Origin of the sequence: Streptomyces sp. NPDC058000 (assembly GCF_042886435.1) — a bacterium.
Taxonomy (GTDB): Bacteria; Actinomycetota; Actinomycetes; order Streptomycetales; family Streptomycetaceae; genus Streptomyces.
Genome location: NZ_JBHVQS010000011.1, coordinates 102122 through 155960 on the forward strand (window position 1 = coordinate 102122; position 53839 = coordinate 155960).

A 53839-nucleotide genomic window follows, 5' to 3' on the forward strand; every position below is an offset into this window, starting at 1 on the left:
CGGGCCGGATCCAGGACGAGTTTGGCCGCCAGCGCGTCGATGTGCTCCTGGTCCCAGGCAACGCGGGGGTGGGCGGTGGCGCATTCGGCGACCAGCTCGTCCCAGAACGGCAGGGTGTGCACGATGCCGTTCGACTTGGTGGCCGAGGTCAGCCGGCCGCCCCGGCCCGCCGCCAGGCCGAAGGTGTAGTCCACCACACGGGTCACCCCGGCCCGGGTGAACACCGCCTCCTGCACGGCCAGTTCTTCGGGAAAGCCCCGGTTGAGTCGCCCGCCGACCTCGCTGTACTCGCCCTCGGTGTTCTCACGGACCACCACGAGGTCCACCGCCCCCGGGACCGCACCGCGCACCGGACTGTCGACGCCCTCGAAGACCCGGATCGGCCGCAGGTTGACGTACTGCCGGAAGGCGCGGCGGATCGGGATCAGCAGGCCCCACAGCGACACGTGGTCCGGTACGTCCGGGTGGCCGACCGCGCCGAGCAGGATCGCGTCCTTGTCGCGCAGCCGGTCCAGGCCGTCCTCGGGCATCATCGCGCCCTCGCGCACATACCGTGCGCACGACCAGTCGTCGTAGGAGGTGTAGGACAGGCCGAACCCGTGCCGGCGGCTGACGAGGTCGAGTACGCGCCGCGCCGGGGGCAGCACCTCGGTGCCGATGCCGTCGCCGGGAATGAGGGCGATGTGGTGGGTGGTCATGCGTCCGATTGCAGCAATCGGCGCTCGGCCCGTCCAAGACACAATCCCGATCTACGTCATCGGCGGCGCCTATCAGCAGCCCGGGGCGAGCGCGTCCAGGGCGGTCGTCACGAACGCCCGTGCCGCCGGGGACAAGCCGGAGCGACGGCTGATCAGCCCGATGCGCAACGTGGTCCGCGGCTCGATGTCCAACACCCGGGCACCGGCCCGCTCGGCCAGGCCGCGCCACGACTCGGCCAGCACCGCCACCCCCACTCCGGCCAGGACGAGGGGGAGCACAGACACCCGGTGCTCGCTCTCGGCGGCGATACTGAAGGCGATCCCGCGCTCCCGCAGCCCGTCCACATACGCCCGCATCCCGGTGCCCCGCTGCCCGACGATCAGCCGTTGACCGGCCAACTCCGCACAGTTCACGGTCCGTTGGCCAAGGAACGGAGCGTCGTCGGTGCCGCCGCGCACCACCAGTACGAAGCGCTGCTCACCGAGGGGATGCGCAACGACGTCCCCCTCCGGCAGCGGGCCCGGAACGGCCAGCAGCCCCAGCTCGGCCGCGCCGGTGCGCACCATGTCCACCACGTCCCGGGAGGCGAAGGCCGCCTTGAGCGCGACAGACACCCCCGGATAGCGCCCGCTGAAGGCGTGCACCATGGTCGTCAGCGGCTCCACCGCCTGCGACGGCATCGACGCCACGTCCAGTCGCCCCTCCCGCAGCTCCTGCACGGCCGCAACGCTGGCCCGTGCCGTCGCCAGACTGCGCACGGCCGCGCGGGCCGGCTCGATCAGCGCCCGCCCCGCTTCGGTGAGCACCGCCCGCCGGCCGATCCGGTGGAACAGGTCGCCGCCCAGGTCGCGCTCAAGCCCCTGGATCGCCTGGGACAGCGACGGCTGGGACACGTACAGCGCGGATGCCGCCCGGGTGAAACCGCCGTGGTCCACGATGGCGAGGAAGTACTCCAACTGTCGGATGTCCATGCTGGGCATTCTCACGCGTCCCGCGACAACCAACCCGGCGGGGCGACCGGCATCCATCGACGGTCCCGGACGTCCGCAGGCAGGCGCCGCGCCCTGGCGTGCCGGCGGCCGTCGGGCGGCCGTGCGCTCAGGAGGCCGTCGGTACCACCGCCCACGCCTCGACCTCGGCCCGGAACGCGGGGTTGACCAGACCGGCGACCTTGACCAACGAACAGGCCGCCGGGCGTGCGGCGTCCTGATACTGGTCCCGGACGCGCCGGAACGTGTCGAGGTCCGCGAGGTCGGTCAGATACACCGTCAGCTTGACCACGTGGTCGAGGTCGGAGCCCGCTGCCTTCAGAGCGGTGGCCAGGTTCGCGTAGATCTGGTGTATCTGGGCTTCGGCGTCCCCCTCACCGACCAGTTGGCCGGCCTGGTCCAGGGGGATCTGGCCGGAGACCACGACCATCGGCCCGGTGAAGGCCACCGCGTGGCTGTAGCCGTTGACCGGCGGTGCGCCCTCGGGCCGGATGAAGTGCTGCATCATGACTCCTCGTTCTCGTCACCGAAGGCGCCGGAAGCCCCGGAGGTGGGGAAGTTCCGGTGGCTCCGGAGGTTCCGGGGTCTCCGGAAGTCTCGTTGTCCGGCTGGTTCCTACCGTGCCGGGGGTCCGGTCTCGCCGGGCAGTGACAGGCTGCCGAGGTGGGTCACCAGCACGTCGCCGCAGGTCTGTGGATCGAGGGCTTCGGGGTGCAGGACGGCGCTGAGACAGAGTCCGTCCAGCAGCGCCGTCAGCCGCTCGGTCTCGATGGTGAGATAGAGGTCGGGACGCAGGGTGCCCGAGGCGTCGAGCCGGGCGAGCACGCCGCGCACCAGTCGTCTGGTGCCTCGGGCGGCCTTGCGTGACAGGTCGCCGAACGCCGGGTTGGTACGGGCGGCGGCGTTGAAGTCCAGGAAGACGGTGACCTCGGCGCGACGGTTCTCGTCGAGGGGCAGGAGCTCGGCCAGGAGTTCGGCGGCGAGCCGGAGTTGTTCCGTACGGGGGTGGCGGCTGAGGTCGTCGATCCGCTTGAGGTGCGCGAGCAGGCGGCTGCTGACGCGGTCGATCATCGACTCCATCGCGAACTGCATCAGGTCGTGCTGACTGGCGAAGTAGTGCCGCAGGGAGCCGATGTTGAGTTCCGCCTCGGCGGCGACGGCGCGCAGTGAGGTGCGTTGCAGACCGTCCCGGACGACGACGCGGAACAGTGCGTCGACCACGAGCCGTCGGCGGGCCTCCGGATCCACGTGCTTGGGCATGGCACCGTTCTATCACACCTGTGATACAACGGAAGGGCAAGGAAATATCACAGGTGTGACAGAACGGGTGGAGGCTTTTTCGTGGAGACTTACCTCAATCTCATGCTCGTCAGGTTCGGTGTGATCGTGGGCGGCTTGGTGGTGCTGGCACTGCTGGTCTTCGCCGTCGCGCTGGCCCTCAAGCGCCGCGGGCGGCTCGACGACGTGCGTCGGTACACCGATCCCGCGGTGCGGGCCGGACTGCGTGCTGCCGCCCGACGGTTCGAGGACGGCGGGAGGCGCGGTACGTCCGGGTCGCGGCGACGGGACGGCTGGCGATGACCGGCCTCGCCGCGGGGTCGTCCGACCTCCTTGAGCACCTGCTGCTGGACCGCGCCATCAAGATCGCCATCGTGATCGCGGCCCTCGGCGTCCTGGCGTGCGGGATGACGCTGCTCTGGCGGAAGGTCGGGCGAACGAAGGACCGGCACGACTGAGCCGCAAGGCGGCGCCGGAGGGCTGGTGTTGAACGACCGGCTGCGAGCCGGGCCGAATCGGCCCTACGGAAAGGGAAGGCCGGCAGCCGCCGTCCGCCGCCTCGTCACCACCCCTACTCCGGGTCGGTCAGTGCGGCGGCGGTGGCGCGGGCGAAGGCGTCCGGGTTGTCCAGCATGATGTTGTGGCCGCAGTCCGGGATCGGGACCACGGCCACCCCGGCCTCGATGAGTGCGGCGGCGCCGGGGAGCGGGCCGTCGGCCGCCGGCAGCAGGTAGGTGCGCGGAATCCTCAGGTCCAGCAGGAGTTCACGCATGGTGGGAACGGTGCCGCGGACGAGGTTGACCGCGCTGCGGTGCAGGGCCTCGCGGCCGGCCAGGCGCATGGTGGACCACCAGTGCGGGCCGACCCGGTCGCGCACCTCTTCCCAACCGCCGGCGAGGAACTCCGGCTCGGAGTAGCTGGCGATGCCGCTGCTGCCGCCCGCACCGGGGCGGCGCGGAATCGGGTCCAGGTTGGCGTCGATCAGCACCAGCCGGGAGACCAACCGCGGGTGCCGGGCGGCCAGGACGATGGCCACCGAGCCGCCCATGCTGTGGGCGATCAACTGCGCACCGGTGACCCCGGCCGCGGTCAGTGCGTCGGCGAGGGCGTCGGCGTGGGCCTCCAGGGTGTAGTCGAACTCCGTCGGGCGGTCGCTGATGCCGTGACCGAGCAGGTCGATCAACAGGGAGCGGTGACCGGTCAGCAGCGGGTGGACGGCGCTCTCCGCGAAGTAGGCGGGGGAGGTGGCTCCCAGGCCGTGCAGATAGACGCGGGCCGGCTCCTGACCCGGCAGTTCGACCCAGCGGATCTGGTCACCATCGGTTGTCGCTACGGCGTTGCGCACGGCCGGCCCCCTGGAATCACGATGAACGGAGGACGAGGGTAACTGCCGGCCCGCGGCGCCGTGCTGGCAACCCCGCGCGGACGCTCCCCGCCCCCGCAGGCGGGCCCGGTCCGCGCGGAATGCGTGGTCGGTCATGCCGGCGCACCGGCGTCACCCGGGGCGGCGGCGGTGCGCTGAGGGCTGCGTCGGGGGCGCAGGATCCCGGCCGTGGTTGCGGCCACGATGCAGAACGCCACAGGCAGGAGGAGGGTGAGGTTGAGCGGTACGACGTGGGTCAGGGGGCCGATGACGGCGGGGCCGGCGAGCATGCCGAGGTAGCCGAGGCCGGCGACCCGGGAGACGTTGGCGCCGGCGTTGTCGGGGTCGGTGTGGCCGGCGGCGCTGAAGAGTTGAGGGACGCAACCGGACAGTCCGGCGCCGAACACCGCCCAGCCGGCCAGGGCCAGAGGGATCCAGGGCGAGAGGGCCGCCGCGGCGAGACCGGCGGCGGCGGTGGCGGCGCCGTAGCGGAGGATCGCCACCGGGCCGAGGCGGGCGGCCGCCCGGTCGGCCAGCAGGCGGCCGAGGGTCATGGTGGTGGCGAACGCCCCGTAGGCGAGGGCGGCGGTGGCGGCGGGCGCGTCCAGGACGGTGCGGAGGTGGAGCGCGCTCCAGTCGTTGGCCACGCCCTCGCAGAGCATGATCATCAGGGCGAGGGTGGCCAGGACCCAGATGTGGCGAGGAGTGCCGCGCCGGGCGCGTACCGAGCTGGTGGCGGCATCCGGGGCGGTGGCGCCCGGGGGCGCCGCGACGGGGACGCGGGTCGGCCGACGGGTCGCCGGCAGCAGCGCCGGAGCGGCCAGCGCGGCGACGGCCAGGCCCAGGAGGGCCACCGCACCGAGGGCCACCGCCGGGCTCCAGCCCAGGGCGAGGGTGCGCGCGCCCACCAGCGCGGCCAGTACGCCACCGATGGAGAAGGTGGCGTGGAAGGCGGACATGACGGGCCGCCGGTAGCCGCTTTCGACCTGGACGGCGTGGGCGTTCATGCTGACGTCCAGGCAGCCGTTGCCGAGCCCGAGCAGCAGCAGCGCCGCCCCCAACGCCCAGGCATGCGTGGCCAGTCCGGGCAGGACCAGGGTGAGGCTGCACAGCGCCGCACTGAGCGGTACGACGGTGCGGGCGCCGAAGCGGTCGGTGAGCGGCCCGACGATCTGCATGCCGACGAAGGCGCCCGCACCGAGCAGCAGCAGGAGCCAGCCGAGCACGGCATGGCTGATCCCCACCCGGTGCTCGATGCTCGGGATGTGGACGATCCACATTCCCATCAGAAAGCCGTTGAGGACGAAGTAGGCGAAGGTCGCCGCCCGCCCGGCCCGCAGCCGGGTCCCCGGTGGTGTGCTCGGTCGCGTCTCCGGTCGTGTCCGTGTCTCCATGCAGCAAACATAACGAACAAAGTAAATGTGCGAAAGATTGCCTTCCGAACATGCTTGATGTTCAATCTGGGTATGTCTGGTACCGAACGACTGAGGCGGATCACCGAGGCCGTACGTGAGGCGGGGCGCATCGGCGTCGCCGAACTGGCCGAGTTGACCGGTGCCTCGGAGATGACCATCCGTCGCGACCTGGAGACGCTGGCCGCCCAGGGCGTCATCGAGCGCTACCGCGGGGGAGCCAGGAGTCTGCTACTGCGAGGCGTGGAGCCCCCCTTCGCGTTGCGTGCCCAGGAAGGACTGGAGGCCAAGCGGCGGATCGCCGCCGAGGTCGCCGGACTGATCGCCGATGGCGAGTCGGTCGTCCTCGACAGCGGGACCACCTGCCTGGAAGTGGCCCGCGCACTGGCCCACCGCCGGCTGACCGTCATGCCGCTCTCCCTGCACGCCGTCAACGCCCTGGCCGACGGCCCGCACCTCACCCTGCTGGTGCCGGGCGGCCGACCCCGGCCGGGCGAACTCGCGCTGACCGGCCCGCTGACCGAGGCGTCACTGACCGCCCTGCGCTTCGACACCGCCGTCCTCGGCTGCTGCGGCCTCACCGCGGAGCACGGCCTGACCGCCTACGACCTGGACGACGCCGCCATCAAGCGCACCGCGATCGGCTGCGCCCGCCGCGTCATCGCCGTCGCCGAAGCCGACAAACTCTCCCGCACCGCCCTCGCCCACGTCGCCCCCGCCGCCGCCCTGCACGCCGTCGTCACCGACGCCGCCCCGGACGACCGCACGGACCGGCTGACCGCGGCGGGCGTGACCGTTCGGACGGTGTGACCGATGACGCCCGGCACCGTCCTCTTCGACCTCTTCGGCGTCCTCGCCCGCCAGCAGTCCACCGACGGCCGACAGCGCCTGGTCCGCACGGCTGGCGTGCCCGCCCCGGATTTCTGGGACGCCTACTGGGCGGTGCGCCCGCCCTACGACCGCGGTGAGACCGACGGGCCCGGCTACTGGCGACAGGTCGCCGACCGCCTCGGTACCCGCTTCGACGTCCCGCGGACCGCCGCCCTGATCGCCGTCGACATCGCGAGCTGGAGCGCCGTCGACGAGACCACGGTCGCCCTGGTTGCGGAGTTGGCGGCGCGCGGCCGGCGCATCGGCCTGCTCTCCAACATCCCCGAGGAACTGGCCCGCCACTACGCATCCCACCACGCCTGGCTCGGCCACTTCGACGTGTGCGCCTTCTCCTGCCGCATCGGCCACGCCAAACCCGAACCGGCCGCCTACCACTGGTGTCAGCGGGCACTGTCCGATCCGCCGCACCGCATCCTCTTCGTCGACGACCGCCAGGAGAACGTCCGCGCCGCCGAAGCGACCGGGATGCGCGGGCACCTCTTCACCACCCCGGCCCGACTGCGGGACTGCCTCGACCGGTGGGACGCCGGGGCGGCGAAGGGATGACGCGAAGGGGCGGGGCCGGTACGCCGCGGACCCGGCCGTGATCCAGCGGGGCGGCCCTAGTCCGGTGTCTCGCCCCGGTCGGCGCCCCGCCCGGCGGCCCAGCCGGCGGCATCCGGGCGGGCGGACCGCTGGGTGAGGAGCTCGGTGATCAGGGCGAGCGGGGGCCAGTTCAGGCGGCCGTGGCGGGCGACGGCGTAGGCGCGCAGCACCGCGTCGGGAGCGGTCAGCGGGACGAGGCGCACGTCGGGGAAGGTGGGGATGCCGGCCGGCAGCAGTCCCACGCCGAGGCCCGCGGTGATCATGCCCTGCACCAGATCGAGGTTGTCGGCCCGGTGGGTGATGCGCGGGGTGAAGCCCGCCATGGAAGCGAGCGTGCGGATGACGGTCTCGTCGGCCGTGTTGCGGGAGTTGACGATCCAGTCGTGGGCGGCGAAGCGGGCGAAGACCTCGACCGTCGTCCCGCCGTCGGTCGCGTCCTGCGCGGGGACGCCCAGGCCCCAGGGGGCGGTCCACAGCGCCGTGGCGCGCACTGCGGGGTCGAAGGTGGCGGGCGCCAGGTTGTAGTCGTAGGTGAGCGCCAGGTCCGTCTCGTCCGCGGCCAGCAGCGACAGCGCCTCGGCGGGCTCGTGTTCGCGGATGAGGAGGTGCACCCGCGGATGGCTGGTGGCCAGCTCGGTGACCAGGGGCAGCAGGTGGGCGCGGATGGCGGTGGCGAATCCGGCGGTGCGCAGGGTGCCGTTGGGTTCCGCGCCGGGGGTGAGGTCGAGGTGGGCGGCCTCCACGGCGCCCAGGATGGTCACGGCGTGTTCGGTCAGGCGGCGGCCGGCCGGGGTGAGGCGGACCCGGCGGCCGTGCGGTTCGATCAGGGCGGCGCCCGTCTCGCGGGCGAGCACGGCGATCTGCTGGGAGACGGTGGAGGTCGTGGTGCCGGTCGCCTCGGCGACCGCGCGCATCGACCCCAGCCGGGAGAGTTCCACCAGCAGTTGCAGTCGGCGTGTTTCCATTCCCTCATTGTTCGGGATTCCCGAACGGAATGTCCATGATCGGCACGTGGACACGAACGATGCCCAGGGCATCTACTGACCCCATGAGTGCGTTCGACCCCCAGCGCCCCCAGGGCCGTCCCCTGCCCCGCCTCCATACCGCCACCCGCGGCCGACTGCGCCCCGGCGGTGCCGAGACCGGCTTCCTGATGGCGGTCGCCTCGATGACCTCCGTCCAACTGGGTCTGGCCCTGGCCGTCCCGCTGTTCGGACAGCTCGGCGCGGTGGGCACGGCGGGGCTGCGACTGGCGTGGGGCGGACTTCTCCTGCTGGTCCTCATACGCCCCCGCCTCCGCGACTTCACCCGGCAGGACCTGCTCGCCTGCACCGTGCTGGGGGCGGCGACCGCCGGCATGATGCTGTTCTTCATGCTCGCCGTCGCACATCTGCCGCTGGGCACCGCGAGCGCACTGGAATTCCTCGGCCCGTTGGCCGTCTCCCTGTACGGACCGGGCGGCGGACGGAAACTGTGGACGGCCCTGGCCGCGCTCGGCGTGCTGCTGCTGACCGAGCCCTGGCACGGCGGCCTGGACGTGGTCGGCCTGGCCTGCGCGCTGGCCGCCGCGGGCTGTTGGGCCGTCTACATCCTGCTGACCCAGCGCGTCGGCGACCGGGTCACCGGACTCAGCGGTCTCGCCGTCTCCATGCCCGTCGCCGGCCTGATCGGCACGCTGATCGCCGCCCCCGGTCTGTGGGGGCACCTGACCTGGCAGGCGGTCGGGATCATGCTGGTGCTGGCCGCGGTGAGCCCCGTACTGCCCTTCGCCCTCGAATTCCTCGCCCTGCGCCGCCTGACCACCGCCGCCTTCGGCACGCTGATGAGCCTGGAACCCGCCATCGCGCTCGTGATCGGGCTGCTCGTGCTCGGCCAGACGCCGGGCCTGGCGTCCGCGGCCGGCGTGGTCCTCGTCGTCAGCGCGGGGGTCGGCGCCACCCGGACCGGCGCCCGCACGCCGGCCGCGTCCTCCGAGGCCGGCGCACCCGAGCCGCGGCCCTGCGCCGCGGAAACGGTCTGAGGGGCCCGGGCGCGAACGGGCCGACCCCGTGGACCGCGGCGGTTCGTCATCGCGCCGGCGGCCACTCAGCCCAACGGCTTCGTGACCTCGCCGCGAATCCTGCCGGCGGCGTCCGCGAACGCCTGGAGGTCCACCGACCGCGGGTCCTTCGCCAGGTCGGCGGCGTCCGTCCGGGCCAGGTTCACGCTCGTACGGGAGTCCGCCCAGACACAGAACGCCAGAGTGATCTTCTGGCCCATCTCCTCGCGCACATCCACCCCGCAGGTCACCGGGGCGCCGCCACCACTGGGCGTGAACTCCTTCTCCGGCACCGCGACCTGGGTCCCGGCGTCGTCCTTCATGCCGCGGATGGAGTGGTCGACGGTCGTCCGCGGGTCGTCGATCGTGCCGTAGAGCCCCACCATCACCAGTGACATGGTCCCGCTGGTGTACTGCCCGCCCACGGAGGTGATGCCGTGCTCGTTGGCGCCGTCCCGGGGGACGGAGGCGCCGGCCTGCTGGGAGATGTCCTTGGTGAGGGTGTAGGTGCCGCCCGCCAGTGTCTGCGGCACCGTGATCCGGTACTTCGGTCCGGACGTGGCGCCGGTGCCGCCGGTACCGCCCCCGCCCCCGCCGCCGCCGCCGAAGGCCAGCGCGGACGCGATACCGCCGATCACGAGGACGCCCGCGACCGCCCCGATGATGCCCCAGACCTTCCCGGTGTTGCGCCGGGGCGGGACCGGCGGGGGCATGCCCGGCCCCGGGTAGCCGTACAGGGCCTGCGGTGCCCCTCCGTAGGGCGCCTGCGGGGCGCCGTAGGGGCCGGGCTGACCGTAGGGGACCGCGCCCGGCGCCGGGGGACCGCCGGGTATCTGCGGCGGGGGACCGGCCGGCGGTCCGGGGTACGGGCTACCGCCGGGTGCGCCGTATCCGGGCGTGCCGTCGAAATCCTGGGGCGAGGGCTGAGGTGTCGTCACCTGCGTACCTTACCCAGCGTCACCTTCCCGGTGATCATGGCCGGATTCCGCCGGGGAATCCGTCGTGGCCGGCGTCCCCTGGACCGCCCGGCGGAGCAGGGCTAGGAACTGCTCGCGTTCCTCGGGGGAGAAGTCGGCCAGGACTCGCCCGTTCACCGTGAGGACCGCGGGGGGCGAGGTCGGGCGCCCCACGGCGTCACCACCGACTTCCGCCACGCGTATCCCGCCGCGCTCCAACAGAAAGCGCTCGACAACTGGGCCGCCGACGGCTTCGCCACGCCGGGATGCCCGGCTCGTCGAGGGGCCGACGACCCACGCCGTCCGGCGCCTCGAAGCCCTCCGGACCGTCCCGCTCAGGGGAAGCGCAGTACGGGCTTGATGACCTCGCCCGCGGCCGCGGCCCGGGCGGCATCCTCGATCTCGTGGAACGGGAACTCGGTGATGATCTCGTCGAGCGGGAGGACGCCCTCGCGGTACAGGGCGATGAGGCGGGGGAGGAACGCCGCGGGTGCCGCGTCCCCTTCGATGACGCCGCGGATCCGGATGCCCTTCGTCAGCACCGTCATGATGTCGAATTCGGCGCGGCCGCCGACCCCGACCAGGGCCAGCGTGCCGCGCTGGGCGAGCGCCGCGATGGCCTGGGAGATCACCCCCGACTGCCCGGTGGTGTCGATGGCGAAGCGGGCGCCGCCCTCGGCGTGGTCGCGGACCGCGGCCCCGACATCCGCCACGGCGGTGGGATCGACGGCCGCCACGGCACCGAACTTCAGGGCCTTGGCGCGCCGGGCCGCCAGCGGATCGACGGCGATGACCCGGCAGCCCCGGGCGACCGCGGTCATGACGGAGGTGAGCCCGACACTGCCCGCACCGAAGACCGCGACCGACGATCCCCGCGGCGGCCGCAGCACGTTGAGGACCGTGCCGGCCCCGGTCTGTACGCCGCAGCCGAGCGGCGCCGCAACGGCCGGCGGGAGGTCCGCGGGCACCTTGACGACGTTGCTGGTGTGCGCGAGGGCGTACGTGGCGAAGGAGGACTGGCCGAAGAAGCTGCCGTAGACAGTGCTCCCGTCCCCGGCGCGGGACAGCGGACTGGTGCCGTCGGGCCGGGTGCCGCTGGCGTTGAGGGCGAAGATGCCCGTCTCGCAGTAGGCGGGGTGGCCCGCCGTGCACTGGCCGCAGGTGGTGCAACTGCGGTAGCTCAGACACACGTTGTCACCCGGCCGCACGCTGGTCACCCCGTCACCCACCGCCGCCACGACACCGGCGCCTTCGTGGCCGAAGACCATCGGGCTGAGCTGCTGCGGCCACTTCTGCCGGCTGCTGAGGTCGGTGTGGCAGATACCGGCCGCCACGATTCTGACCAGGACCTCGTCGGACCGGGGCGCGTCGATGACGAGGTCGTCGCGAAGGGTGAAGGGTCCGCCGGGGGCTTCCACGACGGCTGCCTGGATACGCATCAATTCCTGTGACTTTCGGGAGGGTTGACTGTCAGTGGTGGGGGTGGGGGTGGGGGTGGGGGTGGGGGTGGGAGTGGGGCGGCCGGTCCGACGGTGGGTCGGCGGGTGCGGTGGTGCGGCCCCGCACCTTACCCAACCAGGGGCCGGCAGACTGGCGTTAGAGCCTGGCCGACGGGTCGGGGTCGGACAGGCCCTGGTCCGGTGCGAGGGCTTTGAGTGCGACGGCTTTGAGCCAGTCTCCGACGGTCACGACGTCTGCCCACAGCGGGAACAGCTTTTCGGTGAGGGTCCGGTGCACCTCGGGGTCGGTGTCGAGGCAGACATCCGCCAGGACGGTGAGGTCGAAGTCCAGGTCGTTGGCCTGGCACAGGGTGTACAGGACGACACCGCTGGTGGCGATGCCAGCGAGCACGAGGCTGTCGATACCACGGGACCTGAGCACCAGGTCGAGATCGCTGCCCGAGAACGCGCTGCCCCGCCGCTTGGTGACCACGATGTCGCCCTGCTGGGGCGCGATGTCGTCGTGGATCTCGGTACCGGGGGCTCCCTCGGCGAACAGTCCGTCCCGCACCGCCGCGGTGAGCACCTTGTTGGCAGGGCTGACGTCCGGCTGGCCCGGGCGTAGCCCGATGACCACGTAGATCACGGGGATCTTGGCCGCCCGGGCGCCGTCGATCGCTCTGCGCAGGCGCAGCAGATATCCGGAGCCGTCGTCCGCGATGGCCATGATGTCCCGTTGGACGTCCATCACGAGGAGGGCGCTGTTCGCCATGGTCGCCGTCCCTTCTTCAGTGGGGCACGGGAGCGAGTCTCCGGAGTCAGCCGGGCTGCGGTGGGGGTGGCCACTGCACTGCCGTGCCAGGGGCAAAGATGTCCAGCACACCATGCTCGGCATCGGCCGCCCGCACAACTTCCGGCGTCAGGCGGCCGGCCGGAAGGCGAGCACCGTGGTGTGGCCGCCGAAGCCCAGGGAGTTGCTGAGGGCGAGGCGGACGGTCTGGGGGCGGGGGCAACCGGTGACCAGGTCGAGGGCGGGGGAGTCGGGGTCGCGGTGGTGGAAGTTGGCGGTGGGCGGGACGAGTTGGTGTTTGACGGTCAGTGCGGTGAGCGCGGCCTCGATCGCGCCGGCGGCGCCCATGGTGTGGCCCAGGACGCCCTTGGTCGAGGTCACCGAGGGCGGTGCGGCACTGAAGAGACGGTCCAGAGTGGCGGCTTCTGACCGGTCGTTGAGGGGGGTGCTGGTTCCGTGGGCGTTGACGTGGGCGACGTCGGCCGGGGTGGCGCCGGCGCAGCGCAGCGCCTCCTGCGTGGCCAGGCGCAGGCCCCGGCCCTCCGGGTCGGGGACCACCGGGTGGTGGGCGTCGGCGGACATGCCGTAGCCGGCTAGGCGGGCCTGGACCGGTGCCCGGCGGGCGGCGGCGTCCGCGGCGCGTTCCAGTACGAGCACGCCCGCGCCCTCGGCGAGCACGAAGCCGTCCCGGTCCGCGTCGAAGGGGCGGGAGGCGTGGGCGGGGGCGCCGTGGCGGCGGGACAGGGCGCCCATGCGCGCGAACGCGGTGGCGCAGAGCGGGGTGACCATGGCGTCGGTGCCGCCGGCCACGGCGATGTCGCAGGCACCCGCGGACAGGAGCAGCGCGGCCAGCGCCACCGCGGCGGCGCCCGATGCGCAGGCCGTCGCGGTGTGCAGGACCGGACCCCGGGCGCCGAGGGCGATGGCCAGCTGCCCCGCGCCCATGTTGGGCAGGAACGCGGGGAGGGTGAGGGGGGAGACGGCTCGGGGGCCGCCTTCGGTGAGTTTGCGGTGTTGCTGCTCGTAGGTGCCCACGCCGCCGGCCGCCGAACCCAGGATCACCGCGACGCGGGCGGCGTCCCAGGCGGCCGGGTCCAGTCCGGCGGCGGCGACCGCCTCGTGGGCGGCGGCCAGCGCGAACTGGGTGCACCGGTCGTGCTGCCAGGGCCGGGCCCCCGGTACCTGCGTGCGCGGGTCGAAGCCGGGGACGCGGCAGGAGAATCCGACCGGCAGGCCGGCCAGTTCGGGGTCCGGTGCCGCGGTGCCCCGCCCGGCGCAGACCCCCTCCCAGGTTTCCGCGGTGCCGGAACCGGCCGGGGTGACCAGGCCGATTCCGGTGACCGCGAGACCCGCGTCGTCGCTTGGGACGCTCACCGCGGGGCTCCTCCCCGGTCGGCGGCGGCGCCCGCGCCGGACAGCTGTGCCGTCACGGCCTGCGCCACCTGCTCCAGGGTCAATTCGGCGGCGGAGTCGTCCTCCTCCAGCGGGATGCCCCAGTGTTCCTGGAGGGTGACGTAGAGCTCGACGACGGCGAGGGAGTCGAGTTCCAGCGCGGCGAGGGTGCTGTCGGGGCGGATTTCCTTGGCGTCGACCTCGAACTTGTCGGTGAGGACGGTCACGAGGTGGTCGTAGACAGGGGCCATGAGTTCCTCCGGTGCGTGGGACGGGTGGTGGAGCTGGTGCTGTGGGGTTCCGGGGGGTGGACGCGGGGCCGGACGGCCGGCCAGGTCAGGGTGGCGGAGGCCCAGGTGAGTCCGCCGCCGAACGCGGTCAGCAGGGTGGGGGTTCCGGGGCGGATCTGACGGTGGGCGGCGGTGTCGGCGAGGGCCAGCGGGATGGACGCGGCGGCGGTGTTGCCGACGTCGCGGAGGTTGCCGAAGCAGTGGCGGGGCGGGATGCCGACCCGGTCCGCGACCGAGTCGAGGATCCGCTGGTTGGCCTGGTGGCCGATGAACGCCCCGACCGCGGCGGGCGGCCAGCCGGACTTCGCCAGGACGGCGCGCGAGGACTCGGTCATCCGGCGCACCGCCTGCCCGTACACCTCGCGGCCGCGCATCCGGAAGTAGTGGTCGTCGCGGCACAGTCGGCGCCCCGGGTCGGGCAGTCGGGCACCGCCGGCGGCGATCGCGATGAGGTCGCTGCCGGAGCCGTCGGAGCCCCAGTCGGTACCGGCGATGGCGCCGGGCTCGGCCCGGTTCCCGGCGCGCAGCAGCACCGCACCGGCGCCGTCGCCGAAGATCACCGCGGTGTCCCGGTCCAGGGGGTCGATGATGCGGGAGTAGGTCTCGGCGCCGATCACCAGGGGCCGGGTGCAGACGCCGGTGCGGATCAGCGCGGTGGCGACGGTGAGGCCGTAGAGGAAACCGGAGCACACCGCTGCCAGGTCGAACGCGGGCACGGTGCCCAGGCCCAGGCGGTGGGCGACCTCCGGTGCGGTCGCCGGGCAGCGCCGGTCGGGGGTGGTGGTGGCGACCAGCACCAGGTCCGCCCGGGCCTGCGCGGACTCCTGGGCGGCCCGGCCGGCGGCCACCGCGAGGTCGCCGGTGCTGGTGTCGTCCTCGGCGGCCCGGCGTCGGGCGATGCCGGTGCGGGAGCGGATCCACTCGTCGCTGGTGTCCAGGACGCCGCGGCGTCGGACGTCTTCGTTGGTCAGCACCCGCGGTGGTAGGCAGCTGCCGATGCCGTCGATCACGGCGGTGGGGCTCACCGTTGTCATGGCGGTATCCCTCGATTCGCGGGGAGGTCAGGCGGTGAAGGGGGACGGGGGTTTGGGGATGCCGGCCAGTCCGCCGTCGGGTACGGAGGCACCGCCGTCGAGCACCAGGGCCTGCCCGGTCAGGTACGAAGCGGCGGGGGAGGCGAGGAACAGCGCGGCGTGGGCGATCTCTGCCGGTTCCGCCCAGCGGCCCAACGGGACGTGCGCCATCAGCCACTCCGACAGCGGCGCCAGGGAATACGCGAAGGCCGTCATGTCGGTGCGGGTCCAGCCCGGGCACAGCGCGTTGACCCGGATGCCGTCGCGCGCCCAGCCCACCGCCAGACTGCGGGCGAGTGCGATCTGCGCCGCCTTGGAAGCGCCGTACGCCTCCATCCGCGGGGTACCGACGACCCCGGCCAGCGAGGACACCAGCACCACACTGCCCCGGGACGAGCCGGTCAGGTGGCGGTGGGCGCGCCGGCACAGCGCCGCGGTCGCGTTGAGGTTGACCGACAGGACGTGGTCCCAGTCGGCCTGTGCGGAGTCCTGGAGGGGCACCAGGGTGGGGGTGCCGTCGTCCTGGGCGGGCAGCACGCCCGCGTTGTGGACGATCACGTCGAGCCCGCCGAGCGCGGCCGCCGCCTCGTCCACCACCGCCTCGGCGGCGCCCGGTTCGGCGAGGTCGCCGGGGACCAGCACCGCGGTGCGGCCCTCGTCCTCCACCAGCGCGGCGGTCTCCTTGAGCGCGCCCGAACTCCGTGCGGAAAGCGCCAGATCGGCGCCGGCCCGGGCGAGGGCCACCGCGGTGGCCTTGCCGATACCGCGGGAGGCGCCGGTGACCAGGGCCCGTGCTCCGTCGAGCCGGAACGGGTCGTGCGGGGTCGTCATGAGGAACTCCTTTGCAACGTGGGAGCGGAGGCGGGGGAACGGGTGGGGGAGGCGGTGGCGTGCGGTACTCGGGTGGGTGCGATGCGGATGGTGGGCGCTCCGGTCCAGGTCAGCAGGGCGCTGCCCCAGGTCACGCCGGCGCCGAAGACGGCCAGCAGGATCCGGCCGCCGCGCGGCAGCAGCCCGCGGGCGGCGGCGCCGGCCAGTGCGTACGGGGCGCTCGCGGCGCCGATGTTGCCGACCTCGTCGCCGACGATGACCAGCCGCCCGGGTGGGATGCCGATCCGTTCGCCGAGGCTGCGCAGCAGGACCGGGTTGGGCTGATGGGTGATGAACGCGTCGATGTCCTGGAGCCGCAGGTCGTTGGCGGCCAGGCACTCCCGGACGAGCCGGGGGAAGATCTCGACGATGAAGTCCCGTACCGCACGGCCGTCCATGTGGATGTGGTGCCGGTGTTCGCCGAGTGTGGCGGGGCTGGCCGGGATGCGGCTGCCGCCGGCCGGGATCAGGACGTGGTGCGCGCCGGTACCGTCCGAGCCGAGGCGGAAGTCGGTGAATCCGGCGCCGTCCGGGACGGGGCCCAGCACCGCGGCCGCCGCCCCGTCGGCGAAGAGCACCGCGGTGCCCCGGTCGGTCGGATCGACGAACTTGGAGTACGCCTCGACGCCGACCACCACCGCGTACCGTGCGCCGCCGTTCCCCCGCAACCAGTCGTGCGCCACCCGCGCCGCGAACAGCCAGCCGGCGCAGGCCGCGCTGACGTCGAGCGCCACCGCGTGCCGGGCGCCGGTCAGCGCCTGGATGCGGCAGGCCGTGGAGGGGCCCAGTTCGTCGGGGGTGGAGGTGGCGGCGATCAGCACGTCGAGCTGGTCGATGTCGATGCCGGCGGCGGCGACCGCGGCCCGGACCGCGGCCGCCGCCAGATCGGACGCGGCCTGGTCGGGACCGGCGACGTGCCGGGTGTGCACGCCGGTGCGCTGGGCGATCCACTCCGGGGTGACGCCGGCCGCTGCCGCGATGTCCTGGTTGGTGCGGGTGCCGCACGGGAGGTAGGTGCCCATGCCCAGCACGCCGATGCGCGACACGGGGGAGGAGTACGGGCTCATGACGGCCTTTCCGATCACCGGTCGAGGAAGTCGTACAGGGCGGCGGCGTAGTCGTCGGCCCCCAAGGGCGCCGGAACCGCGCCCGACGGTGCGCCCATCGCCTCGCACAGCAGCGGGAGATGGGGCAGCAGGCGGTCGCACAGGCCGTCGATCACCGTGGGCAGTGCGCGGACGGTGGCGGGCGCCAGGGTGCCCGCGGCCAGCAGCCGGCCGGCCGCCCGACGCGCCTCGACGGCTCCGTACAGTGCGGCCAACGGACGGAGTACGCAGCGGAGTTCGGGGTCGTGGACGGCCTCGACGGCGGCGGCCGTGGCATCCGCGACGAGCCGGGCGCCGTACGCCTCGCCGAGTCCGTGCGCGGTGTCCAGCAGCGGGTTCCACAGCTCCAGTCCGGTCCGCCCGGCCTGGACACCCCTTCGGACGGAGCGCTGCAACTCGTCCCGCAGGCAGCCCTCCTGGGCCCGGGCGACCGCCGGCCACCACCCGGGCTGGTCCGCGGGAACGTCGACCGGCGGTACGGTGCGGCCCGCCCCGCCACCCCTCTCCTGGGCGAGGGCCCGCCCGGCGTCCAACAGGATCAACTGGCTGTCGCCGCCCGCGGTGTCGAAGGCGTGCGCGAAACCGTGGTAGCCGTCGAGCAGGTTGGGGTGCAGGAATCCGGCCAACCCGCAGCGGTGCTGGCACTCCGCGGCCACTCGCGCGGCGCCGCGCACCGTGACCGCCTTGAGCACCGCCAACGGCCGGTCGACGGCCGTCCACGGGGAGAAGGTCATCCCCTCCGTGCGGCGCGCCGGGGCGCGGTGGGCCGCGGCGGTGCGCGACCGGGCCCAGATCTCCCGCGCGGTCCGGCCGGCGCAGGTCAGGGCGAACGACTCGGCCAGCGCCCCGAGCAGCGCGTGCTGCTGGTTGCGGAACTCCAGTACGCGCACGCCGGGGGCCAGCCGGCCGTGGGCCCGGCGGTGCGCGGAGAAGCGCAGGGCCGCCACCGCGCACTGGCGGGCCATCGCGGCGACCGCCGAGGGCAGGGTGGCCCACAGGATCTGCCCGACGGACAGGGTCCGTTGGAGTCGGGCGTCCGGGCCGCCGAGCGGATCGTGGAAGGTGCCGTCCGCGTCGATGTGCGCCCGGTCGCGCAGCCACTGGACGTATGGCACCCGTACTCCGTCGAACCGCACCAGTGCGTAGTCCAGCGGCAGCGACGGCATGCCGATGCTGGGGGAGACCGTCACGCCCGGCCGCGGGCCGGCGGCGTCGGTGAGCTCCACCACGAACGAGAACACCCCGCGAGCGGTCCCGTCGACCACGAGGCGGGCGCACACCGCGGCGCTCTGCGGCACCCCGGAACCGCCGACGCTGGAGAACTTCGCCGCGCCCAGCACCGGCGTGTCGAGCACGAACTCCCGGGTGTCCGGGTCGAATCGGGCGGTGGTCCGGATGCCCAGATGGCTGCCGGCGTCCCCGACCTCGGTCACCAGGAAGACGCCCTTGGCGCGGCCGGTGGCCAGGGCCTGCCAGGGACGGCCGAGCGCCGCCGGGTCGTCGGTCAGGGTGACGACGGAACCCAGGCACAGTACGTAGTGGTTGAGAACGGCCATGTACAGCGGTGGGTCGGCGAGCGCCACACACTCGCCGACCACCGCGAGCTGCTCCGGATCACGGAACAACTCGCCCACCGTCGGCAGGTTGTCCACGATCAACCGCAGTCGCCGGTGCACCCGGCGGGCGGGGTCCTCGGGGGTGTGTGCAGTCTCCTCACGGTCGGCCGCGAGGGCGGTCAGCAGGCGGCTGCGCAGGGTGTAGGGGCGGGAACCGCTGACGATCTCGCCGAGTTCACCGAGCGGTTGCGTGTACGTGGTCATCGTGATGGCTCCAGAAGGCGGCGGCGAGTGCGGTGTTCGGCCGGCTGGCGGCCGGGGCGCCGGGCCGCGGCCAGGGAAAGGTGGGATCGGCGAGCGGCGCGCGGGCGCCGGCCGCGTCGGGCGGCAGGTTCTGCCGGATGCTGCTGGTCAGTGCCTGACCGGTGCCCGCCTCGAAGAACAGGGTGCGGCTGCCGGTGGTCATCCCGCGGAGCACCGGCGGCAGGCGGACCGGGTGGACCAGGCAGTTGGCCAGGCCGCGGTGGACGTCGTCCCGGGGACCGTAGGGGCCGCCACGAACCGCGGAGTGCACGGGGATCCGGGCCGGGCGGGGGTCGAGGTGACCGATCGCGGCGGCGAAGGCGTCCGCCGGCCCGGTGAGGGACGGGTGGTGGGAGGAGAACGGCAGCCGGAGCCGGGCGGCCGGAACGCCCTGCCGTGCGGCCAACCCCTCCAGGGTCCGCAGGGCCGGCAGCGGCCCGCTGACGATGCTCTCGTCGGGTGCGTTGACGCAGGCCAGGGCGAGGTCGGGGGAGCCGGCGCCGCGCAGCAGGGCCTCCGTGCGGTCCTCACCAGCCCCGATCAGTGTCATCCCGCCGGCGCAGCCGGCCAGTTGACGGGCCAGCAGACAGGCGATCCGGGCGCCTTCGGCGACCTCGAACACGCCGGCCGCGGTGAGGGCGGCGATCTCCCCGAAACTCACCCCGAGCACCTGGTCGGGCACCAACCCGGCGGAGCACAGTGCACGGTGCACCGCCACCGAGGAGCAGAACAGGGCGAGTTGGGGGGTGCCCACACTGCCGGCGGCGAGTTCCCGACCGCTGGGCGGCGTAGCGCTCAGCAATGTCTTCGCCAACGGCACGATACCGAATTCATCTCCCACTTCCTCGGCTTCCTCGAATACCTCGCGGACCGCTTTTCGCACGGCTGTGTGAATGCGCAGTGCGCGACTGAGCGGACTTACCGAGAAGTCGCCCTGCCCGGGAAAGACATGGACGATGCGGAGCGGCGTCGACTTACGATTCCCGTTGCTGGACGCGGCAGCATCACGCATTTCCTCACCCCATTTCCGGTGGATTCCGGTCGGTGTTGTGCCATTCAACATCCGTCGCCCGGCCTGTGGTCTTCGTTTCACGTCCGAGACTGTTGAAAGGGGTGAACGCGCAGGCGGCGCGGCGTCTCAGGAGTGCTGAGAGGGTGACATCACGGCGAACGCACGGTGCAACACCGCGTTGGCCACCGGGAGTTTGCGGAAGGGCGTCAACAGCTGCCGCAACCGGCCCGTGGCGAGATCCGCCGTCCCGGACCGCAGATGGACGTAGTGGTCGAGGAAGGAATTCCAGGAGGCACAGGCCTCCTCCACATGACCGAGACCCATGAGGATTTCCGCGTGCTGGGCATGACTCAGCGCCATGCCCCGGTGCTCCCCAACGGACCGGTGGGCCAGCGAGTTGGCCAGGGCGGTGCGCGCGGCCGGCAGGTCTCCCGTATATCTGAGGACCTCGGCGCGCTGGAATTCCAGGGAGCCGGGGGAGTACGCGGTGAAAGGTTCCGCCGTGCCCGCGCGCTCGCCCATCGTCAACGCGCGCTCGGCCCGGTCCAGGGTCTCCCGCGCCGCACGGTGCCGCCCGCACGCCGCCTGTGTCACGGCGAGTTGGGACAGCAGGAACGCCCGGGCCGGGCCCCCGGACGCCCGGGTCGCGGCGGCGGCCTCGGCGGCGTGCAGGGCGATGCGCCGGTGGCCCAGCGCGAGCCCCTGGGCACTCAACCCGCGCAGCACGACGGCGCGCGCCGTGGCGTCCCCGGACTCCCCGGCGAGCCGCAGCGCGGTGGTGAAGTGACGCTGGGCGAGCCCGTGCACGGAAGCGTCCTGATACATCCGGGCGAGCAGGAACGAGAGCCGGGACGCCTCCACCAGCAGGCCGCGGTGCGGCTGGTGGCCCTCCTGCTCGCGCAGCAGCGGAGCGATGTCGTCCGCGAGGTAGGCGGCCAGCGCCGAGCGCGCCCGGCGCCCACCGTGCGCGTCGAAGGAGGCCGAGTAGAAGCGCACCGCGAGCCGGACGACGCCGAGGTCGTCCCCGGCGTCCTGCTCCCCGCGTAGCACCGCGGGCGCCCCTGCCCGGTCCGCGAACCCGACCGTCACCTTCGCCAACTCCGCTTTCCGGTACGGCATCATGCGGGCGGAGGCCCGGCGCGCGGGATCGTTCTCCATGCTGCACAGTTCGGTGAGCGCGGTGCCGACCGGAATGCCGGAGAGGGGGAGCCGCCCGCCCGCCGGTGCGGACGGCTCCCCGGTGAGCCCCGCCGCAGCGGGGGAGACCGAGCGGCCCAGCCGACGGGACAGCGCCTCCGCGATCAGCTCCGGCACCGGTGGCGCCGGGCGGGTCCCGCTGAGCCAGTGCGCCACGGCCGTGCGGTCGTAGTTCAGGTCGAGGTCTATCTCCGCGGCGAGGGCGTTGACCGTGCGCGCCAACGCCGCCTGCGTCCAGCGGGCCTCTGCCAGCAGGGCCCGCAAATTCTCGTTACGGCGGCGTGACGGCGGCACCTAAGGCTCCCGGCACGGTAGTTCGGGTCGTGTTCTGACCACTCCGCCCGCGTCAATCCGCGTCAATTCCACGGTCGCATCGTGGACACCTGGAGGAGGGGAACCCGAGAAACAGATGGTGCGAAAGGAGTTCATGGGGAGTGATGTCCGTACCTGGTATTGCCGTTGTGCCTGATCAATTTCCCGCTCACCGCTTCCGGAGTCCTTGAGAGTATCCCCGGAAACTTTCCGGGGAAGCCTTACGGTGGCCGGAAAGGCGTCTTGCGGACCGCTGCGCCGTAGCCAACAGCCGTCCACCAACGGAACCATGAATCAAGCCGAGGCGGAACGCCGGACCGCGGCGGGAAGCGTGAACGTGTTGAAAGCCACCCCGTGACACCGGGCAACCCCTGGCCGGACGGCCTGACCAGTGAGCGAGGCAGACTGACCATGACGCCCCAGCGCCGCCCCAACCGCATGCTCGCGGCACTGTTGGCCGAGGCCGACTGGACCGCCACGGACCTCTCCCGCGCCGTCAACGCCCTCGGCGCCGCCCAGGGATTGCGCCTGCGCTACGACCGCACCTCGGTGGCCCGCTGGCTCAACGGCGCCCGCCCCCGGCCGCCCGCCGGGAAACTGATCGGCCAGGCACTGAGCCGCCGCATCGGCCGCCGGCTGACGCTCCGGGACACCGGGTTCGCCGACCCCGACACCACCGGCGGCGCGCTGATGTCCGCCCTGCGAGGCGGCGACCCGGTCCACCGCCTCGCCGCCCTCTGCCGCGCCGAGACTCATCCCGCGCGCCGGGCGGACCTCGCCCGCACCGTCCTCTCCGCCCCGCCCCCCGTGTTCACCGGCTGGGGGAGCCTGCCCCCGGCCCTGCCCCCGGCCGACCCACGCGCACCCCAGGCATCCGCCGCGGCCCCGGGACGCCTGGAGGCCGTGGCCGTCCACAGCGCCCAACTCGGGGAGCGGTACGGCGGCGCCCACGGCCGGCCCGCGCTGGCGAGGTACCTCGGCGCCGAAGTGGTGCCGCTGCTCACCGCCCCGGCACATCCGGCGGTCCGACGCGCCCTCCTCACCGGCGCCGCCCACCTGACCCTCCTCCTGGCCGGCCGCACCTCCGAAACCGGACACCCCGCCCTCGCCCAGCACTACTACGACATCGCCCTCGAACTCGCCCACGCGGCCGGCGACCGCGGCTCCTACGCGATCATCCTGCGCTGCCTGAGCGTGCAGGCGCACCAGCTCGGCGACCACCACCAGGCCCTCGCCCTCGGCGAGGCCGCCACCGACATCGCGGGATCCGCGGTACCCAGCGCCGTCCGTGCCTATCTGCACGCGGGGCGCGCCGTCGTCCGGGCCGGCGCCGGCCAGAGCCGCGCCGCGACCGCGGACCTGCTGACCGCGGAACAGCACCTGGCGCGCGCCACCGGCCCCGAAGGGCCCTTCACCAGCTACCCGGAGACCGCACTGCGCTACCAGCGCGCCGAAGTGCTCTCATGCCTGGGCGATCACAAGGCGGCCCTGACCGAACTGGGGAGTTCCCTCGCCTGCCGGCCCGCCGACCACCACAAGGCCCGCACCCTGCTGCACGCCCAGCTCGCGCACACCCTGCTCGCCCTGCACGACGTCGACGCGGCCGTGGACCACTCCCTCCACGCCCTGCGCCACCACCGGCAGCTGACCGCGGGGTCAGTGCACGGCACCCTGCCCCGGCTGGCCCAACGGCTCGCACCCCATCAGCGCAACCCCCACGTCAAAGCCTTCCGGGAACGTCTGCGCACGACGGCCCGGTGAGGTCGGAACCGCTCCCCTCCGCAGCCCCCGGACCAAGCCACCGCCCCTCCATCGACCGGTGATCCTCCCCCTCGCCGGCCGCACGCACCGCGGGCAACCCGCCCAGCAACACCATCGCCACGTCCACAGGATCGGTCACAAGGCTATAAGGGGGAGAAGGCGGCCCGTTTCGAATCCCGGCGCGCCCAACCCGACCACACTGTTCACCCAGAAGCACGCAGCCCACCCGCCCCACCGGACCACGCCCCGCCCACCGCTCCGGCACGCCGGAACTCCGCCCCGCCGCAGGGAAATTACCCACCACCGCGCCGAACCCGGCGGCGCCCTACAGCCCAGTCACGTCCCAGCCGAGACCGTACGCCAGGAAGGTCACCCGCTCGACCACGATCCAGCACAACTACCGACGCTCCAGCCCTGGTTGACACGACGTCCAGCCACCCGGCCAGCGCCGCGCCGACGGCCAGCGCCGCGTCCACGACGATCGCCGCGTCCACGATCGCCGCGTCCACGACCACCGGGGCCGGTGACAAGGGGAGCGCACCGTGGAGGACGCGGGCGCTGCGGGTGCCGGTGCGGCCGGTGAGCAGTCACCAGGACGCGGTCAGTGCCGCGATGGTGGCGTTACCGCTGATGGACCGGGCCGACGGGGTGCGGGCGACCCGGTCCGAGGGGGAGCCGGGAGCCGATCGACTCGTGATCTTGACAACGGGTGGTTGTTCCTCGCAGACAAAGTGTCCCGATCCCCTGCTCATCAAGCAATCAACGTGGAAGCCGGCACAGCGAGTGGTTGTGCCGGCGCGGTGAGAGGTACCCGTACCCAGCATCGCGACGTGCCTGGGCACCCGACGTTCGCCGGGCTTCCGCACGTCCGCCGGGCGTCCCGACGCTCGCCGGGGATCCAGGCGGGCATTGGGTATCCGGACGTGGATCGGGTGTCCGGCCGGGCCCGGACATCCGGAATCGACAGTAGGCCACCCTGCCATGACGCTACCGGGAAGCGCCGCTCGCGGGTGGTGCGGCGCTGTGGGACGCGTCAGCGGTTCGACGTGCGGAGGGCGACGAACAGGCCGCGCTGCTCCGTACCGTCGCCCGACTGCCAGACACCGGTGACGGATGCCAGGCACCCCGGGGTGTCGGCTGCCTGGCCGGCGGAACCGGCCTCAGTCACCGGTTCCAGTATGCGCGCGATGTGGAGGGTGACGGCGGTCCGAGCCGGCCCCGACCGGTCGTCCGGCTCCGCTTCCGGTGCCTGTTCCGGTGCCTCTCCCAGCTCCGTGATGGTTTCGAAAGCGAGGTCGCTGCCGTGTGGACTGTTGGCGACGGTGGCTGCCCCCACCACCCTCGACGAGCCGAATCCGGCGGCGGCACCGGCACCGGCACCGACGTGACGGGTGACGGATTCGTCCCGGACGTTGCTGGCGTTCTGCGCCTGCGGTTCGGCGCGCCCCTGGAGCAGGGCGAGCAATTGGGCGGCGAGCACGGGGTCATGGGTCCCGTCGTAGATCCAACGCCGGCCCAGTATGCCGTGCTCGGTGGTGCCGACGAGGGCCTGCTCGGCACCGTCGAGCGGGGCCCCGCGGTAGGTCAGCGGGATGAAGTAGGAGTGCGGAACGTCACCGGACTGGTCGGTGACCACCATGCATTCGATGCCTACCTCACCCTGCGGATCGTCGATCCGGAAGCCGCCTGACCTGGCCAGCTGCGGCGCCTGGGGGTTGCCCTGGTACCAAGGCTGGCTCGGCAGCCAGGCGGTGAGAACCTCCAGCTTGGTGGGCTTGAGGGATGTGTTGTGGATAACAGCCATACCCTGCCAACATCATCCCGACGAACATCATTCCCCAACAGCGCCACTCCCGAACAACGGCATTCCCCAACAGTGCCATTCGTCGGCAAGGCTGCTGCCCGTGGAGGTCTTCTCGTGGTGCCGAATTCCCCCTGACATCGCATCAGCCCATCCCCAGCGCAACCCAACCCAACCCAACCCAACCCACTCCAAAGCCCAGCTTCGCAGGTCGGAGAGTGGGCGCATCGAGGCCGAAGCTTGAGGGGGACGTCCCCTTCCAGCGCCAGAGTGTGCAAGGTCCGTTCCTCGATCAGCAGCCGAACGCCGCGGTGCGCGACGCCGGAAGGCTCACGGTTGAGGTCAAGCCGATCGGTGCCCGGACGGGGCATCGGCGCAGCTCCGTGGCCCTTGACGGCTCCCCTTGCCAGCCCCCCCCGTGGCTCCGTCACTCCGCGGCCTCGCGGATCCGTGGCCCGCGGCCCCGCAGTCCGGTGGCCTCAACCGCCTTCCGCAACCGGCCCGTTGTTGTCGTACCGGCCGCTCGAACCACCCAGCCCGTCCAGGCAGCACAGTACGAAGTCCTGAACCACGGGGTTGGTGTCGTCGGCCGGGGCCCAGGCGACCCCCACCTGACTGGGGCTGACGCCGGTGACCGGCCGATAGGTGACGCCGGGGCGCGCGTAGAAACGGGCGGCGGATTCCGGGGCGAGGGCGATGCCGTAGCCGTTGGCGATCGCGGTGAGCCAGTCGTCCGGCTGGTCCGTGACGGCGCCGATGTGGACCGGGTGCCCCTCGCGTTCGTCGGTGGCCAGCCAGTAGTCCCGCCAGCGGCCCGTCTCCGGCGGGGCGGCCACGAACGGCTCGTCCCACAGTTCGCGGAACGGGATCACCTCGTGCGCGGCCAAGGGGTGGGCATCGGCGAGGGCCACCCAGCGGGGTTCGGTGAACAGTGCCACCACGCGCACGGCGTCCTGGCCGGGGAACGGCAGCCGTACCAGGGCGACCTCGACCTCCGCATCTGCCAGTCCGGCCGACGGGTTGGACCAGGCCGCCTGCCGCATCTCGGCCCGCCAACCCGGTCGGCGCCGCGCGAACTCCGCGACGATGCGCGGGGTCGCCTCGTTGGCCCCACTGGCCACGAAACCGACCCGCAGCACGCGTTCCGCCCGGCTCGCCGCGGCCTTCGTCTCCCGCAGAGTCCGGTCCCAGTCGGCCAGCAGCGTGGGCACCCGCTCCGCCAGGGCACGGCCTGCCTCCGTCACGGCCATCCCGGTGCGGGACCGCGTGAACAGGCGTACCCCGAGCTGCGTCTCCAATTGCCTGATCTGCTTGGTCAGCGCCGGTTGGGACACGAACAAGCGCTGCGCGGCACGGGTCAGGCTCCCTTCCTCCGCCACGGCGACGAAGTAGCGCAGCAGTCGGGTGTCGACGTCCATGCCGTCAGGTTATAGCCGCAGGTATTGGACGCCGGCCCCTGGCACGACGAGTCTGGTCACAGACGGACCGCACGGTACTGATCGCACGGACCGGTCGCACACGGACCGGTCGTACGGACGGGACGCCCAGGGCGGCACAGCGACTGTGACCGGGCGGCGGGCTCGTCGCATCGGGTACTCGGAATAGGGAGGCGTCGGCACATGGTCATGGCTTACGCGATCGTCACTGTCCTCACGATCGTGGCGAACGCCGGGATCGCCGCCGCGGACTTCGCGAGGGCCGAGTTCGTCCTCGCCAACTCCGCGGAAGTGGGGGTTCCGCGGAGTTGGCTCCCCTGGCTCGGCGCGCTCAAGGGCGCTGGCGCGGTAGGGCTGCTGATCGGCCTCCTTGGGGTGCGTCCCCTCGGGATCGCCGCCGCCACCGGTCTCGTCCTGTTCTTCATCGGCGCCGTCGTCGCCCACGTCAGGATGCGCGTCTACTCCACGATGGTGGGCCCTGTCGGGTACCTGGGATTGGCGGTCGCATCGCTCGTCCTCGCCCTGCTGCGGTAGGGCCTGTCCGATAGGTCATGAGCGGTGTGTCATGAGTAGCAGGTAGCAGGTAGCAGGTAGCAGGTAGCAGGTAGCAGGCAAGTCAGCAGTCAGCAGTCAGCAGTCAGCAGACTGCGGAGGGGCTGGAGGGGCCGGTGGCGTACGGGTGCGGCGTCGGCTGACTGGCGGCAGGCGGTGAGGGGTTGCGCCGGGAGAGGGGTGCCCGGCACCGGCTGATGGCGACTGGCCCGACGGAACGGTCGGCCTTAACCCGCCGTACGGATACGGTGAGTTGGGGTCGCGGCCCCGCTATTCGTCCAGGAGTGACAGCAGCAGGGTGACCACGACGACGCCGATGCCGATGGCCGCGCCGAGCACCGGGTTGTAGTAGGCGAGGTAGACGGCGAGGCCGCCGAGGACGAGGGCGAGGGCAGTACGCGTGTTCATGCCCTCAGGTCCCGTCGAGGCCGTCGGAATTTTCATCCGGCGGTCGTGAAAAGAATCGGGGAGCCGACGCGTCCTCCTACTGAGCCCGGGGCCGCAATTGCGGTACCCGGTCAGTGGAGAGGACGACACATGAGGCAGCTCTCAGGGGGCGGCGACGACTCCGGGGAGGCGCACCGCCGGCTGTCGAAGGCACGTGAGGCCGAGCTGATGGAGGATGCCCTGCGCGCCATCGAGCCCCGGCTGATCTCCTCGGTCACGCGGGTCACCCGCGACTACCACCTGGCCCAGGACATCACCCAGGAGACCTGCATCGCGGTCCTCCAGGAGTTCCGCCGCGGCACCAGGTTCGAGAAGCCGGTCATCGTGTTCGCAACCGTGGTCGCCCGTAACAAGCTCCGGGACCACTGGCGCAAGGCGTCCTCCAGCGAGCGGCTCTACGACGAACCGCCCGAACATGCCCGGCAGTTCGGGACCGGTCCGGCCGTCGGGCTGGAATACCTCGAACTGCTGGAGTCGGTGAAGGCCGCGATCGCCAACGAACGGCAGGCCGCCGTCTGGGAACTCACGCACGTCTGGGGACTGAAGGGCGTGGAGATCGCCGAGCTGCTGGAGATCTCGTCCGCGACGGTCAGCCGCGAGCTGGCCTCGGCCGAGGCCAAGGCCAAGCTCTGCCGGGACGATGAGGAACCGGCTTCCGCGTAGGTCGTGGCCCGGGCTCCGGCGGCCGCGGTGTGCGGTCGCCGCGCCCGGCCCTGGCGCGGTGCCGGACCGGACTTCGCCCAAGGTCCACGGGTTGGCGGCAATCCGACCCGTGGCCCTTGGGTGGGACCGATCCACACCCAACAGTTTCTGATGGAAGGGTGATCATGAAGAATGGCCATTCCTCTCCGCACGAGAGGATGCTGGCTTACCTCTTGGAGGGGGACCAGCTCGTGCCTCCGGACGCGCGCAGCACACGCGACTGGGAAGCACGGTACGACATGCTGTCAACGGCTGCCGAGGTGCCGGCCGTTGTGGCACATCCGCTTGAACACCCCGACCTGTCGCCAGAGGCTTGGTACCAGGACGGGCTCGACGAGCCGCTGGGACGATGGGTGGTGAAGTGGTGACGTGGTGACACTCAAACTCCGCACACCAACTGTCCACGGGGACACGGGCATCCTGAACATGTGCAGGTCCGTTGTCGTCCTCGTCCTCCTGCACTCGTGGTGGAGTCCGGGGCGGCGCCTCGGCTACCACTGGGGGACATCCTGGGGTGGGCTCGGCACATCCGCCCGGTGCGGCACACGCGAGTTGAAGCAACGGGTGCTGGTGTAGACAGACGACGGGACTGGGGGCGCGGCCCACGTTGGGGGATGGGCCGCGCCGTCCGTGCCCGTCGGCGAAGAGCGGCCGAGGCGCCGCTCGCCTGCACCAGCTCACCGGAGGTCACGCACGATGACGGTATTTCTTCGGCGTTCTCGCGATACTGCCGCCGGCTGTAGCTATTGATCCGTTTGCGTGTGATGTCAGCCTGTCCGAGATATATGCGTTGCCCGGTGGTATGCGATGGTCGGTGACGCGACGGCAGCTTCTTCGGGTGTTTTCGCGTACCCCTCGTAGGTGCAGACCGAAGTCGCAGTCGATCCAGGAGCGAAAACTGTCATGAGCCAGGGAATCACCCCGCATCCGAACGGCGAATCGGTGGCGGACGTCACCCCCGACGACGTACGGGCGTTGGTGCGCGACGCCAAAGCGATGAGCCACGAGTCCGGTGGCGATGCCCACCCCCACGCCAGCGAGATGCTGCTGGCGGTCAAGAAGTATCCGGAGGATGAGCAACCGAGGGACCTGCACGTCTGTATGGGACTCAACGCCTGCCGGAACCAAGACAAGGACGGCAAGGCGGAGATGGCCGGCACGGGCCAGTGCGCCACGGTGCAGCACGTCTGCCACGGCGAGGGGGCCTGCCGGGGCCAGGGCGGGTGCGGCTACGCCGGCAGCGACTTCCAGCAGGCGCACCCCGGTGAGCAGGCATGCCGGTGGAACGGTAGCTGCGCCAGTCCCATCAACGAGAGCCGGGTGTTCTGCGCGGGCCCGTACAAGGGCAAGAGCGTGTGGAAGACCGCACGCAAGCTCTTCGAGGGCCGGATGTACGAAGCAGGCATCGCCTTCGGTCCGTCCCCGGGCGCAGGCATCGAGGACAGCCTGGTGCCCGCTTACGACAAGCCGAAGCCCTGACCCGCGATGGAGCACCGGAGCGTGCCCGAGGCCAGGACGCCGGCGCGCATCGCCCGGCGCCCGGCGGGCGACCGCTACCTGGGATTCGGCGTCGGCCTGCGCACCCCGCACCTCCCGTATGTGCGGGCGCACTGGCCGCAGGTCGATTTCTTCGAGGCGATCACGGAGAACTTCCTCGGCAGCCACGGCGGACGGCGCCGCGCCCTGGACGAGATCGCCGAACGGTACCCGGTCATCCTGCACGGCGTCTGCCTGTCGATCGGCGGCACCGACCCGCTGGACCGCACCTACCTGGGCGAACTGCGCCGCCTGGCCGATGACGTGGACGCCGTCTGGGTCTCGGACCATCTGTGTTGGACGGGCGTCGGCGGCGTGCACACCCACGAACTGCTGCCGATGCCGTTCACCGAGGAAGCCCTGGCGCACGTGGTGCGCCGTGTGCGCTGCGTCCAGGAGGTGCTGGGGCGTCAGTTGGTGCTGGAGAACCCGAGCAGTTACGCCGGTTTCACCGCGTCCAGCATGCCGGAGTGGGAGTTCCTGGCGCGGGTGGCCGAGGCGGCCGACTGCGCGTTGCTGCTGGACGTGAACAACGTGTACGTCTCCTCGGTCAACCACGGCTTCGATCCGTACGCCTACCTGCACGGCATCCCGCACGAACGGGTCGCCTACATGCACCTGGCCGGACATCGGCACTGCGGTACGCACATCATCGACACCCATGACCGGCCGGTGGCCGCGCCGGTGTGGGAGCTGTACCGACAGGCGGTGCGACTCACCGGCGGCGTGTCCACCCTGATCGAATGGGACGAGGACCTACCGGCCTTCCCCGAACTGGTGGCCCACGCCGAACAGGCCAGGATCCAGGCCCGCCACGCCCAGGCCGGGACGTCCCAGGAGCACGTCGCCACCGGAGGCGTCGGTGGCTGAGGGAACCGGCCAACTCGCCGCACTACAGCACTGGTTGCAGTCCGCGCTGCTACATCCCGAGGACACCGGCCCCCCGGACGACAACCGCACGCCCGGCGACGCCCTCCCCCTCACCACGCCCGCCGCCTTGTCCCCGCGGCAGTCGCTGGCGCTCTACCAGGACAGCTACCGCCTGCGCCTGACGTCCTGCCTGCGCACCCTGTTCCCGGCCATGGTGGACCTGCTCGGCGAAGAGCTCTTCGACGGGTTCGCCGAGGACTACTTACGGGCCCACCCCTCCCACCGCCACACCCTGAGCACCCTGGGCGAGCACTTCGCCGACCACCTGGAACGCCACCGCCCCGATGCCGACCTGCCGGCCGCCCAACGGGAGGACTGGATCGACCTGCTGGTCGACCTCGCCCGACTGGAGCAGCTCTACACCGAGGTACTGGACGCGGAAGGGACCGAGGCCGAGCCGGGGAGCGAGCGGTACGGGGAGCGGACGGGCGAGTGCGCGGCCGGCGGGCCGCTGCCCGAACAGGTCCCCGGTGCCGCCTGGCTCGACGCCCCACGACTCCGCCCCGCACCCTGCCTGCGCCTGCTGCGCACCCGGGCCGTGGTGCACTCCTATCTGCACGCAGCGCACCATCGTGGCCCGGGCCGCGAGGCCGTTCCGGACCTGCCCGAGTACCGGCCCACCCGCCTTGCGGTGAGCCGCCGCGACTTCACCGTCGTGGTCCGGGAGATCGGACCGGACGCGTACGCGGTGTTGGGGGCCGTCTGCCAGGGGGCGACCCCCGGGGAGGCCCTGCGCGCGGCCGGCGTGGATCCCCACCGGGGCTGGCCCTGGCTACGGGAATGGACCACGGCCGGCTTCCTCACCACGGCCGACCGTCACACCGGGACCGGATTCCCCGCCGTGGACACCGCACCCGCGGCGCCCGCCCGCCCGGCACTGAACGCGGCACCGACACCGGTGTCTTGACGCACTTCCGCACATCCGCACATCCGCACTTCCACACATCCGCCGTCAGAAAGGGCGACGACCCATGGCCACCACCACAGCCCCCGTCCTGCTGCAGCAGCCGGCCTTCACCTGGCCGGGCGAGCTGGAGCCGGTGAAGGAGATCACCACGCGGGAACAGCTGGTAAAGCACCTGTACGCGGCGGCCCAGGTGGAGTTGTCCACCATCCCGCCGTACCTGTTCGCCGCCTACTCGATCAAGACCAAGGGGTACTCGCAGTGGGCCCCGGGCAAGGGGGCGCTGCGCACGCTGATCGGTGTCGCGATCGAGGAGATGCTCCACCTCTGCCTGGTCCGCAACGTGATGATCGGGATCGGCGCCGGTGACCGGATCAGGTTCTGCGACCAGAAGTTCGTCCCCACGTACCCGAGCGACCTGAAGCACCGCAAGCCGGACCTCAAGCTCGAACTGGCGCCGCTCTCCGACGCGTTGGTGCGGGACGTCTTCCTGGCCATCGAGAAGCCGTCCGTTCCGGTGCCCGAGCTCCTCTCCGCCGGACAGGTGCTGGAGGACGGCATCGTCTACGAGAACGAGGACGCCATCCAGTACGCCAGCATCGGCGAGCTGTACAAGCGGATCATCAAGGGGCTCGAAGACCTCTCCAAGTCAGGGAAGATCTCCTTCGGGACGGGGGAGGAGTTGGAGAAGCGGAAGCTCGTCCAGTACAAGCGCGCGTACTGGAACGAGTACGGCGGCGGCCGGACGATCGTGGTGGAGAACCTCGAAACCGCCAAGAAGGCCCTGAACACGGTCATCGACCAAGGGGAGGGGGCCGACCCGACGAAGGGCACGGTCCCGCTCGACCCGGCCAATCCGCGGCCCGGGCTGGAGGAGTACACGCACTACGTGCGCTTCCAGCGGATGCTGAAGCACATCGAGGGCATCGGCATCGTCGACGGCACGCGCGAGGGCAGCGTCAACATCGAGTCCGACGATGCCGTGCGGCACTACGCCGTCCCCAACCCGCACGTCGCCGACAAGAACATCACCGATGCGGCGAAGAAGCTGATGCGCCTGTTCAACGCCTCCTTCACGTACATGCTGCGCTTGCTGGACCAGCTGTACGCGACGCCCATGAACGACGTTGACGGCGATGGGCACAGCAACCGCTACCACATGGAGCGGGTCTTCATCGCGCTGATGCAGGGCGTCCTCTATCCCGTCGCCGAACTCATGATGAGACGGGCCACCGACGACAACGGACGGGCGGTGGGCCCGTCCTTCGAATTCCACACCTTCACCCTCGGCCACGGCGAAGACCTGCGGAAGGCGCTGGAGAAGCTCTGCGCGGACGCCATGGTCGACTTCCCGGAACTCGGCGGGGACGACGGCGTCGCCCGGCAGATCGAGCTCCTCTACCCCGGAATCACCGTGAGCTGAGCCGCCGGCCGTTACCGGTCGGCCGGGGGCGTAGGCGTCCGCCGCCTCACCACACGGGGCGGATCGGTCTGCGCGGTGCGATCCGGGTCAGGTCGCCGACCAGTGCGGCGAAGCGGGCCTCGCCCAGTGCCTCGCGCCACGGTGCGACGGCGGAGCGTGCCGCCTGATCCGCGGCGCGGGTGGCGGCCCGGCCGCGCTCGGTCAGTTCCAGGAGCCTGGCGCGTGCGTCGCTGGGGTGCGGGCGCCGGTCCAGGTAACCGGTGCGGACCAGGTCCGCGACGAGTTGGGCGGCGGCCTGTTTGGTCACGCCGAGGTGTTCGGCGAGGTCCGCGGTGGTGGCGTCGCCGGCGGCGATACGGGCGAACGCGAAGCCGTGCACCGGTCGGAGGTCCTCGAATCCCTGCTGGGAGACGCGGGTGTGGATCTCCTGCACCAGTTGGCCGGAGAGCGCGAGCACGAGCGCGGAGAGGGCGAGGGCGTCATCCATGCCTTGACTATAACTGGTCAAGCTGCTTGTCTATATGGACAAGTTGCTTGTCCATCTGGAGGTTGTCATGCCTTTCGTCCGCAGTGCGGAGACCGTCGTCCACGAGATCCACGGAGCCCGCTTCACCTCGTACCTCCGCCCGGCCACGGGCAGCCGGGACCTGGCCGGCTGGCGCGCCGAGATACCCGCCGGGACGGTCGCCCCCGCACACGTCATCAGTCATGAGGAGGCGTTCTACGTACTCTCCGGCCGGCCGGAGTTCACCATCGACGGCGAGACGGCCGAACTGGGCGCCGGCGACGCGGCGGTGGCCCCCGCCGGCTCCCGACTGTCGTTGAGCAACCACACCGACCGGACCGCGGAGATCTGGGTCACCACCCGCGTCGGCCTCAACGCCCGACTCGCCGACGGCAGCACCCTCACCCCACCGTGGGCCAACTAGGACTGCCTGGCAGCCCGGGGCGCCCCCGCGTGCGGCTGTAGGGCGGCGCGGTGGGCCGGCCGGGTGAGCCGCGGACGGCCTGCGGATGCGATCACCGGGGCGCCTGCTTAGCGTCGGGGTGGCCGCGCGTCGCACGTCAGGGGGAAGGCGGCGCGGCGTGCGGGCGCAGGTGCGCGCCGCCGCGCACGCGCGGGGACGGACATCGTTCTGGTGAGGAGACGCGTCATGCCCGCTCGTACGCTCAAGGACAAGGTCGTCGTGGTCGGCGGCGCCTCCAGGAACCTCGGTGGCCTGATCAGCCGACAGCTCGGCGAGCACGGCGCGAAGGTCGTGGTGCACTACAACAGCGACTCCTCCCGTTCCGGCGCGGAGGAGACGGCCGCCGCGGTCAAGCAGGCGGGCGGGGACGCGGTGACGCACCAGGCGGACCTGACGCGGGTGGCCGAGGTCGAGGGGCTCTTCGACGCGGCGATCGACGCGTTCGGGCGGGTGGACGCGAGCGTGAACACCGCGGGCATGGTGATCAAGAAGCCGATGGCCGAGACCTCGGAAGCCGAGTACGACCGGATGTTCGCGGTGAACTCCAAGGCCGCCTACTTCATGATGCGGGAGGCCGCCAAGCGCATCGACCGCGACGGCTCGATCGTCACCGTCGTCACCTCGCTACTGGCCGCCTACACCGGCCTGTACTCGGTCTACGCCGGCAGCAAGTCACCGGTCGAGCACTTCACCCGCGCCCTGTCGAAGGAACTCTTCGGCCGCAACATCAGCGTCAACAACATCGCCCCGGGCCCGATGGACACCCCGTTCTTCTACCCGGCCGAGACCGACGACTCCATCGCGTACCACAAGTCGTCTTCCATGAACGGTGAGTTGACCAAGATCGAGGACATCGCGCCCCATGTGATCTTCCTGCTCACCGACGGTTGGTGGCTCAACGGGCAGACCCTCTTCATCAACGGCGGGTACACGACGCGCTGACCTCGCCCCCAGATCGCCGGAACGGCTCCGCAACGCCCGCCAGGCTGGTTGACTCCAGGTGCGACGGAAGAGCGGGGAAACCCGCGCACCCATCACCACCCGAGGAAGACGAAGGCGCGGTATGCAGCCCGATCCCCTGGCACCGTTCCGCTGGTTGGCGGACGACCACAGCCCACTGGACAGCATCTTCTGTGTGTCCTTCTGCCGCGGGCTCGCCCCGGCGGAGGTCCTGCGCCGCTTCGGCGCCGACGCCCCACTGCCCGAACGGATGCGGTTCGTGGAACTCCTCGGCCGGGTCGGGGAGTTCGTCGAGCAGACCCAGGGCGGGGACGGCGGCGGCTACGTGGGTGTCGTGCAACTCGGTGACTGGAGCGTGGCCGTGGAGCCGTGGGGGTGGCGGGGCGCCCTGACGGAGGTGGCGACCGTACTGTCCGCGGCGGCGGAGTCCGTGACCGTCAGCCGGCACGACTACGCCGAGGACGATTTCGTCCACGCGGTGGACGGCGCCGTCGTGACCGCGTTCGCCCTCGGGGTGCCCGGTATGCGGCGCGGCAGCGCGCCGGACCGGCTGAACGCGGCCATGGCAGAGGTCGGCCTGGACCCGCGCCGGGAGACCCGGCGGTCCGAGCACCGGATCGCGGCCGCGTTCGCCCTGGCGGCCCAAGTCACCGGGGTGGCCTTCACCCCTGACGTCCTGGAGTCGCCGCTGCTCGTCGGTGACCTGCGGGGGCCGGCCGCCTGACGGCCGCGGCCCGCGACGGTCACCGACGTGTCTCCGGCCCGGTCCGCCTGCCGGTGGCGGCGCACCCACCCTCAGCCCTGCTCGGTCAGCCCTGTCCTGTCCCGTTCAGTTCGCCCGGTTCAGGAGGGTGGTGAGGATCGGACCCGGGTCCGTCCACAGCAGTGCGCCGCCCGCCCCCGGCACCAGGTGACGGCGCGCGCCGGGAATCCGGGTGGCGAGGAAGGCCCCGCGGTCGGGGGAGTGGCTGGTGTCGTGTTCTCCGTACCAGAGGTCGACCGGGACGGTGACACCCCCGAGGGGGAACGGCCAGCGGCCCATGGACAGCACGGTGTCGCGGGCGTACCCGGCGGCCGCTCCCCGGGCGAAGCCCTCGTCGAGGGCCCGGCGGTACGCGGTCGCGAACTGCGGGTCCTGATACACGGTCAGGTCGCACGCCGGGCTGTTTCCCCGTACCAGGTGCCACATCGCGTCCGCCGTGAACCCGCCGAAGAAGTCCTCGGCGGCGGCCGGGTCGGTCGCGGTGCGCTCGACGAGTTCCCGGACCTCCGGCGGTAGGGCGGCGGCGAACCCTGCCACCAGGGCCTCGTCGGCCACCGTGACGTCGTCCGCTGCCGGGACGACGGCCGCCGCGACCTCGTCCGCCCCCGAGACGACGGCCACCGCGGAGACCGCGCCCGCCGCCGCACAGGCCAGGGCGAACGGCGCGCCCTGCGAGTTGCCGACCACCGGCGGGCGTCCCAGGCCGCGCAGTGCCGCCAAGTGCCGTACGTCCGCGGCGAAATCGGCGAAGCTCCGGCCCGGGTGCGGGGTCGAGGCACCGAGTCCGGGCCGGTCCAGGGACACCAGTCGCAGCCCCCGGGCCGCCACCACGTCCGGGCCGAAACCGAGCCATCGGCTCGTCGCCGCCCCCGGGCACAGCAGTACCGGAACTCCGTCCTCCGGGCCCCACTCGGCCCACCCCAGCAACCGGCCGTCCGGCAGCCGGGTTTCACCGAGTCGGGCGGGGGCGGTGACATATCTGTTCATGATCACCATCATGCCGTCGGCGGCTCGCCGCGGCACCCGAGTTCCGGCGCACGACGACCGCGCGGAGGCGCCCCGGCACCCCTCAGCTGCGGTGGTGGTCGACGGGTCGGTCGACGGAGTCCATGAAGCGCAGCATCTTGTGGTTGATTTCGTCCGCGTGGTCGATCTGCGGTCCGTGGCCGGTGTCCGAGACGATTTCGGCTCGCGCTCCCGGTATCAGGCGCGGAACGCGCTCCAGTTGCCGCTTCGGGTGGACGAGCAGGCTGCGCTTGCCGAGTACCAGGTAGAGCGGGGTGCGGATGGTGGACAGTTCGCCCTCGGACAGGGGCAGCGGGGACGGGCGACGGATGCGGTACGCCCGGACGCTCGTCCTGACAAACCTGCGCAGCTCCGGTACGACGAGCACCGGCTGCTCCAGCCAGGCCGCCAGCCGTGGACGCAGTGCCTTGGGGGCGGAGGTCGCGAAGAGGCTGACGAAGATCCAGGCGAAGAAGCGCAGTCCGACCTTCTCCAGTCCGCCGGGGTCGAGCAGGGTGACCGAGGCGAGCCGGTCCGGCCCGCGGTGTGCCTGGTTGAGGGTGAGCCAGCCGCCGTAGGAGGAGCCGACCAGGTGGACGCGGTCGAGTCCGAGCGCGGCGAGCGTCTCGTCCAACCACTGTGCGGCGCGCTCGGGTTGGTGGATGGGGGCGCGCTGCACACTGCGTCCCGGGTCGCCCGGGGTGTCGATCGCGTACACCGGGCGGGCGGCGCTGAGGGCGGGGGTGTTCGGGTACCACATGGCGGAGCAGGATCCCGCGCCGTGCACGAGGACGACTGGGGTGCGGGACCGGGCGGCGGGGTCGGCCGGCTCGTACCGGTAGACGTGCGTGGTGCCGATGGAGGTCTCCACATCGTCCTCGGCGACCGCGGGCGCGCCCAGAGCGTAGAGCGCATCACAGGCCGCGAAGTAGCGGTCGCGCAAGGCGTCGCTCACGTAGCGGCCGACATCGGCCTGGGTACGGGTCGTGGTCTCGGACACGGCCACCTCCGGAAACGGTTGTTCGCGGTCTTCGTGATACGAACGTACCACGATCCTGGTACGGCTGTACCATAAAAATGGTCTGGCAGTGTCCAGTGCCCACACCGATGCGACTGACGAGGGAAAGACGCGACCGATGCCCAAGCGCGTGGACCATGCAGAGCGACGCAACGAGATCGCCGAGGCGCTCCTCCGGGTCGCCGGGCGACGCGGGCTGCACGCCGTGGGAATGCGGGACGTGGCGGCAGAGGCCGGCGTCTCACTGCGGCTGGTGCAGTACTACTTCGAGACCAAGGAGAAGCTGCTGCTGTACGGGCTGCAACGGCTGGCCGAGGGGTTCGGGGAACGGGTCGCCGCCCGGCTCCGGACCGCGGGGGAGGGCGGCGCCGGGCCGCGTGCGGTGATCGAAGCGCTCCTGATGACGTCGCTGCCGACCGACGAGGCGAGCCGCACCTTCCACCTCGTCTACACCTCGTACGCCGTGCTGGCCGTGACCGATCAGGCGCTCGCCGACCAGCCCTTCATCCAGAACCCCGACGCCGCCGAGGACACCTTGGCCGCACTCCTGCGACAGGCCCAGGAAGCGGACCTCACCCGGCCCGGGGTGGACGCGCGCAAGGAGGCGATCGGCCTGCTGGCCATGTCCGCGGGGCTCGGCACCAGCGTCCTGGTCGGCCAACGCAGCGCGCGGTCCGCCGCCGACGTCCTGGCCCACCAGCTGGACCGGATCTTCTTGGACGGCGGGGGAGGTTCGCCCGCCTAGGGCGTCCGCTGCGCTGTGTCCGCTCCCGCTCACCCTCCTTGTTGCCGTTCCTGCTCGCTCGTTGCCGTTCCTACTCGGCCGTGTCGTAGGACCGCCCTCCGTACACGCACAGCCCGTAGATGGCCAGGACGTCCAGCGCGATGATCATCACCGACCACACCGGGTAGGAGGGGACGAAGAACATCTGGGCGAAGGCGTTCAGACCCAGCACCGCGACGCCGAACCAACGGGCGGCTTCCGAACCTTTGGTGAGCACGCCGACGGCGGCTGCCGCCTGGAGGATCCCCAGGGCGAGCATCAACCAGCCGAACGCCTGCATGTCCCCCAGGACCAGGGAGACGTTGCCCACGAAGACATGGGAGTTGACGATCGCCGCGATGCCGTCGAGGCCGTTGAAGAGGGCCAGCAACGCCAACATGACCCCGGCGAACATCACCAGGCCGTGGCCTTTGCGGTCCGCTGGCCGTGGAGTGGTCGCGCTCCCGCCGTAGCCGGGGTGCGGCGTTCCGGTCGGGTGACCTGCTGCTGATGCCATGGAAACCTCCGTGATCGAGGGGCGGTGCGCCGATGCCGCGTCGGTGAAGCCCCCCGAAATCCCACGGACTTCGGCCGGCGGCGTCGCCACCACCAGGACGGTGACCCGGCGTCCGACGTCGGTGACCTCGGCGGTTCCGGCTCGGCAGCCGGCCGGGAACGTCGGGCGGGACAACCGCCAACTTCAGCGTGGCAGGGACGGTCCGGGGCCGCCACGCGAGACGCCGACCCGGCGCCGAGCGGGGCCGGGTCCACCGCCCCTCACTGCTGCGGGTGCCGCCACCGGGCGTCCACTTCCGCCCACTCCTTCTCCCACTGGGCATAGCGCCTGCGGTCCAGCAGGCGGACGGCGGCCTTCTCCGCGCCGAGGAGCAGCAGCCCGGTGCCGGACGCGACCACGGTGCCGGCCACGACGCTCTCGGCCAGCGAGTCCGTCGGGGTGCTGGGGTCCCGTACCAGCGTCCCGTTCCGGTCCAGCCAGACCGTCGTCCGGTCCCCGACGTGGACACCGGGCGCCACGGACGTCTCCCCCGTCCGCACGGTGCGGTCCGGGGCCGTCCAGCGCACGGTCATGTGGACCCGGCCCCCCGTGCCGGTCCCGCTGTCGACACTGATCCGGGTGGCGGGTTCCTTCGTCACCACCGCGGAAACGGGGCGCCACGTGGAGCTCTCCCGATGGGCCGCCGCGTCCACCGCGCTGCCGGCCGCCACTCCCGCGGCCGGGGCCGCAACGGCGATCAGCACGCCCGTGGCCAGGACGATCCAGGACTGCGCCACGTCCGTGCCCCGCCGCAGCGGGCCTTGCCGCCAGGGCGGACGGAGCTTCCCAAGAGGCATCAAGCACCCCCTTCGCCTGCTCTACGAGCGTCCCACATCTGGCGCGTCGGCCCCACACCACAGCGGGCGTCCCACCCTGCGGAACCGGTCGGGACAGCCGATCGTGGAGGAGGGGGAGCGGAACGTGTCGGCGGAAGAGACGAGGAGCCCGCCGGAAGCCCGACACGGGGCCGCCAGGAGTTTCCTGGAAGGGGAAGTCCCACGCGCGAAGGAGCCGTAGGGGGCCGTCGTGATCACCGCAGTGCGCCTGTCGGGGCGCCACGCCACGCGCTCGGCGAAGCCGGGGCCACCCCGGGAGCCGCCCAAGCCGCCGGCCGAGCCACGGGCCCCTGCCTGGCGGCCGTGGCTGCTGCCGATCATCCTGGTGGCGCTCTTCGTCATGCTGCTCAGCCGGGCGCACAACCCCTCGGGGACCTCCCTCACGTACAGCGCCTTCCTAGGGAAGGTGAACACCGGGCAGGTCAAGACCGTCGACATAGACGACAGGGGCGGCGTGCACGGGAAACTCAAGGACGGCCGGAAGTTCACCACCCAGATCCCCACCGCCCTCGGCAACACCGGCCTCGCCCAGCAACTGCGCGCGAAGAACGTCGACATCACCGCCTCCAGCGCCAACGGCGGCGGGAGCTGGGTGGGACCGTTGGCCGTCGTGCTGCTACCGCTGGTCCTCCTCGGCGCACTGTTCCTGTGGACCGGACGCCAGGCCGCGCGCAGCCTCACCGGAGGGCTCAGCAGCATCGGCCGCTCCCGCGCCAAGATCATCGAGGCCGAGCGCCCCACCACCCGCTTCGACGACGTCGCCGGGTACGAGGGGGTCAAGCAGGAGATCAGCGAGGTCGTGGACTTCCTGCGGCACCCCGAGCGGTACGCGGTGGTCGGCGCCACCGGGCCGCGCGGAGTGCTCATGGTCGGACCGCCCGGCACCGGCAAGACGCTGATCGCCCGGGCCGTCGCCGGCGAGGCGGCGGTGCCGTTCCTGTCGGTGACCGGATCGGCGTTCGTGGAAATGTTCGTGGGCGTCGGCGCCTCCCGGGTCCGCGACCTCTTCGAGGAGGCCCGCAAACGCGCCCCGTCGATCATCTTCATCGACGAGATCGACGCCGTCGGCAGCCGCCGCGGCGGCGTCCGGCTGGGCGGCAACGACGAACGCGAACAGACCCTCAACCAGCTCCTGGCCGAGATGGACGGCTTCGACCAGAGCAGCGGCATCGTGGTGCTCGCCGCCACCAACCGCCCCGAAGCCCTCGACCCGGCACTCCTGCGCCCCGGCCGCTTCGACCGGCACGTCACCGTCCCGCTGCCCAACCAGACCGAGCGGGCCGCGATCCTCGCCGTCCACGCCCGCGGCAAGAAACTGATCCCCGACGTGGACTGGAACGTGGTCGCCCGGGCCACCCCCGGCTTCTCCGGCGCCGACCTCGCCAACCTCGTCAACGAGGCCGCGATCCACGCCGTCCGCGCCGGCAACACCGTCATCTCCGCCCAGGACCTCGACGACGCCCGGGACCGCGTCCTGCTGGGACGCCGGGAGTCCTCCAACGCCCTGCTCCCCGAGGAACGCCACGCCGTCGCCGTCCACGAGTCCGGCCACGCCCTCGTGGCCGCGCTGTGCGAACACGCCGACCCGGTCGCCAAGGTGACCATCCTGCCGGCCGGCCCCACGCTGGGCGCCACCGAGCAACTCCCCGAAGCCGAGCGGCACCTCTACACCGAGGGCTACCTCACCGACCTGCTCACCGTCCGGCTCGGCGGCCGGGCCGCCGAACTCGTGGTCTTCGGCGAAGGCTCGACCGGCGCCGCCGACGACCTGGCCGGCGCCACCCAGATCGCCGGCCGCATGGTCCGCGACTTCGGCCTCTCACCGGCCCTCGGCCCGATCGGCTACGCCACCACGGGCGCCCTGCACCGGCTCGGCGACGAAGTCCCCGGCGACACCCTGCACCGTCCCTACTCCGAGCAGACCCAACGCCTCATCGACGAGGAGACCGCCCGCCTGGTCCGACAGGCCGAACAGCGCGCCACCACCCTGCTCCGCGACCACAGGTCGGCCCTGGAACACCTCGCCGACCTGCTGACCACGCGCGAGACGATCGACGGCCCGGTCGTCCACGACGTGCTACGGCAGCAGCCGGGAACCACCCCCGAAGGCCACGCCACCGGGCCCGCACACCCCCCGCCCTGACCCGACCGTCCGGCCGGGCCGGCCCCCCACGTTCACGGGGACACCGGGGAATCCGCGTACCGCAGCAACGCACCGGTGCCGTCCCGCAGCCGGAGTCGCCGCTCGGGGACGAGGACCAACTCCGCGCCCGTCCCCACCAGAGCCCGCGCCAGGGCGGCGTCGACCTGCTCCCGGCGGACCGTGCGCACACCGTATGACCGCAACTCGCCCTCCGACAGCGCCAGTTGCGCCGGCTCCGGCCCCACCCACAACCACCGCGGTGCCGAGCCGCCGCGGTCCGTGCGGAACAGCGCGCTGACCTGGCCGCGCTGGAGTGCCGACACGGTGTCCGGCAGCCCCTCGGCAGCCGCCCCGCGGTGCGCCCGCCGGGCCAGGAAGGCCCCCACCAGGAACTGGTCGTGCGCGGCCATCCGCCCGCGGAACAGGCGCTCCAACCGCAGCTCCAGCAGCGCGCGCCCCGGCCGCGGTGCGCCGCCCGAGTCGACCGCGACGACCCGGTCGCGCAGCCACGCGGGGAGTCGTCGGATCAGGATGCCGCGGGCCCAGGTGTCACCGGCCAGCACCAGCGCCTCGGCGTCGAGCCCGTGTGCCCGCGCCGCCAGCAGGAGGCCCAGCCGTTCCGCGGCGTGCGGCCAGTCGGCGACCGGAACCCGCGCGTCGAGCCGCTCACCAGGCGCGACCTTGGTCAGCGGCCACCAGCCGGCCTCGGCCTCGACGTGGACGGTGCCGGTGGCCTCCAGGGAATGGCGCCCCGTGTAGTGGACGTACCCGGCCAGGTACGGGATCTCCGGGGCGTGCTGGGCGATGAGGGGCATGGTGTCGGGCAGCGCACCGAAGTGGGCGGTGTCCCGGACGGGCGGATCCGGCAGTTCGCCCTGGAGCACCAGCGCGCCGTGCGCGGTGAACAGCGCCTGCCCGTGCGCCCCCGGGACGTCGGCATCGCAGCCCACCGTGCCCGCCACGGCGGTGATCGAGTCCGGATCGGCGCCCTCGGCCACCAAGGCGTCGCGCAGCCGTCGCCACCGCAGCGCGAGGGCGGCGTCCGGATCGGCGAGGGCGCCGTCCCGCGACGTGTCCACGTACACGGACGCGAACGGGCCCGGCTGTTTGTAGAGCGGTTCGAGGAAGGTCAGTCGCATCGCCACCACCATGACGACCTGACGGGGCCGCCGCCCCGCACCTCCAGCATGCGCCCGCCCCGGCCCCGGCGAGCGAGAATCGAGGTGAGGGCACCATTCCGCGTGCGGCCCTCGCCAGGGTCCGCACCCGTCCCGAGCTGGGAAGGTGAGGTCCGATGTTGTTCTGGTACGGCCATGGTGGCGGCGGGTGGGGTTGGCTGGCGGCCACGGTCGGCATGGTCCTGTTCTGGGCTTTGGTGATCACGGTCGGTGTGCTGATCTTCCGTGCCGTGCTCCGGCCGGGGCCGTCCGGCGAAGACGAGACGAGCCGTCGCCACCCCGGGTGGCGCCCCGGTGGCCCGCCATCCGGTGGGTCGCCCACGGCGGAACGGATCCTCGCCGAGCGGTACGCCCGCGGTGAGATCGAGGACGAGGAGTACCAGCGGCGGCTGGCCGTGCTCCGCTCCTCACCGGGCGGGCCGACCAAGTCCTCACCGGGCGGACCGACCAAGCCCGATGCGCCGGAAGCGTGACCTGGTGCACGGGCCCGTCGGGTCACGCTGAGCGCGTTCAGTGCAGGTTGGCCTTGAGCACCACGATGACCAGGCCGAGTACCAGGTTCACGGCGATCGAGAGGGCCACCAGGCGGCGCGAGGCACCGGCGCGGATCGCGGCCGCGGTGGCCCAGCCGATCTGCTCGGCCACGGCGACGGAGAGCGCGAACCACGCGGTCCCCGGTAGGTCCAGCCGCAGCAGCGGGCTGATCGCCACGGCCACGGCCGGTCCCACCGCCGCCTGCGCGATCGGCCACTCCTGACCCGCCACATGCCGGATCCGGTCCCACGTCAGGTACCGGTACGACGCCAGGTCACCGACGAGGCGGGCGTACGCGTGCGCCACCCAGAAGACCAGGCCGGTGATGAGCAGCAGGAGCACGAGCCCGGCCCGGGGGAACGGTCCGAACGCGGCGGTGCCGGCCACCACCGACGCGGCCTGGAGGGAGCCGTAGACCGCACCCCCGTAATCGGAGTGCGGCTCCTCCTGCCGCTGGGCGATGCCTCGGCCCGGATCGTCTGCCCGGTCGCCGGCGCCCTTACCGTCCGCCATGCCTCACAGGATCGCCGGGGACTCCCCGCCCCGCGCGGCGGGCACGTGGGGCGTGCGGACCATGGGGGTGAATGTTCGCCGCACCTCGGCCCGGGGCCTCAGCGACCGCCCTTCGGACCGCGGGGCACGGCGAAGGCGGTGAGCGTCGCGGTGCCCGGCGCCAGGCGGGCCCACCCGCCGGGCAGCGTCAGCACCGCCACCGCCGCCGTGGGGAACTTCCCGCGGGCCCGGGCGAGCGCGTCGTCGTCACCCCCGCCGGCCAGCGATACGACCAGGTCCTGCACGCCCGGCAGGTGGCCGATCAACAGCGCGGTCCGCCACCGGTCCGGCAGTGCGCGCACCACCTGGAGCAGGGTGGACGCGCTCGCCTGGTAGACCCGGGGCTCGAAGACCACTTCCGGAGTCGGCAGACCCGTAGGGGGCGTGCGGGTCGGGCGGAGTTCCGCGGCGACCCGATCCCAGGTCTCGCGGGTCCGCCGGGCCGTCGAGCAGATCACCACGTCGGGTGCGCAACGCTCCTGCCGCAGCCACCGGCCGGCCGCCGGCGCATCACGACGACCCCGGCCCGCGAGCGGACGCTCCTGATCGGGTACGCCCTCCGGCCAGGCCGATTTCGCGTGCCGCAGCACGATCAGGCGGGTAGCCACGGCAACGGAGGCAGGCATCGAACGGCTCCCTGGAGTAGGGCGATACCGGCAGGCTAACTCGGCCCGGGCACCGCACCGACCGTACGGACCCCGGCCCACCCCAGGACCCCGCCCCACTCGGCACCTCGGACCGACGGGGCGTGGTGGCGCTACGCAACCGCGGCGAGCCGGCGCGGCTCGATGCGCTCCTCGACCGCCGAGTCGCCGTCGCGGGTGACGAGGTACGCGCCCTGGCCCGGGACTTCGGTCACCGCCTCGACCAGTTCGGTACCGCGGTAGACCAGCCCCACCCCGTCATCCGTGCAGTGGGCCACCGGCAGGGTGCCCTCCGCGACCAGCCGGTGGATCAGCGGCCGGCGGCCCTCGTCGACGTCGTAGTGCACACCGTTCCCGTACGGGAGGAACCCGAGGGCGTTGGTGAGGGGGCGCAGCTCCGGGCCGAACGAGTCGGTCGCGCCGCCCTGGAACCAGCAGATGGACCCCGCGCTCACCCCGCTCAACACCACCCCCGCCTGCCATGCGCGGCGCATGACGAGGTCCAGCCCGTGCACGCGCCACACGGCCAGGAGGTTCGCCACCGAGCCGCCCATCACCCAGACCACGTCCTGATCGAGTACCGCGCCCTCGACGTCCTCAAGGTTGGGCATGGGGAACAGGTGCAGGGGCGTCAGATCGAACCCGGCGACCCGAGCGGCCTCGGTCATCCGGGAGGTGAAGTGCTCGGCGTCCCCGATGGCGGTGCCGACGTACATGACGCGGGGCCGGCGGCCGTGGACGCCCGAGAGGTCGACCGCGTGGTGCACCAGCGCGTTGAACTGCACCATGGTGCGGCCCCCCGTCCGGTGTCCTCCGGAGGTGGCGAGAATGGTCGGGTCCGGTGCTGTCATGACCGCGACCTTATCGCTGCGGTACGCGGGCGACTCCGCAGACCCGACCCCAACGGGGCTGCGGCGCAGGCCGATCGGGCCCGCCGGCGGCCCGGCGGACCGACGAGGAGCCCCGGCCCGGGCGTGCCTGGGGCCGACGCCGATGCCGCCCCGTAAAAGCGTTGGCCTTGCGGCCGCGGTCCGGGAGAAGGTGCGAGCGTTCGGTGGCGGAGTCCGCGCGTGCGAGGGAGCAAGGGGAGCCGTGGTGACTGGGAATGCGTTGGCGGTGGGTGGCGAGGTGCATGTCACGCTGACGAAGGCGGGGCGGACCAAAGTGCGGTACCCCGCCACCGTCGTGAGCGATGACGGGGTACGCGCCGTCATACGGGCACCCTGGGCGCGGCCCACCGCCCGGGACTTCGGTTTCGTGCGGTTCGAGCCGGGCGACGTCTTCACCGAGCACTACTGGCGTGACCGTTGGTACGCGGTCAAGGAGGTGCGGGCCGCCGACGGTTCGATCAAGGGCTGGTACTGCGATGTGACGCGCCCCGCCGAGGTCGGTCCGGACGGCATCGCGGTCGAGGACCTGGACCTGGACCTGTGGCAGTCGGCGGACGGTGCGAACGTGCTCCGCCTGGACGAGGACGAATTCGTCCAGAGCGGCATCGAACTCCGCGATCCGGCCGCCGCAGCCCGGGCGCGACAATCCCTGGACGCACTCGAAGAGCTCGCCCGCACGGGACGGTTGCGCACCCTCTGACCCCGTGCCGCCCCGGCTCACGGGCCGGTCAGACGGGTCACCAGCCGCGCGGCCGAGCGCCGCGACTGCCACAACCTGCGGTAGGCGGCACCGGACAGGAAGGAGGACGCCAGGAACGCCCACGCGGTCTTGGCAGCCGCCTTCTTCACGGCCCCGGGCACCTCAAGCGGGGAGTGTTCGTAGGTTTCCCGGGCTCTGCGCCGCACGTACGCCGTCGGGATTCGGCGCGCCGGGCTCCGCTGGCGGAGGGAGAGCTCGGGGTCGTCGCTGACCAGGTGCCGGCGGTCGGCGAAGGTGGAGCGGCCGTATTCCACGGCGGTCCGCCACATCTTGAGCCATCCGGGAGTTCCCGGAGCATTCGGGCTGTCCGCGTCGTTGAGCAGCCGCAGCACGGCGTCGCCGACCTGCTTGAGGTTCTCCTTCCCTTCGTCGGTCTTGAGGTGCCCGAGCAGCAACGCCTCGTCGGTTTGCCGGAGTTCCAGGAGATGGCCCGCCATCCACTGACAGGCGCCCTGCGCCGTCCCCGGCCCGCCGGGCGTTCCGTCCGGCGGGGCCTCGGCGGTGAGGATGGCCTGGTGCAGCAGCTTCTCCTCGCGTCTGCGTTCCTGCTCGCCCATGCCGTCGAGCAGGCGGAGCAGGTGATGGGCGGCGTCCAGTCGGCCCCAGGCGAAGTCGGACTGCCGCCAGGCGGGGTTGGCGAACGCGCCGAAGTGGGCCAGCCGGGTCCCGTACAGCTTGCGCTCGCCGAAGTCGTCGAGGTGATCCACGTGAAACAGCGGGCTCATGGTGTCCGGCCCCAGTCGCATGAAGGCGAACTTGGGCGAGAGCGGTTCCACGAGTTGCGAAGGCGGTGCGTACACCCGGGTGAGCACTTCGACGGTCAGGCACGCATTCACCACTTCCTGCGCACTCCAGCCGTTGTGGAGTTCCGCCTCCGTCATCGCCTGCACGTAGCTCTCGCTCGCCGTCCGCACGATCTCCCGCAGCCTGTCCGGAACCCCCAGCCGGACGAACACCTCGTCATAGAGGCGAGCGGCGCCTTCCTCCGCCAGGTCGTTCGGGTCGGCGGTCCTGCGGAGTTCGGCATCGATGGTGTCGGCGAGTGCCAGCACTTCCCGCAGACACCGGCTGACCTTGCGGCCGCCCTCACCGAGGAACTCTTGCGAATGTTCTCTCTTCTCCTCTTCGAGCAATTCGAGGAGGTGGCCGATCAGACACTGGATGACGCGCTCCGCGGCGATGATCCCCCAGTTCCACGGCTGCGCGGGATCGAAATCCAGGGGCTGGTCCCAGTGGGGCAGCCAACTCGGGTGCTTCCAGTTGTCGTTGTCGCGCCGGTGGGCACCCAGGATGCCGTCGACCCGTTCGCTGTCCAATTCCGGTGTCACGATCAGGGTGCTGATGTCGCTGCTCTCGCTGATCTGCTTGCGCAGGTTGTAGAGGAGCGCGATGGCCCGGTTGCGCCGGTACTCGTTGTTGAGTTTCCCCGCCACACCGCGGACGTGTTCGTACAGTTTGTCCTTGCCCTGGCTCTCCGGCGCGCTCAGCCGCTGGAACAGGTCGACCTGTTGGTCCCGGATGCTCGTCCTGAGGCGGGCGGCGAGGTCCTCCATACCGGACCGGAGATTCACCTCCTGCGGATAGCGGATCGCGTTCAACGCGGCGGTGTTCCAGGTGATCTCGTTGCACAGGGATTTCTTGGTGCTTTCCTGGGCCAGCCGGCCTACGGACGGGACCACGTAGACGACGACCCGCTTCATGGGGACGTCGAGTTTGCGGCGGGTGATCTCCTGGAGCACCGGCCCGAAGGGCGCGTTGTTGAGGACGCCGCCATCGATCACGCAACTGGCCGGGAAATCGAGCTCGGGATTCGGTAGCACACGGCGATCCACCATCGGGAACTCGGAAACCGGCCCGAACGCCACCGGGAAGCCGGCAGTGGCCCGAGCCGCCTGAACGAGCTTCGGCAGGCTCTCGCCCGCGAAATGGGAGACAGCCCGTTCGGTGAAATTCCACTTCTGCTGGTCGTCCAGCTCGTAGCTGAGGTGTTCGCTGGCCTTCTCCTGCTGGAAACGGTAGAGGCGTCGGTGATCACGAACCTGGAATTCCGTGCCGAAGCCGTCACGATAGCTTTGATCGCGCCCGTCCAGAGCGGTCGCCGTGACGAACAACGTGACCGGATGAGTACAGCCTTTAGGACTTCCCTTGATGTGGTGGAGCGCGTTGCGGACTTCCGACGCGAAGGTGTCACCGTTCAGCACGCTCATACGGGGCGGCGGTGTCAGAAGATTCTGTAGGGAGGCGGAGCGCGTCCAGAGGTCCTTGAGCGGCGGCAGCTGCGCTCCGCGGGCGATCGCCGTCGCCAAGATCAAGCCGTTGATGCCGCCCGCCGAGGTGCCCGAGACGATGTCGATCACGACCTTCGTCCGGGCCTTCCGGGCGAGTCTGCGCCAGATGGCGAAGACTTCCCGGTCGCGTGCGTCTTCGGGTTCCTCGGAGCCCGGGTCGGAGGCCCTGCGCAGCAGATCCATTTCATGCGTGACCCCGCCCATCCAGACAGCGAGGCTGACGCCGCCGTTGAGGACCAGTGCCAGCCGGGTCTCATGACGGGCCACCGACTCTTCGGTTGTCATGCCAACTCCCGCGCTCGTGCGCCCCGGAATTCCGCCGACTTGCGGATCCGGCGAGGCTGTGCCACGTGCCTCACTTCGATGCTGGCGCGCGGGGGCGGCCGGTTCCACTTCGTGGCCGGGGGCGTGACGGTGCGGTCACGCCACGGTGACGGCTTCGGCCGCGGCTGCTGCCACCTGCGGACGTCGTGGGTGGGACCCGGACGACCAGGGGTGCGGCGCGGCGGCCGGGGTGCAGCGATTGCCGGGTGGGCGGGCCGGGATCAGAGTGGGAGGAAGAGCGGAAGGAGTGGGGGCGGTCTCACGGAGGCGTACCGCAATGGCTGAGGCACTCTCCCGCCGGGAGCGATTCCTCCTGGCACAGATCGAACAGGACTTGCGCGTGCAGGACGCGGATCTGGACCGCTGTCTGACGACCATGCGATGGGACGTCCCACCGCCGCAGGCGCCACCGTCCGCGCGGCGTGGCGGTGCCTGTGGGGCGGCCCACGGGCTGGGAGCCGTTTTCCGGGGGCTGTTGGGCTCGGTCGCCACGGCCTCCGCTGCGGTGGTGATCTCGGCATGCACAGCGGCCTGGGGGCTGACGCTCACCTGCCTGGCCCGGCTCATGGGCCGGTGGGCGCGGCTGCGGAGCGCGGACGCCCGGGGACCGCAGTGCTGATCGCAGGCGAGCGCCGGGCCGGTGCGGTGCGGTCAACGGCCGAGGGCCCTCCGCAGCTCCTCCTTGGTCATCGACGACCGGCCGTCGATGTGACGCCGCTTGGCCTCCTCGTACAGCTGGTCCTTCGTCGGCCCCTGGGCGCCACGGTGCGAGCGTTCGCCGCCACGCTGTGAGGCGGACTTCTCGTCCTGGAGCGAGACCCGGCTCGCCGTGCGGGACTCGCCGGCCCGCGCCCGCTCCTTGTTCACCGTCCGCGCCGCGATCTCCTTGGCGCGCTCGGTGGACTCGCCCCTTTGCTCCGCGCTCTCCTTGATGTGCTCGTACTGACGCTCACGCTTCTTGCTCGAACTGACAGGCATCAGAACCTCCTCGTGTCGTCCGCGGCGCTTCGGGCCGGTGGCCAGGCCGATGCCGATGGATGCCCGGACATCGCCCATCGCCCCGGCATTCGCCTGGTGTCCGGCATTTGCCTGGCATTCGCTCGGTGTCCGGCATCCGCCTGGTACCTGCCCTCGCGGCTCGTGGGCAGCTGCGCCTGCCTGGCGCGCAACGCCCCCATCAGTTCATCGCCGATGGTGCGGTGGCGCTACTCAGGGTGCGTTGAGGGGTGGAGCGCCAGCCTGTGCCGGTGATGGCAGGAATCTCCGCCGGGCGGGCGCTGGCTGGCGGATCCCCAGGCGGCGCGGCCCTTACGGACGAGGGGCGGGCAGGACCTCGAAGCTGCTCAGCCCTTCCGGCCCCTCGTCCCGTACCTCGACCTTTTTCACATCAGCGGACGGTGGTCCCTGGTGTGCCCACTCGACCATCTGCGCGACGCGTTCCTCGGGACCTTCGAAGACCGCCTCGACGTCCCCGTCGGGCAGGTTGCGCACCCACCCCGAGACACCGCGCGCCAGCGCGTTTTGGCGGCAGGTGTCCCTGAAGAAGACGCCCTGCACCCGTCCGGACACGATCACGTGCTTCCGCACCATGGGCAGGACTGTAGATCACGGGGCCCGGCCAGGGGACGACCACCCGAGTCCGGCGTGCCTTCGCCCGGTCAGGACCCGAGGCGCGGCCCTCGGGTGTCTACGGCGAACAGCGCGAGCGCCCGCAGTCAACTGTCGAGCCGGCCGCACCCACCGAGAGGTGTGGGAAACCACAGGGCCGCGAAGCGGTAACGCTCCCGAGGTCGGCTACCGATCGTCACGGCCCGGTGGTCGCCGGCTTCACGTGCTTGACGTAGGCCGCGTCGAGGTCGCGCACCTCGACGGAGGCGTGCACCGTCAGACCCGTTGCGGTCGCCGTGTGGGCGCGCACCAGGTCGAGGACCGCCTGGCCCAGTGCCTTCTTGGTCTCTGTGGTGCGGCCCGGCAGGATCGCGAAGTCCACGTGGATCAGGGCCTGTTGGGGTTCGTCGTGGGCGATGACGACGTCCTCGACGCAACGGAACCGGGTCTTGCAGCTCTCGATGGTGATGCCGTCGACTGACTTCGCGGCGAGGGCGTGGAGCTCGTGTGCGAAGCGGCGGCGGTCCAGGACCTCCCGCAGCGGCGCGTCGTGGTCGACGAGGATGTGCGGCATATGGGTTCTCCTCCGGGACATGGGGCTGCCAGGCAGACATCGAAGACTTCAGGTAATGGTGTGGATGTGGAAGTGGACGTTGTCGTTGGCTAACGGACCGTCCAGCCGCGGTTGCGGAGGGCTTCGGTGAGGGCGTGGGCCACGTCCGGGGCCACCTTGAGTCCGACGGAGTCGGCCGCAGCCGGTGTGGCCCCGGCATGCGGAAGGCCCGTGACCGCCGGGTCCGGACCCGTCAGTTCCGGTCCCGTCAGTTCCAGGCCCGTCAGTTCCAATCGGGCCGCGTCCACGTCGTCCAGCAGTCGCGCCAGCGGCCGGTCGCGGCCGCCGAGGGTGACCGAGAGCACGGTGTGGGGGCGCGCTCCGGGGCCGTCGTACGGGGGTGTGATGCGGGAGCGGCCCTCGACGCCGCGGTGCAGTATCGCGGTCAGATCGGCCAGGGCGTCGGCCGTCGCTTCCGGTTCCGGGTCGGTGGCGGACAGCCGGGACAGGGCGTGGGCGGCGGTGGCCAGGTCCGCGCTGAGTTCGGTCAGGAGTGGGGCGAGGGCGGTGGCGTTGGCGGCGAGGATGTCGGCCCAGAGCCCGGCGTCGCCGGACGCGACCCGAGTGGCGTCGCGCATCCCGCGGCCGGCCAGCCGGACCGCGTACTCCTCGCCCTCGCGCAGTCGGGCGGCGGTGAGCGTAGCCATGAGGTGGGGGAGGTGGGAGACCAGCGCCACGGCGCGGTCGTGGTCGGGCGGGTCCAGCAGCACCGGCACCGCGCCGCACAGCGAAACCAGTTCCAGGGCCCGGTTGAGGGCGGACTCGCTGGTGTCCGGGGAAGGGGTGAGCACCCAGTGGTGGTCCTGGAAGAGCTCGGCGCGGGCGGCGAGCGGGCCGGAGCGTTCCCGTCCGGCGAGCGGGTGGCCGCCCACCAAGGTCGTGGTGTCACAGCCCAGGGCCAGGCATTCGGCGTGCGGGAGTGCCTTGACGCTCGCCACATCGGTGTAGACGCGGGCGAGTTCGGCCTTCTGGTGGTCGGCGAGGGTCCGGGCGGTGTACGACGGCGGGACGGCGATGACCGCGATGTCCACCGGTGCGGACGGGGGCTCGGGGGTGCCGGCGCCGCGTGCGGCGGCGATCCGGACGCGGTCGGGATCGCGGTCGATCAGGTGCGTGGTCACTCCGCGAGCGGTCAGGGCCAGGGCTATGGAGGTACCGATGAGTCCGGTGCCGACGACTGCGGCGGTGTGCAAGGTGGCGCTCCTCGGCCGTGAGGGGGCGGGTGGTGCGGGGTTCCCGGGCCCGGCCGGGACGGCGGACGGGCGGGCCCGGGAAGGGCGTTCGGACGGTACTTGACGTACGAACCGTGCTTGACGCACGAACCGTGCGGGTCGCCCCGGTCCTGCGGGTCATGCCGGTCCCACGGGCCGTGCGGGTAGCAAGCCGTGCTAGCGGTCGGCCGGGGCCGGGGCCGCGGGTTGTTCCGCCGGGGCCGGTCTGCCGGTCAGGCGGCGCAGCAGTGCCGGGTTGGTGAGCATCACCGCGTTGCCGATGAGGATCAGCGCGACGCCCGCCAGGTCCCGGGCCGTCCAGGTGAACTTCTCGAAGACCGTGGACAGCAGGAGCGCCACGATCGGGAAGAGCACCATCGCGTAGGAGGCGCGCTCGCCGCCGATCCGGCCGAGCAGGGTGAGGTACGCGCCGAAGCCCACCACCGACCCGAAGACCGCGAGGTAGAGCAGTGAGCCGGTGTACTTCAGGGTGGGTTGGAACAGCGCGCCGTGCCCGAAGAAGGCGGCGAACGGGGCCATCAGCAGCGCCCCGTACGCCATGGCGTAGCCGGTGCCCTGCACCACCGGGATGCCCGCAGCCTGGGTCTTGCCGGAGACCACGTTGCCCAGGCAGAAGACCAGGGTGCCGATCGCGGAGAGCACGATGCCCTGGCCCGACCCGGAGGACAGACCGAAGTTCTGGAACTCCGGCCAGAACACCGTGACGATCCCCAGCAGTCCGACGGCCCCGCCGACCAGCATCTTCGCGGCGATCGTGCGCCGGAAGAAGACCCGGGCGAAGACCATGTTCACCAGCAGCGACATGGCGAAGATGATCGATACCAGGCCGGTCGTCAGATACTGCTCGGCGAAGTAGAAGCAGACGAAGTTGGTGGAGAACATCAGCCCGCCCATGAGGACGAACTGACCGTGCACCCGCAGCGGATAGCGCAGCGGCAGCCCGCGCAGCCTGGCCCAGGCCAGCAGGATCACGGCGGCCAGCGCGAAGCGGTACGCGATGGATGCCGTGGGGTGCACGTCCCCCAACTGGCCCTTGATCGCCAGCCAGGTGGAGCCCCAGATCAGCACCGTCACCACGTACAGGACGGCGTTCATCCGCAGCTCCCTTCCAGCAGCCCGACCAGTCGGCGGGTGCCCTCCGCTACTTGATCAGGCGTCAGA

58 protein-coding genes (2 of these 58 cut by a window edge) are annotated in these 53839 nt (G+C 71.9%); 21 read left to right on the forward strand and 37 right to left on the reverse strand.

Annotated features, from left to right (window positions below; translation table 11 throughout):
* The 4 genes from ACFVT2_RS14515 to ACFVT2_RS14530 all read right to left on the reverse strand — a co-directional run.
* Window positions 1-698, reverse strand: partial view of a tartrate dehydrogenase gene (locus ACFVT2_RS14515; protein ID WP_390016767.1) — the 5' portion only. 361 nt of this gene lie to the left of the window's left edge; 698 of the gene's 1059 nt are visible here — the first part of the coding sequence; the start codon lies at window positions 696-698; its stop codon lies beyond the left edge, outside the window.
* A 72-nt stretch (window positions 699-770) separates the two neighbouring features.
* On the reverse strand, window positions 771-1670 hold the full coding sequence (locus ACFVT2_RS14520) for a LysR family transcriptional regulator (RefSeq protein WP_390016770.1): 900 nt from the start codon (window positions 1668-1670) through the stop codon (window positions 771-773).
* 127 nt (window positions 1671-1797) lie between these two features.
* The gene (locus ACFVT2_RS14525; RefSeq protein WP_390016773.1) at window positions 1798-2196 is read right to left on the reverse strand and encodes a RidA family protein; all 399 of its coding nucleotides are present in this window, start codon (window positions 2194-2196) and stop codon (window positions 1798-1800) included.
* A gap of 107 nt (window positions 2197-2303) precedes the next feature.
* Window positions 2304-2948, reverse strand: a complete 645-nt coding sequence (locus ACFVT2_RS14530) for a TetR/AcrR family transcriptional regulator (RefSeq protein WP_390016775.1) — start codon at window positions 2946-2948, stop codon at window positions 2304-2306.
* Window positions 2949-3029: 81 nt separating this feature from the next.
* Between ACFVT2_RS14530 and ACFVT2_RS14535 the strand changes: the two genes are divergently transcribed.
* Together ACFVT2_RS14535 and ACFVT2_RS14540 are read left to right on the forward strand one after the other, a co-directional pair.
* A complete protein-coding gene (locus ACFVT2_RS14535) occupies window positions 3030-3269 on the forward strand; it encodes a hypothetical protein (RefSeq protein ID WP_390016778.1) in 240 nt (79 codons plus the stop codon).
* Window positions 3266-3424, forward strand: a complete 159-nt coding sequence (locus ACFVT2_RS14540; RefSeq protein ID WP_390016781.1) for a hypothetical protein — start codon at window positions 3266-3268, stop codon at window positions 3422-3424. The genes ACFVT2_RS14535 and ACFVT2_RS14540 overlap by 4 nt, the downstream gene beginning before the upstream one ends.
* Window positions 3425-3537: 113 nt before the next feature.
* Here ACFVT2_RS14540 and ACFVT2_RS14545 read toward each other — a convergent pair whose 3' ends face one another.
* Both ACFVT2_RS14545 and ACFVT2_RS14550 read right to left on the reverse strand, forming a co-directional pair.
* Complete coding sequence (locus ACFVT2_RS14545) at window positions 3538-4311, reverse strand: alpha/beta fold hydrolase (protein WP_390016783.1); 774 nt, start codon at window positions 4309-4311, stop codon at window positions 3538-3540.
* A gap of 131 nt (window positions 4312-4442) precedes the next feature.
* Window positions 4443-5723 carry an MFS transporter gene (locus ACFVT2_RS14550; protein WP_390016787.1) on the reverse strand — a complete coding sequence of 427 codons (1281 nt, stop codon included), beginning with the start codon at window positions 5721-5723 and terminating at the stop codon, window positions 4443-4445.
* 72 nt (window positions 5724-5795) lie between these two features.
* On the opposite strand from ACFVT2_RS14550, the gene ACFVT2_RS14555 reads away from it, so the two are divergent.
* Window positions 5796-6551, forward strand: coding sequence for a DeoR/GlpR family DNA-binding transcription regulator (locus ACFVT2_RS14555; protein WP_390016790.1), 756 nt, complete (start codon window positions 5796-5798; stop codon window positions 6549-6551).
* Between the two features lie 3 nt (window positions 6552-6554).
* Window positions 6555-7178, forward strand: a complete 624-nt coding sequence (locus tag ACFVT2_RS14560) for an HAD family hydrolase (RefSeq protein WP_390016793.1) — start codon at window positions 6555-6557, stop codon at window positions 7176-7178.
* 56 nt (window positions 7179-7234) lie between these two features.
* Here the strand turns inward: ACFVT2_RS14560 and ACFVT2_RS14565 are convergent, their stop codons facing one another.
* A complete protein-coding gene (locus ACFVT2_RS14565) occupies window positions 7235-8182 on the reverse strand; it encodes a LysR family transcriptional regulator (protein WP_390016796.1) in 948 nt (315 codons plus the stop codon).
* Window positions 8183-8265: 83 nt separating this feature from the next.
* Between ACFVT2_RS14565 and ACFVT2_RS14570 the strand changes: the two genes are divergently transcribed.
* On the forward strand, window positions 8266-9237 hold the full coding sequence (locus ACFVT2_RS14570; RefSeq protein WP_390016798.1) for a DMT family transporter: 972 nt from the start codon (window positions 8266-8268) through the stop codon (window positions 9235-9237).
* 65 nt (window positions 9238-9302) lie between these two features.
* Here ACFVT2_RS14570 and ACFVT2_RS14575 read toward each other — a convergent pair whose 3' ends face one another.
* The 11 genes from ACFVT2_RS14575 to ACFVT2_RS14625 form a co-directional block, all read right to left on the reverse strand.
* Window positions 9303-10193 carry a hypothetical protein gene (locus tag ACFVT2_RS14575; protein ID WP_390016801.1) on the reverse strand — a complete coding sequence of 297 codons (891 nt, stop codon included), beginning with the start codon at window positions 10191-10193 and terminating at the stop codon, window positions 9303-9305.
* A 353-nt stretch (window positions 10194-10546) separates the two neighbouring features.
* The gene (locus ACFVT2_RS14580; RefSeq protein WP_390016803.1) at window positions 10547-11650 is read right to left on the reverse strand and encodes an NAD(P)-dependent alcohol dehydrogenase; all 1104 of its coding nucleotides are present in this window, start codon (window positions 11648-11650) and stop codon (window positions 10547-10549) included.
* 157 nt (window positions 11651-11807) lie between these two features.
* Window positions 11808-12422 (reverse strand): cysteine hydrolase family protein, encoded by a 615-nt coding sequence (locus ACFVT2_RS14585; protein ID WP_390016805.1) that lies wholly within the window; start codon window positions 12420-12422, stop codon window positions 11808-11810.
* A 147-nt stretch (window positions 12423-12569) separates the two neighbouring features.
* Window positions 12570-13814 carry a beta-ketoacyl-[acyl-carrier-protein] synthase family protein gene (locus tag ACFVT2_RS14590; RefSeq protein ID WP_390016808.1) on the reverse strand — a complete coding sequence of 415 codons (1245 nt, stop codon included), beginning with the start codon at window positions 13812-13814 and terminating at the stop codon, window positions 12570-12572.
* Window positions 13811-14083 carry an acyl carrier protein gene (locus tag ACFVT2_RS14595; RefSeq protein WP_390016811.1) on the reverse strand — a complete coding sequence of 91 codons (273 nt, stop codon included), beginning with the start codon at window positions 14081-14083 and terminating at the stop codon, window positions 13811-13813. The genes ACFVT2_RS14590 and ACFVT2_RS14595 overlap by 4 nt, the downstream gene beginning before the upstream one ends.
* The gene (locus ACFVT2_RS14600; RefSeq protein ID WP_390016814.1) at window positions 14056-15156 is read right to left on the reverse strand and encodes a beta-ketoacyl-ACP synthase III; all 1101 of its coding nucleotides are present in this window, start codon (window positions 15154-15156) and stop codon (window positions 14056-14058) included. Before ACFVT2_RS14600 ends, ACFVT2_RS14595 begins: the two co-directional genes overlap by 28 nt.
* A gap of 27 nt (window positions 15157-15183) precedes the next feature.
* Window positions 15184-16026 carry an SDR family NAD(P)-dependent oxidoreductase gene (locus ACFVT2_RS14605; RefSeq protein WP_390016817.1) on the reverse strand — a complete coding sequence of 281 codons (843 nt, stop codon included), beginning with the start codon at window positions 16024-16026 and terminating at the stop codon, window positions 15184-15186.
* Window positions 16023-17132 carry a 3-oxoacyl-ACP synthase III family protein gene (locus tag ACFVT2_RS14610; RefSeq protein ID WP_390016820.1) on the reverse strand — a complete coding sequence of 370 codons (1110 nt, stop codon included), beginning with the start codon at window positions 17130-17132 and terminating at the stop codon, window positions 16023-16025. Before ACFVT2_RS14610 ends, ACFVT2_RS14605 begins: the two co-directional genes overlap by 4 nt.
* 14 nt (window positions 17133-17146) lie before the next feature.
* On the reverse strand, window positions 17147-18991 hold the full coding sequence (locus ACFVT2_RS14615; RefSeq protein WP_390016822.1) for an acyl-CoA dehydrogenase: 1845 nt from the start codon (window positions 18989-18991) through the stop codon (window positions 17147-17149).
* Window positions 18963-19871, reverse strand: a complete 909-nt coding sequence (locus ACFVT2_RS14620; protein WP_390016824.1) for an acyltransferase domain-containing protein — start codon at window positions 19869-19871, stop codon at window positions 18963-18965. Before ACFVT2_RS14620 ends, ACFVT2_RS14615 begins: the two co-directional genes overlap by 29 nt.
* A gap of 297 nt (window positions 19872-20168) precedes the next feature.
* Window positions 20169-21533, reverse strand: coding sequence for a hypothetical protein (locus tag ACFVT2_RS14625; RefSeq protein ID WP_390016826.1), 1365 nt, complete (start codon window positions 21531-21533; stop codon window positions 20169-20171).
* Between the two features lie 429 nt (window positions 21534-21962).
* Here ACFVT2_RS14625 and ACFVT2_RS14630 point away from each other — a divergent pair, with 429 nt between their 5' ends.
* On the forward strand, window positions 21963-23312 hold the full coding sequence (locus ACFVT2_RS14630) for a hypothetical protein (protein ID WP_390016828.1): 1350 nt from the start codon (window positions 21963-21965) through the stop codon (window positions 23310-23312).
* Window positions 23313-24345: 1033 nt separating this feature from the next.
* Here the strand turns inward: ACFVT2_RS14630 and ACFVT2_RS14635 are convergent.
* Both ACFVT2_RS14635 and ACFVT2_RS14640 read right to left on the reverse strand, forming a co-directional pair.
* The gene (locus tag ACFVT2_RS14635) at window positions 24346-25116 is read right to left on the reverse strand and encodes a 1,4-alpha-glucan branching protein (RefSeq protein WP_390016830.1); all 771 of its coding nucleotides are present in this window, start codon (window positions 25114-25116) and stop codon (window positions 24346-24348) included.
* Between the two features lie 476 nt (window positions 25117-25592).
* A complete protein-coding gene (locus tag ACFVT2_RS14640) occupies window positions 25593-26531 on the reverse strand; it encodes a LysR family transcriptional regulator (RefSeq protein ID WP_390016832.1) in 939 nt (312 codons plus the stop codon).
* Window positions 26532-26732: 201 nt separating this feature from the next.
* On the opposite strand from ACFVT2_RS14640, the gene ACFVT2_RS14645 reads away from it, so the two are divergent.
* Window positions 26733-27083: a DoxX family protein gene (locus ACFVT2_RS14645; protein WP_390016834.1), complete on the forward strand. Its 351-nt coding sequence runs from the start codon at window positions 26733-26735 to the stop codon at window positions 27081-27083.
* 288 nt (window positions 27084-27371) lie between these two features.
* On the opposite strand, the gene ACFVT2_RS14650 is transcribed toward ACFVT2_RS14645, so the two are convergent.
* Window positions 27372-27509: a hypothetical protein gene (locus ACFVT2_RS14650; protein WP_390016837.1), complete on the reverse strand. Its 138-nt coding sequence runs from the start codon at window positions 27507-27509 to the stop codon at window positions 27372-27374.
* 129 nt (window positions 27510-27638) lie between these two features.
* Between ACFVT2_RS14650 and ACFVT2_RS14655 the strand changes: the two genes are divergently transcribed.
* From ACFVT2_RS14655 to ACFVT2_RS14680, 6 genes are all read left to right on the forward strand, one after another.
* Window positions 27639-28211, forward strand: a complete 573-nt coding sequence (locus ACFVT2_RS14655; RefSeq protein WP_390016839.1) for an RNA polymerase sigma factor — start codon at window positions 27639-27641, stop codon at window positions 28209-28211.
* A gap of 164 nt (window positions 28212-28375) precedes the next feature.
* A complete protein-coding gene (locus ACFVT2_RS14660; protein ID WP_390017083.1) occupies window positions 28376-28618 on the forward strand; it encodes a hypothetical protein in 243 nt (80 codons plus the stop codon).
* Between the two features lie 535 nt (window positions 28619-29153).
* Window positions 29154-29729 carry a hypothetical protein gene (locus tag ACFVT2_RS14665; protein WP_390016842.1) on the forward strand — a complete coding sequence of 192 codons (576 nt, stop codon included), beginning with the start codon at window positions 29154-29156 and terminating at the stop codon, window positions 29727-29729.
* Between the two features lie 21 nt (window positions 29730-29750).
* Window positions 29751-30656 (forward strand): DUF692 domain-containing protein, encoded by a 906-nt coding sequence (locus ACFVT2_RS14670; protein WP_390016845.1) that lies wholly within the window; start codon window positions 29751-29753, stop codon window positions 30654-30656.
* Entirely contained in the window at window positions 30649-31623 is a 975-nt protein-coding gene (locus ACFVT2_RS14675) for a putative DNA-binding domain-containing protein (protein WP_390016847.1), read from the forward strand. The genes ACFVT2_RS14670 and ACFVT2_RS14675 overlap by 8 nt, the downstream gene beginning before the upstream one ends.
* A 64-nt stretch (window positions 31624-31687) precedes the next feature.
* Window positions 31688-33043 carry a ferritin-like protein gene (locus ACFVT2_RS14680; protein ID WP_390016850.1) on the forward strand — a complete coding sequence of 452 codons (1356 nt, stop codon included), beginning with the start codon at window positions 31688-31690 and terminating at the stop codon, window positions 33041-33043.
* 46 nt (window positions 33044-33089) lie between these two features.
* On the opposite strand, the gene ACFVT2_RS14685 is transcribed toward ACFVT2_RS14680, so the two are convergent.
* Window positions 33090-33530 carry a MarR family winged helix-turn-helix transcriptional regulator gene (locus ACFVT2_RS14685; protein ID WP_390016853.1) on the reverse strand — a complete coding sequence of 147 codons (441 nt, stop codon included), beginning with the start codon at window positions 33528-33530 and terminating at the stop codon, window positions 33090-33092.
* 67 nt (window positions 33531-33597) lie between these two features.
* On the opposite strand from ACFVT2_RS14685, the gene ACFVT2_RS14690 reads away from it, so the two are divergent.
* From ACFVT2_RS14690 to ACFVT2_RS14700, 3 genes are all read left to right on the forward strand, one after another.
* Window positions 33598-33972 carry a cupin domain-containing protein gene (locus ACFVT2_RS14690; RefSeq protein ID WP_390016854.1) on the forward strand — a complete coding sequence of 125 codons (375 nt, stop codon included), beginning with the start codon at window positions 33598-33600 and terminating at the stop codon, window positions 33970-33972.
* A 225-nt stretch (window positions 33973-34197) separates the two neighbouring features.
* Complete coding sequence (locus tag ACFVT2_RS14695) at window positions 34198-34953, forward strand: SDR family oxidoreductase (protein WP_390016857.1); 756 nt, start codon at window positions 34198-34200, stop codon at window positions 34951-34953.
* Between the two features lie 121 nt (window positions 34954-35074).
* Complete coding sequence (locus ACFVT2_RS14700) at window positions 35075-35695, forward strand: DUF6461 domain-containing protein (RefSeq protein ID WP_390016859.1); 621 nt, start codon at window positions 35075-35077, stop codon at window positions 35693-35695.
* 105 nt (window positions 35696-35800) lie between these two features.
* Here ACFVT2_RS14700 and ACFVT2_RS14705 read toward each other — a convergent pair whose 3' ends face one another.
* Window positions 35801-36721, reverse strand: coding sequence for an alpha/beta fold hydrolase (locus ACFVT2_RS14705; protein ID WP_390016862.1), 921 nt, complete (start codon window positions 36719-36721; stop codon window positions 35801-35803).
* A gap of 82 nt (window positions 36722-36803) precedes the next feature.
* Window positions 36804-37739 (reverse strand): alpha/beta fold hydrolase, encoded by a 936-nt coding sequence (locus tag ACFVT2_RS14710; RefSeq protein WP_390016864.1) that lies wholly within the window; start codon window positions 37737-37739, stop codon window positions 36804-36806.
* A 136-nt stretch (window positions 37740-37875) separates the two neighbouring features.
* Between ACFVT2_RS14710 and ACFVT2_RS14715 the strand changes: the two genes are divergently transcribed.
* A complete protein-coding gene (locus ACFVT2_RS14715) occupies window positions 37876-38502 on the forward strand; it encodes a TetR/AcrR family transcriptional regulator (protein ID WP_390016866.1) in 627 nt (208 codons plus the stop codon).
* 70 nt (window positions 38503-38572) lie between these two features.
* On the opposite strand, the gene ACFVT2_RS14720 is transcribed toward ACFVT2_RS14715, so the two are convergent.
* Entirely contained in the window at window positions 38573-39037 is a 465-nt protein-coding gene (locus ACFVT2_RS14720) for a hypothetical protein (protein WP_390016869.1), read from the reverse strand.
* 260 nt (window positions 39038-39297) lie between these two features.
* On the reverse strand, window positions 39298-39873 hold the full coding sequence (locus tag ACFVT2_RS14725; protein WP_390016871.1) for a hypothetical protein: 576 nt from the start codon (window positions 39871-39873) through the stop codon (window positions 39298-39300).
* Window positions 39874-40102: 229 nt separating this feature from the next.
* Between ACFVT2_RS14725 and ftsH the strand changes: the two genes are divergently transcribed.
* Entirely contained in the window at window positions 40103-42055 is a 1953-nt protein-coding gene (gene ftsH, locus ACFVT2_RS14730; protein ID WP_390016874.1) for an ATP-dependent zinc metalloprotease FtsH, read from the forward strand.
* Between the two features lie 32 nt (window positions 42056-42087).
* Here the strand turns inward: ftsH and ACFVT2_RS14735 are convergent, their stop codons facing one another.
* A complete protein-coding gene (locus tag ACFVT2_RS14735) occupies window positions 42088-43194 on the reverse strand; it encodes a hypothetical protein (RefSeq protein WP_390016876.1) in 1107 nt (368 codons plus the stop codon).
* A 155-nt stretch (window positions 43195-43349) separates the two neighbouring features.
* Here ACFVT2_RS14735 and ACFVT2_RS14740 point away from each other — a divergent pair, with 155 nt between their 5' ends.
* On the forward strand, window positions 43350-43706 hold the full coding sequence (locus ACFVT2_RS14740) for an SHOCT domain-containing protein (protein WP_390016879.1): 357 nt from the start codon (window positions 43350-43352) through the stop codon (window positions 43704-43706).
* Window positions 43707-43743: 37 nt separating this feature from the next.
* Here ACFVT2_RS14740 and ACFVT2_RS14745 read toward each other — a convergent pair whose 3' ends face one another.
* From ACFVT2_RS14745 to ACFVT2_RS14755, 3 genes are all read right to left on the reverse strand, one after another.
* The gene (locus tag ACFVT2_RS14745; protein WP_390016882.1) at window positions 43744-44280 is read right to left on the reverse strand and encodes a hypothetical protein; all 537 of its coding nucleotides are present in this window, start codon (window positions 44278-44280) and stop codon (window positions 43744-43746) included.
* A 98-nt stretch (window positions 44281-44378) separates the two neighbouring features.
* Window positions 44379-44945 (reverse strand): SixA phosphatase family protein, encoded by a 567-nt coding sequence (locus ACFVT2_RS14750; protein WP_390016885.1) that lies wholly within the window; start codon window positions 44943-44945, stop codon window positions 44379-44381.
* A 131-nt stretch (window positions 44946-45076) separates the two neighbouring features.
* Entirely contained in the window at window positions 45077-45814 is a 738-nt protein-coding gene (locus tag ACFVT2_RS14755) for a Type 1 glutamine amidotransferase-like domain-containing protein (RefSeq protein ID WP_390016888.1), read from the reverse strand.
* Between the two features lie 241 nt (window positions 45815-46055).
* On the opposite strand from ACFVT2_RS14755, the gene ACFVT2_RS14760 reads away from it, so the two are divergent.
* Window positions 46056-46553 carry a DUF402 domain-containing protein gene (locus ACFVT2_RS14760; protein WP_390016891.1) on the forward strand — a complete coding sequence of 166 codons (498 nt, stop codon included), beginning with the start codon at window positions 46056-46058 and terminating at the stop codon, window positions 46551-46553.
* 17 nt (window positions 46554-46570) lie between these two features.
* On the opposite strand, the gene ACFVT2_RS14765 is transcribed toward ACFVT2_RS14760, so the two are convergent.
* Complete coding sequence (locus tag ACFVT2_RS14765; protein ID WP_390016894.1) at window positions 46571-49186, reverse strand: patatin-like protein; 2616 nt, start codon at window positions 49184-49186, stop codon at window positions 46571-46573.
* Window positions 49187-49502: 316 nt separating this feature from the next.
* Here ACFVT2_RS14765 and ACFVT2_RS14770 point away from each other — a divergent pair, with 316 nt between their 5' ends.
* A complete protein-coding gene (locus tag ACFVT2_RS14770) occupies window positions 49503-49844 on the forward strand; it encodes a DUF3040 domain-containing protein (protein ID WP_390016896.1) in 342 nt (113 codons plus the stop codon).
* Window positions 49845-49876: 32 nt separating this feature from the next.
* On the opposite strand, the gene ACFVT2_RS14775 is transcribed toward ACFVT2_RS14770, so the two are convergent.
* From ACFVT2_RS14775 to ACFVT2_RS14800, 6 genes are all read right to left on the reverse strand, one after another.
* Window positions 49877-50203: a plasmid stabilization protein gene (locus tag ACFVT2_RS14775; protein ID WP_390016899.1), complete on the reverse strand. Its 327-nt coding sequence runs from the start codon at window positions 50201-50203 to the stop codon at window positions 49877-49879.
* Window positions 50204-50533: 330 nt separating this feature from the next.
* Entirely contained in the window at window positions 50534-50815 is a 282-nt protein-coding gene (locus tag ACFVT2_RS14780) for an acylphosphatase (RefSeq protein ID WP_390016902.1), read from the reverse strand.
* A gap of 214 nt (window positions 50816-51029) precedes the next feature.
* Window positions 51030-51407 (reverse strand): 5-carboxymethyl-2-hydroxymuconate Delta-isomerase, encoded by a 378-nt coding sequence (locus ACFVT2_RS14785; protein WP_390016905.1) that lies wholly within the window; start codon window positions 51405-51407, stop codon window positions 51030-51032.
* 89 nt (window positions 51408-51496) lie between these two features.
* Entirely contained in the window at window positions 51497-52639 is a 1143-nt protein-coding gene (locus ACFVT2_RS14790) for a prephenate dehydrogenase (protein WP_390016908.1), read from the reverse strand.
* A 195-nt stretch (window positions 52640-52834) separates the two neighbouring features.
* A complete protein-coding gene (locus ACFVT2_RS14795; RefSeq protein ID WP_390016911.1) occupies window positions 52835-53773 on the reverse strand; it encodes a DMT family transporter in 939 nt (312 codons plus the stop codon).
* Window positions 53770-53839 carry the 3' portion of a PLP-dependent aminotransferase family protein gene (locus ACFVT2_RS14800; RefSeq protein ID WP_390016914.1) on the reverse strand. 1250 nt of this gene lie beyond the right edge of the window, so the window shows 70 of its 1320 coding nt (coding positions 1251-1320); its start codon lies beyond the right edge, outside the window; it ends in the stop codon at window positions 53770-53772. Before ACFVT2_RS14800 ends, ACFVT2_RS14795 begins: the two co-directional genes overlap by 4 nt.

What these genes read in the sequence shown, in the direction of transcription:
- ACFVT2_RS14695 (WP_390016857.1), top strand. Translation starts at nt 34,198, where the DNA reads ATGCCCGCTCGTACGCTCAAGGACAAGGTCGTCGTGGTCGGCGGCGCC.
- ACFVT2_RS14720 (WP_390016869.1), bottom strand. Translation starts at nt 39,037, where the DNA reads ATGGCATCAGCAGCAGGTCACCCGACCGGAACGCCGCACCCCGGCTAC.
- ACFVT2_RS14735 (WP_390016876.1), bottom strand. Translation starts at nt 43,194, where the DNA reads ATGCGACTGACCTTCCTCGAACCGCTCTACAAACAGCCGGGCCCGTTC.
- ACFVT2_RS14550 (WP_390016787.1), bottom strand. Translation starts at nt 5,723, where the DNA reads ATGGAGACACGGACACGACCGGAGACGCGACCGAGCACACCACCGGGG.
- ACFVT2_RS14665 (WP_390016842.1), top strand. Translation starts at nt 29,154, where the DNA reads ATGAGCCAGGGAATCACCCCGCATCCGAACGGCGAATCGGTGGCGGAC.
- ACFVT2_RS14740 (WP_390016879.1), top strand. Translation starts at nt 43,350, where the DNA reads ATGTTGTTCTGGTACGGCCATGGTGGCGGCGGGTGGGGTTGGCTGGCG.
- ACFVT2_RS14680 (WP_390016850.1), top strand. Translation starts at nt 31,688, where the DNA reads ATGGCCACCACCACAGCCCCCGTCCTGCTGCAGCAGCCGGCCTTCACC.
- ACFVT2_RS14770 (WP_390016896.1), top strand. Translation starts at nt 49,503, where the DNA reads ATGGCTGAGGCACTCTCCCGCCGGGAGCGATTCCTCCTGGCACAGATC.
- ACFVT2_RS14525 (WP_390016773.1), bottom strand. Translation starts at nt 2,196, where the DNA reads ATGATGCAGCACTTCATCCGGCCCGAGGGCGCACCGCCGGTCAACGGC.
- ACFVT2_RS14650 (WP_390016837.1), bottom strand. Translation starts at nt 27,509, where the DNA reads ATGAACACGCGTACTGCCCTCGCCCTCGTCCTCGGCGGCCTCGCCGTC.
- ACFVT2_RS14715 (WP_390016866.1), top strand. Translation starts at nt 37,876, where the DNA reads ATGCCCAAGCGCGTGGACCATGCAGAGCGACGCAACGAGATCGCCGAG.
- ACFVT2_RS14780 (WP_390016902.1), bottom strand. Translation starts at nt 50,815, where the DNA reads ATGGTGCGGAAGCACGTGATCGTGTCCGGACGGGTGCAGGGCGTCTTC.
- ACFVT2_RS14600 (WP_390016814.1), bottom strand. Translation starts at nt 15,156, where the DNA reads ATGACAACGGTGAGCCCCACCGCCGTGATCGACGGCATCGGCAGCTGC.
- ACFVT2_RS14530 (WP_390016775.1), bottom strand. Translation starts at nt 2,948, where the DNA reads ATGCCCAAGCACGTGGATCCGGAGGCCCGCCGACGGCTCGTGGTCGAC.
- ACFVT2_RS14555 (WP_390016790.1), top strand. Translation starts at nt 5,796, where the DNA reads ATGTCTGGTACCGAACGACTGAGGCGGATCACCGAGGCCGTACGTGAG.
- ACFVT2_RS14595 (WP_390016811.1), bottom strand. Translation starts at nt 14,083, where the DNA reads ATGGCCCCTGTCTACGACCACCTCGTGACCGTCCTCACCGACAAGTTC.
- ACFVT2_RS14765 (WP_390016894.1), bottom strand. Translation starts at nt 49,186, where the DNA reads ATGACAACCGAAGAGTCGGTGGCCCGTCATGAGACCCGGCTGGCACTG.
- ACFVT2_RS14685 (WP_390016853.1), bottom strand. Translation starts at nt 33,530, where the DNA reads ATGGATGACGCCCTCGCCCTCTCCGCGCTCGTGCTCGCGCTCTCCGGC.
- ACFVT2_RS14795 (WP_390016911.1), bottom strand. Translation starts at nt 53,773, where the DNA reads ATGAACGCCGTCCTGTACGTGGTGACGGTGCTGATCTGGGGCTCCACC.
- ACFVT2_RS14750 (WP_390016885.1), bottom strand. Translation starts at nt 44,945, where the DNA reads ATGCCTGCCTCCGTTGCCGTGGCTACCCGCCTGATCGTGCTGCGGCAC.
- ACFVT2_RS14605 (WP_390016817.1), bottom strand. Translation starts at nt 16,026, where the DNA reads ATGACGACCCCGCACGACCCGTTCCGGCTCGACGGAGCACGGGCCCTG.
- ACFVT2_RS14585 (WP_390016805.1), bottom strand. Translation starts at nt 12,422, where the DNA reads ATGGCGAACAGCGCCCTCCTCGTGATGGACGTCCAACGGGACATCATG.
- ACFVT2_RS14755 (WP_390016888.1), bottom strand. Translation starts at nt 45,814, where the DNA reads ATGACAGCACCGGACCCGACCATTCTCGCCACCTCCGGAGGACACCGG.
- ACFVT2_RS14725 (WP_390016871.1), bottom strand. Translation starts at nt 39,873, where the DNA reads ATGCCTCTTGGGAAGCTCCGTCCGCCCTGGCGGCAAGGCCCGCTGCGG.
- ACFVT2_RS14560 (WP_390016793.1), top strand. Translation starts at nt 6,555, where the DNA reads ATGACGCCCGGCACCGTCCTCTTCGACCTCTTCGGCGTCCTCGCCCGC.
- ACFVT2_RS14660 (WP_390017083.1), top strand. Translation starts at nt 28,376, where the DNA reads ATGAAGAATGGCCATTCCTCTCCGCACGAGAGGATGCTGGCTTACCTC.
- ACFVT2_RS14745 (WP_390016882.1), bottom strand. Translation starts at nt 44,280, where the DNA reads ATGGCGGACGGTAAGGGCGCCGGCGACCGGGCAGACGATCCGGGCCGA.
- ACFVT2_RS14580 (WP_390016803.1), bottom strand. Translation starts at nt 11,650, where the DNA reads ATGCGTATCCAGGCAGCCGTCGTGGAAGCCCCCGGCGGACCCTTCACC.
- ACFVT2_RS14615 (WP_390016822.1), bottom strand. Translation starts at nt 18,991, where the DNA reads ATGACCACGTACACGCAACCGCTCGGTGAACTCGGCGAGATCGTCAGC.
- ACFVT2_RS14640 (WP_390016832.1), bottom strand. Translation starts at nt 26,531, where the DNA reads ATGGACGTCGACACCCGACTGCTGCGCTACTTCGTCGCCGTGGCGGAG.
- ACFVT2_RS14775 (WP_390016899.1), bottom strand. Translation starts at nt 50,203, where the DNA reads ATGCCTGTCAGTTCGAGCAAGAAGCGTGAGCGTCAGTACGAGCACATC.
- ACFVT2_RS14635 (WP_390016830.1), bottom strand. Translation starts at nt 25,116, where the DNA reads ATGGCTGTTATCCACAACACATCCCTCAAGCCCACCAAGCTGGAGGTT.
- ACFVT2_RS14700 (WP_390016859.1), top strand. Translation starts at nt 35,075, where the DNA reads ATGCAGCCCGATCCCCTGGCACCGTTCCGCTGGTTGGCGGACGACCAC.
- ACFVT2_RS14570 (WP_390016798.1), top strand. Translation starts at nt 8,266, where the DNA reads ATGAGTGCGTTCGACCCCCAGCGCCCCCAGGGCCGTCCCCTGCCCCGC.
- ACFVT2_RS14785 (WP_390016905.1), bottom strand. Translation starts at nt 51,407, where the DNA reads ATGCCGCACATCCTCGTCGACCACGACGCGCCGCTGCGGGAGGTCCTG.
- ACFVT2_RS14690 (WP_390016854.1), top strand. Translation starts at nt 33,598, where the DNA reads ATGCCTTTCGTCCGCAGTGCGGAGACCGTCGTCCACGAGATCCACGGA.
- ACFVT2_RS14645 (WP_390016834.1), top strand. Translation starts at nt 26,733, where the DNA reads ATGGTCATGGCTTACGCGATCGTCACTGTCCTCACGATCGTGGCGAAC.
- ACFVT2_RS14565 (WP_390016796.1), bottom strand. Translation starts at nt 8,182, where the DNA reads ATGGAAACACGCCGACTGCAACTGCTGGTGGAACTCTCCCGGCTGGGG.
- ACFVT2_RS14655 (WP_390016839.1), top strand. Translation starts at nt 27,639, where the DNA reads ATGAGGCAGCTCTCAGGGGGCGGCGACGACTCCGGGGAGGCGCACCGC.
- ACFVT2_RS14705 (WP_390016862.1), bottom strand. Translation starts at nt 36,721, where the DNA reads ATGAACAGATATGTCACCGCCCCCGCCCGACTCGGTGAAACCCGGCTG.
- ACFVT2_RS14630 (WP_390016828.1), top strand. Translation starts at nt 21,963, where the DNA reads ATGACGCCCCAGCGCCGCCCCAACCGCATGCTCGCGGCACTGTTGGCC.
- ACFVT2_RS14610 (WP_390016820.1), bottom strand. Translation starts at nt 17,132, where the DNA reads ATGAGCCCGTACTCCTCCCCCGTGTCGCGCATCGGCGTGCTGGGCATG.
- ACFVT2_RS14520 (WP_390016770.1), bottom strand. Translation starts at nt 1,670, where the DNA reads ATGGACATCCGACAGTTGGAGTACTTCCTCGCCATCGTGGACCACGGC.
- ACFVT2_RS14540 (WP_390016781.1), top strand. Translation starts at nt 3,266, where the DNA reads ATGACCGGCCTCGCCGCGGGGTCGTCCGACCTCCTTGAGCACCTGCTG.